At 46.1% G+C, this 57,314-nt stretch carries 57 protein-coding genes, 2 pseudogenes and 1 riboswitch (2 of these 60 running past the window's edge); of the genes and pseudogenes, 44 read left to right on the forward strand and 15 right to left on the reverse strand.

Annotated elements, in window-relative coordinates; translation table 11 throughout:
* The 6 genes in view from larA to larE are tightly spaced (at most 38 nt apart) and all read left to right on the forward strand, a layout consistent with a single transcriptional unit that may run on beyond the window.
* Positions 1-918: the 3' portion of a nickel-dependent lactate racemase gene (gene larA / locus MZO41_RS03115; RefSeq protein WP_003641711.1), read on the forward strand. 357 nt of this gene lie to the left of the window's left edge; 918 of the gene's 1,275 nt are visible here — the last part of the coding sequence; its start codon lies off the left edge, out of view; the stop codon is at positions 916-918.
* 1 nt (position 919) lies between these two features.
* Positions 920-1,660 (forward strand): nickel pincer cofactor biosynthesis protein LarB, encoded by a 741-nt coding sequence (gene larB, locus MZO41_RS03120; protein WP_003641712.1) that lies wholly within the window; start codon positions 920-922, stop codon positions 1,658-1,660.
* Positions 1,661-1,690: 30 nt separating this feature from the next.
* A complete protein-coding gene (gene larC / locus MZO41_RS03125) occupies positions 1,691-2,482 on the forward strand; it encodes a nickel pincer cofactor biosynthesis protein LarC (protein WP_003641713.1) in 792 nt (263 codons plus the stop codon).
* 38 nt (positions 2,483-2,520) lie between these two features.
* Complete coding sequence (gene larC2 / locus MZO41_RS03130) at positions 2,521-2,952, forward strand: nickel pincer cofactor biosynthesis protein LarC2 (protein WP_003641714.1); 432 nt, start codon at positions 2,521-2,523, stop codon at positions 2,950-2,952.
* 4 nt (positions 2,953-2,956) lie between these two features.
* Positions 2,957-3,673 carry a D/L-lactic acid transporter LarD gene (gene larD / locus MZO41_RS03135; protein WP_003643656.1) on the forward strand — a complete coding sequence of 239 codons (717 nt, stop codon included), beginning with the start codon at positions 2,957-2,959 and terminating at the stop codon, positions 3,671-3,673.
* Positions 3,674-3,697: 24 nt separating this feature from the next.
* Entirely contained in the window at positions 3,698-4,528 is an 831-nt protein-coding gene (larE, locus tag MZO41_RS03140; RefSeq protein WP_128650853.1) for an ATP-dependent sacrificial sulfur transferase LarE, read from the forward strand.
* A 199-nt stretch (positions 4,529-4,727) separates the two neighbouring features.
* On the opposite strand, the gene MZO41_RS03145 is transcribed toward larE, so the two are convergent.
* Positions 4,728-5,705, reverse strand: a complete 978-nt coding sequence (locus MZO41_RS03145) for a zinc-binding dehydrogenase (protein ID WP_013355101.1) — start codon at positions 5,703-5,705, stop codon at positions 4,728-4,730.
* Positions 5,706-5,876: 171 nt separating this feature from the next.
* Positions 5,877-5,982: riboswitch (TPP riboswitch) on the forward strand.
* Between the two features lie 78 nt (positions 5,983-6,060).
* Here MZO41_RS03145 and thiM point away from each other — a divergent pair.
* From thiM to MZO41_RS03175, 6 genes and pseudogenes are all read left to right on the forward strand, one after another.
* Positions 6,061-6,852 (forward strand): hydroxyethylthiazole kinase, encoded by a 792-nt coding sequence (gene thiM, locus MZO41_RS03150; protein WP_011100886.1) that lies wholly within the window; start codon positions 6,061-6,063, stop codon positions 6,850-6,852.
* 25 nt (positions 6,853-6,877) lie between these two features.
* Positions 6,878-7,702: a bifunctional hydroxymethylpyrimidine kinase/phosphomethylpyrimidine kinase gene (gene thiD, locus MZO41_RS03155; RefSeq protein WP_022638074.1), complete on the forward strand. Its 825-nt coding sequence runs from the start codon at positions 6,878-6,880 to the stop codon at positions 7,700-7,702.
* Positions 7,692-8,345 (forward strand): thiamine phosphate synthase, encoded by a 654-nt coding sequence (gene thiE / locus MZO41_RS03160; RefSeq protein WP_013355103.1) that lies wholly within the window; start codon positions 7,692-7,694, stop codon positions 8,343-8,345. Before thiD ends, thiE begins: the two co-directional genes overlap by 11 nt.
* Positions 8,345-9,543: pseudogene (cytX, locus tag MZO41_RS03165) on the forward strand (putative hydroxymethylpyrimidine transporter CytX). The gene thiE and the pseudogene cytX overlap by 1 nt, the downstream one beginning before the upstream one ends.
* 81 nt (positions 9,544-9,624) lie before the next feature.
* On the forward strand, positions 9,625-10,365 hold the full coding sequence (locus MZO41_RS03170) for a gamma-glutamyl-gamma-aminobutyrate hydrolase family protein (RefSeq protein ID WP_011100889.1): 741 nt from the start codon (positions 9,625-9,627) through the stop codon (positions 10,363-10,365).
* 242 nt (positions 10,366-10,607) lie between these two features.
* Positions 10,608-12,200 (forward strand): HIRAN domain-containing protein, encoded by a 1,593-nt coding sequence (locus tag MZO41_RS03175; RefSeq protein WP_013355104.1) that lies wholly within the window; start codon positions 10,608-10,610, stop codon positions 12,198-12,200.
* A 115-nt stretch (positions 12,201-12,315) separates the two neighbouring features.
* Here the strand turns inward: MZO41_RS03175 and MZO41_RS03180 are convergent, their stop codons facing one another.
* Positions 12,316-12,786: an NUDIX hydrolase gene (locus MZO41_RS03180; RefSeq protein ID WP_003646315.1), complete on the reverse strand. Its 471-nt coding sequence runs from the start codon at positions 12,784-12,786 to the stop codon at positions 12,316-12,318.
* A 232-nt stretch (positions 12,787-13,018) separates the two neighbouring features.
* Between MZO41_RS03180 and MZO41_RS03185 the strand changes: the two genes are divergently transcribed.
* From MZO41_RS03185 to MZO41_RS03195, 3 genes are all read left to right on the forward strand, one after another.
* The gene (locus tag MZO41_RS03185; RefSeq protein ID WP_003641725.1) at positions 13,019-14,383 is read left to right on the forward strand and encodes an amino acid permease; all 1,365 of its coding nucleotides are present in this window, start codon (positions 13,019-13,021) and stop codon (positions 14,381-14,383) included.
* Between the two features lie 99 nt (positions 14,384-14,482).
* A complete protein-coding gene (locus MZO41_RS03190) occupies positions 14,483-15,190 on the forward strand; it encodes a hypothetical protein (RefSeq protein ID WP_022638075.1) in 708 nt (235 codons plus the stop codon).
* A gap of 24 nt (positions 15,191-15,214) precedes the next feature.
* Complete coding sequence (locus MZO41_RS03195; protein WP_011100893.1) at positions 15,215-15,997, forward strand: alpha/beta fold hydrolase; 783 nt, start codon at positions 15,215-15,217, stop codon at positions 15,995-15,997.
* A 195-nt stretch (positions 15,998-16,192) separates the two neighbouring features.
* On the opposite strand, the gene MZO41_RS03200 is transcribed toward MZO41_RS03195, so the two are convergent.
* A complete protein-coding gene (locus MZO41_RS03200; RefSeq protein WP_003646318.1) occupies positions 16,193-18,931 on the reverse strand; it encodes a cation-transporting P-type ATPase in 2,739 nt (912 codons plus the stop codon).
* A gap of 284 nt (positions 18,932-19,215) precedes the next feature.
* Here MZO41_RS03200 and MZO41_RS03205 point away from each other — a divergent pair, with 284 nt between their 5' ends.
* Positions 19,216-19,974 (forward strand): nucleoside phosphorylase, encoded by a 759-nt coding sequence (locus MZO41_RS03205; protein ID WP_013355107.1) that lies wholly within the window; start codon positions 19,216-19,218, stop codon positions 19,972-19,974.
* Positions 19,975-20,016: 42 nt separating this feature from the next.
* Here the strand turns inward: MZO41_RS03205 and MZO41_RS03210 are convergent, their stop codons facing one another.
* Both MZO41_RS03210 and MZO41_RS03215 read right to left on the reverse strand, forming a co-directional pair.
* Complete coding sequence (locus MZO41_RS03210; protein WP_003641730.1) at positions 20,017-20,211, reverse strand: PspC domain-containing protein; 195 nt, start codon at positions 20,209-20,211, stop codon at positions 20,017-20,019.
* Between the two features lie 65 nt (positions 20,212-20,276).
* Positions 20,277-20,879 (reverse strand): NADPH-dependent FMN reductase, encoded by a 603-nt coding sequence (locus MZO41_RS03215; protein WP_013355108.1) that lies wholly within the window; start codon positions 20,877-20,879, stop codon positions 20,277-20,279.
* A 113-nt stretch (positions 20,880-20,992) separates the two neighbouring features.
* Here MZO41_RS03215 and MZO41_RS03220 point away from each other — a divergent pair, with 113 nt between their 5' ends.
* Complete coding sequence (locus MZO41_RS03220) at positions 20,993-21,466, forward strand: winged helix DNA-binding protein (protein WP_003646321.1); 474 nt, start codon at positions 20,993-20,995, stop codon at positions 21,464-21,466.
* Positions 21,467-21,611: 145 nt separating this feature from the next.
* Entirely contained in the window at positions 21,612-22,034 is a 423-nt protein-coding gene (locus MZO41_RS03225) for an Hsp20/alpha crystallin family protein (protein WP_013355109.1), read from the forward strand.
* Positions 22,035-22,121: 87 nt separating this feature from the next.
* Here MZO41_RS03225 and MZO41_RS17065 read toward each other — a convergent pair.
* Together MZO41_RS17065 and MZO41_RS03240 are read right to left on the reverse strand one after the other, a co-directional pair.
* Positions 22,122-22,577 (reverse strand): annotated as a pseudogene (locus tag MZO41_RS17065) (DUF3021 domain-containing protein).
* Complete coding sequence (locus MZO41_RS03240; protein WP_013355110.1) at positions 22,574-23,017, reverse strand: LytTR family DNA-binding domain-containing protein; 444 nt, start codon at positions 23,015-23,017, stop codon at positions 22,574-22,576. Before MZO41_RS03240 ends, MZO41_RS17065 begins: the two are co-directional and overlap by 4 nt.
* Before the next feature lie 231 nt (positions 23,018-23,248).
* On the opposite strand from MZO41_RS03240, the gene MZO41_RS03245 reads away from it, so the two are divergent.
* From MZO41_RS03245 to MZO41_RS03275, 7 genes are all read left to right on the forward strand, one after another.
* Positions 23,249-24,481, forward strand: a complete 1,233-nt coding sequence (locus MZO41_RS03245) for an MFS transporter (RefSeq protein ID WP_003643663.1) — start codon at positions 23,249-23,251, stop codon at positions 24,479-24,481.
* A gap of 90 nt (positions 24,482-24,571) precedes the next feature.
* Positions 24,572-24,871, forward strand: coding sequence for an ArsR/SmtB family transcription factor (locus MZO41_RS03250; RefSeq protein WP_015379645.1), 300 nt, complete (start codon positions 24,572-24,574; stop codon positions 24,869-24,871).
* 64 nt (positions 24,872-24,935) lie between these two features.
* Complete coding sequence (locus tag MZO41_RS03255; RefSeq protein ID WP_003641738.1) at positions 24,936-26,129, forward strand: CynX/NimT family MFS transporter; 1,194 nt, start codon at positions 24,936-24,938, stop codon at positions 26,127-26,129.
* A 243-nt stretch (positions 26,130-26,372) separates the two neighbouring features.
* Positions 26,373-27,221 (forward strand): aldo/keto reductase, encoded by an 849-nt coding sequence (locus MZO41_RS03260; RefSeq protein ID WP_003646328.1) that lies wholly within the window; start codon positions 26,373-26,375, stop codon positions 27,219-27,221.
* 76 nt (positions 27,222-27,297) lie between these two features.
* Positions 27,298-28,170 (forward strand): aldo/keto reductase, encoded by an 873-nt coding sequence (locus MZO41_RS03265; protein WP_003646329.1) that lies wholly within the window; start codon positions 27,298-27,300, stop codon positions 28,168-28,170.
* Between the two features lie 120 nt (positions 28,171-28,290).
* Positions 28,291-28,746 carry a nucleoside 2-deoxyribosyltransferase gene (locus tag MZO41_RS03270; RefSeq protein WP_016511540.1) on the forward strand — a complete coding sequence of 152 codons (456 nt, stop codon included), beginning with the start codon at positions 28,291-28,293 and terminating at the stop codon, positions 28,744-28,746.
* A gap of 319 nt (positions 28,747-29,065) precedes the next feature.
* Positions 29,066-30,760 carry an oleate hydratase gene (locus tag MZO41_RS03275; protein ID WP_003641742.1) on the forward strand — a complete coding sequence of 565 codons (1,695 nt, stop codon included), beginning with the start codon at positions 29,066-29,068 and terminating at the stop codon, positions 30,758-30,760.
* A 171-nt stretch (positions 30,761-30,931) separates the two neighbouring features.
* Here the strand turns inward: MZO41_RS03275 and MZO41_RS03280 are convergent, their stop codons facing one another.
* The gene (locus tag MZO41_RS03280) at positions 30,932-31,744 is read right to left on the reverse strand and encodes a hypothetical protein (protein WP_003641743.1); all 813 of its coding nucleotides are present in this window, start codon (positions 31,742-31,744) and stop codon (positions 30,932-30,934) included.
* Positions 31,745-32,009: 265 nt separating this feature from the next.
* Between MZO41_RS03280 and MZO41_RS03285 the strand changes: the two genes are divergently transcribed.
* Positions 32,010-33,527 (forward strand): hypothetical protein, encoded by a 1,518-nt coding sequence (locus tag MZO41_RS03285; protein ID WP_003641744.1) that lies wholly within the window; start codon positions 32,010-32,012, stop codon positions 33,525-33,527.
* A gap of 68 nt (positions 33,528-33,595) precedes the next feature.
* On the opposite strand, the gene MZO41_RS03290 is transcribed toward MZO41_RS03285, so the two are convergent.
* The 5 genes from MZO41_RS03290 to MZO41_RS16760 all read right to left on the reverse strand — a co-directional run bounded on the left by MZO41_RS03290 (position 33,596) and on the right by MZO41_RS16760 (position 38,360).
* Positions 33,596-34,705 (reverse strand): NADH-dependent flavin oxidoreductase, encoded by a 1,110-nt coding sequence (locus MZO41_RS03290; RefSeq protein WP_252129642.1) that lies wholly within the window; start codon positions 34,703-34,705, stop codon positions 33,596-33,598.
* A gap of 250 nt (positions 34,706-34,955) precedes the next feature.
* Entirely contained in the window at positions 34,956-35,795 is an 840-nt protein-coding gene (locus MZO41_RS03295; protein WP_003641746.1) for an energy-coupling factor transporter transmembrane component T family protein, read from the reverse strand.
* Between the two features lies 1 nt (position 35,796).
* Positions 35,797-37,497, reverse strand: a complete 1,701-nt coding sequence (locus MZO41_RS03300; RefSeq protein WP_003641747.1) for an ABC transporter ATP-binding protein — start codon at positions 37,495-37,497, stop codon at positions 35,797-35,799.
* Positions 37,498-37,501: 4 nt separating this feature from the next.
* Positions 37,502-38,062, reverse strand: a complete 561-nt coding sequence (locus MZO41_RS03305) for an ECF-type riboflavin transporter substrate-binding protein (RefSeq protein WP_003641748.1) — start codon at positions 38,060-38,062, stop codon at positions 37,502-37,504.
* Positions 38,063-38,231: 169 nt separating this feature from the next.
* Positions 38,232-38,360: a hypothetical protein gene (locus tag MZO41_RS16760; protein WP_022638079.1), complete on the reverse strand. Its 129-nt coding sequence runs from the start codon at positions 38,358-38,360 to the stop codon at positions 38,232-38,234.
* A gap of 273 nt (positions 38,361-38,633) precedes the next feature.
* On the opposite strand from MZO41_RS16760, the gene MZO41_RS03310 reads away from it, so the two are divergent.
* The 10 genes from MZO41_RS03310 to MZO41_RS03355 all read left to right on the forward strand — a co-directional run bounded on the left by MZO41_RS03310 (position 38,634) and on the right by MZO41_RS03355 (position 48,489).
* Positions 38,634-39,386, forward strand: coding sequence for a GntR family transcriptional regulator (locus tag MZO41_RS03310; protein WP_003641749.1), 753 nt, complete (start codon positions 38,634-38,636; stop codon positions 39,384-39,386).
* 144 nt (positions 39,387-39,530) lie between these two features.
* Positions 39,531-39,860 (forward strand): helix-turn-helix transcriptional regulator, encoded by a 330-nt coding sequence (locus MZO41_RS03315; protein WP_003641750.1) that lies wholly within the window; start codon positions 39,531-39,533, stop codon positions 39,858-39,860.
* Between the two features lie 28 nt (positions 39,861-39,888).
* Complete coding sequence (locus MZO41_RS03320; RefSeq protein WP_003641751.1) at positions 39,889-40,674, forward strand: hypothetical protein; 786 nt, start codon at positions 39,889-39,891, stop codon at positions 40,672-40,674.
* Positions 40,675-40,683: 9 nt separating this feature from the next.
* On the forward strand, positions 40,684-41,511 hold the full coding sequence (locus MZO41_RS03325) for a hypothetical protein (protein ID WP_003641752.1): 828 nt from the start codon (positions 40,684-40,686) through the stop codon (positions 41,509-41,511).
* A 331-nt stretch (positions 41,512-41,842) separates the two neighbouring features.
* Positions 41,843-42,334 carry a hypothetical protein gene (locus MZO41_RS03330; RefSeq protein ID WP_003641754.1) on the forward strand — a complete coding sequence of 164 codons (492 nt, stop codon included), beginning with the start codon at positions 41,843-41,845 and terminating at the stop codon, positions 42,332-42,334.
* A 168-nt stretch (positions 42,335-42,502) separates the two neighbouring features.
* Complete coding sequence (locus MZO41_RS03335; RefSeq protein ID WP_003641755.1) at positions 42,503-43,297, forward strand: SDR family NAD(P)-dependent oxidoreductase; 795 nt, start codon at positions 42,503-42,505, stop codon at positions 43,295-43,297.
* Positions 43,298-43,559: 262 nt separating this feature from the next.
* On the forward strand, positions 43,560-44,477 hold the full coding sequence (locus MZO41_RS03340; RefSeq protein ID WP_011100907.1) for an ABC transporter ATP-binding protein: 918 nt from the start codon (positions 43,560-43,562) through the stop codon (positions 44,475-44,477).
* A 5-nt stretch (positions 44,478-44,482) separates the two neighbouring features.
* Positions 44,483-46,099, forward strand: coding sequence for an ABC transporter permease (locus MZO41_RS03345; protein WP_011100908.1), 1,617 nt, complete (start codon positions 44,483-44,485; stop codon positions 46,097-46,099).
* A gap of 18 nt (positions 46,100-46,117) precedes the next feature.
* A complete protein-coding gene (locus MZO41_RS03350) occupies positions 46,118-46,780 on the forward strand; it encodes a TetR/AcrR family transcriptional regulator (RefSeq protein ID WP_003641758.1) in 663 nt (220 codons plus the stop codon).
* Between the two features lie 167 nt (positions 46,781-46,947).
* Positions 46,948-48,489 carry an FAD-binding protein gene (locus tag MZO41_RS03355; RefSeq protein ID WP_003641759.1) on the forward strand — a complete coding sequence of 514 codons (1,542 nt, stop codon included), beginning with the start codon at positions 46,948-46,950 and terminating at the stop codon, positions 48,487-48,489.
* A 172-nt stretch (positions 48,490-48,661) separates the two neighbouring features.
* Here MZO41_RS03355 and MZO41_RS03360 read toward each other — a convergent pair whose 3' ends face one another.
* On the reverse strand, positions 48,662-49,174 hold the full coding sequence (locus MZO41_RS03360; RefSeq protein ID WP_003641760.1) for a folate family ECF transporter S component: 513 nt from the start codon (positions 49,172-49,174) through the stop codon (positions 48,662-48,664).
* Positions 49,175-49,403: 229 nt separating this feature from the next.
* Here MZO41_RS03360 and dhaS point away from each other — a divergent pair, with 229 nt between their 5' ends.
* Positions 49,404-49,922, forward strand: coding sequence for a dihydroxyacetone kinase transcriptional activator DhaS (gene dhaS, locus MZO41_RS03365; RefSeq protein ID WP_003641761.1), 519 nt, complete (start codon positions 49,404-49,406; stop codon positions 49,920-49,922).
* Here the strand turns inward: dhaS and dhaQ are convergent.
* Entirely contained in the window at positions 49,919-50,908 is a 990-nt protein-coding gene (gene dhaQ / locus MZO41_RS03370; protein ID WP_003641762.1) for a DhaKLM operon coactivator DhaQ, read from the reverse strand. The genes dhaS and dhaQ overlap by 4 nt on opposite strands.
* A gap of 161 nt (positions 50,909-51,069) precedes the next feature.
* Between dhaQ and dhaK the strand changes: the two genes are divergently transcribed.
* The 7 genes from dhaK to MZO41_RS03405 all read left to right on the forward strand — a co-directional run.
* Positions 51,070-52,068, forward strand: a complete 999-nt coding sequence (gene dhaK, locus MZO41_RS03375; protein WP_003641763.1) for a dihydroxyacetone kinase subunit DhaK — start codon at positions 51,070-51,072, stop codon at positions 52,066-52,068.
* Between the two features lie 13 nt (positions 52,069-52,081).
* Positions 52,082-52,663: a dihydroxyacetone kinase subunit DhaL gene (dhaL, locus tag MZO41_RS03380; RefSeq protein WP_003641764.1), complete on the forward strand. Its 582-nt coding sequence runs from the start codon at positions 52,082-52,084 to the stop codon at positions 52,661-52,663.
* On the forward strand, positions 52,660-53,028 hold the full coding sequence (dhaM, locus tag MZO41_RS03385) for a dihydroxyacetone kinase phosphoryl donor subunit DhaM (RefSeq protein WP_003641765.1): 369 nt from the start codon (positions 52,660-52,662) through the stop codon (positions 53,026-53,028). The genes dhaL and dhaM overlap by 4 nt, the downstream gene beginning before the upstream one ends.
* A gap of 14 nt (positions 53,029-53,042) precedes the next feature.
* A complete protein-coding gene (locus MZO41_RS03390) occupies positions 53,043-53,750 on the forward strand; it encodes an MIP/aquaporin family protein (protein ID WP_003641766.1) in 708 nt (235 codons plus the stop codon).
* Between the two features lie 150 nt (positions 53,751-53,900).
* A complete protein-coding gene (locus MZO41_RS03395) occupies positions 53,901-54,920 on the forward strand; it encodes a LacI family DNA-binding transcriptional regulator (protein WP_003643677.1) in 1,020 nt (339 codons plus the stop codon).
* A 23-nt stretch (positions 54,921-54,943) separates the two neighbouring features.
* Positions 54,944-55,906: a LacI family DNA-binding transcriptional regulator gene (locus MZO41_RS03400; protein WP_003641768.1), complete on the forward strand. Its 963-nt coding sequence runs from the start codon at positions 54,944-54,946 to the stop codon at positions 55,904-55,906.
* A gap of 16 nt (positions 55,907-55,922) precedes the next feature.
* Positions 55,923-57,314, forward strand: partial view of an alpha-glucosidase gene (locus tag MZO41_RS03405; RefSeq protein ID WP_003641769.1) — the 5' portion only. It continues 282 nt past the right edge of the window; only the first 1,392 of its 1,674 coding nucleotides appear in the window; the start codon lies at positions 55,923-55,925; the stop codon falls past the right edge of the window.

Here is a 57,314-nt window from a genome sequence, read left to right on the forward strand (position 1 = left end):
TATGGTGAAGACATCGTCAATAACGAAGAAATCGTGATGCATGTCTCAACCGATGACAGTAGTATGGTCAAGATTGGCCAATTACCATCTGGCGGCGATTGCATTATTAATAAGGTCGCTGCTGAAGCAGATTTGCTAATCTCCGAAGGCTTTATCGAATCACATTTCTTTGCTGGTTTTTCAGGTGGTCGGAAGTCCGTTTTACCTGGGATTGCTTCATACAAGACGATTATGGCGAACCATTCCGGCGAATTTATTAACTCACCGAAGGCCCGGACCGGTAATTTAATGCATAATCCGATTCATAAGGATATGGTGTACGCTGCTCGGACCGCTAAACTTGCCTTTATTATCAATGTTGTTTTAGACGAAGATAAAAAAATCATTGGGTCATTTGCCGGTGACATGGAAGCCGCCCATAAAGTGGGCTGTGACTTTGTCAAAGAACTTTCTAGTGTACCAGCCATTGATTGTGACATTGCGATTTCGACGAATGGTGGTTATCCGCTTGATCAAAATATTTATCAGGCCGTTAAAGGAATGACCGCTGCTGAAGCAACAAACAAAGAAGGCGGCACGATTATTATGGTTGCCGGTGCTCGTGATGGTCACGGTGGTGAAGGGTTTTATCACAACTTAGCTGACGTTGATGATCCTAAGGAATTCCTGGACCAAGCAATCAACACGCCACGGCTTAAAACTATTCCTGACCAATGGACGGCCCAAATCTTTGCTCGAATCTTAGTTCATCATCACGTGATTTTTGTGTCAGACCTCGTTGATCCTGATTTGATTACGAATATGCATATGGAACTAGCCAAGACGTTAGATGAAGCCATGGAAAAGGCCTACGCACGCGAGGGTCAAGCCGCTAAAGTGACGGTTATTCCTGATGGTTTAGGCGTTATTGTGAAGTAGTATGGCAACCACAGCAGAAATATTACAACAAGTGGCGGCAGGGCAATTAAGTCCGACGGCGGCTGCCCAACAGTTAGAAGCGGGCAAAACAGCGGCATTAGGTTTTGCCAATGTCGATTTAGATCGTCAACGCCGCAATGGCTTTCCGGAGGTCATCTACGGTGCTGGTAAGACGGCAACCCAAATTGTGGGTATCGTGCAAGCCTTGTCCCAACAGACGTTGCCGATTTTAACGACCCGGTTATCCGCAGAAAAATTCGCGGCACTCCAACCAGCGTTACCAACGGCTGTCTATCATGCCACTGCGCAGTGTATGACGGTCGGGGAACAACCCGCACCGAAAACACCAGGGTACATTGCTGTGGTGACGGCGGGGACCTCCGATCAACCGGTTGCTGAAGAAGCAGCAGTAACCGCGGAAACTTTTGGCAATCGTGTTGAACGAGTCTATGACGTGGGTGTTGCGGGAATCCACCGACTGTTTGCCAAGTTGGATGTGATTCGTGGTGCCCGGGTGGTCATTGTGATTGCGGGCATGGAAGGTGCGCTGGCCAGTGTCGTTGGTGGACTAGTTGATAAGCCCGTGATTGCAGTGCCGACCAGCGTTGGTTATGGTACTAGTTTTCAAGGTATGACCGCGCTATTGACCATGCTCAATAGCTGTGCGTCGGGGATTACCGTTGTCAACATTGATAACGGCTTTGGTGCCGCCTACTCAGCTAGTATGATCAATCAAATGTAAGATTCAGTTAACTGAACAAGGAGAAGATAAATGCAAACACTTTATTTAGACGCTTTTTCGGGGATTAGCGGTGATATGTTTCTGGGCGCGTTACTCGATTTAGGACTTGATTTTGAGCAATTAAAAACCGAATTGGCTAAGTTACACGTGCACGGTTATGAATTAACGCAGCAACGGGAAGCCCAGAGTAGCATCTATGGCACGAGCTTTGATGTTCAGGTTGCGGGTGGTAAGGACCATGGTTTTGTGGAACATCACCATCATCAGCATGAAGCTGGGCATCATCATGATCATGAAGCGCGTCATTTAGCTGATATTGAGGCGTTAATTGACGGCAGTGACTTATCAGATACCGTGAAACACCACGCGAAAGCGATCTTTATGGAAATTGCGCAAGCGGAAGCAGCGGTTCATCACATGCCACTAGCTGAAGTTCATTTCCATGAAGTGGGCGCGTTGGATTCGATTGTTGATATTGTGGGCTGCTGTATTGGGTTGGAATTGATGCAGATTGATACCATCATGGCTTCACCGTTAAGTGATGGTAGTGGTTTTATTAACGTTGCCCATGGTCAGATGCCAGTTCCCGTACCAGCCGTGATGCAGATGCGAGTTGGTAGTGCCATTCCGATTCAACAACGGTTGGATGTGCATACTGAATTGATTACCCCCACTGGGATGGGCTTGGTCAAGACGCTCGTACGTGAATTCGGACCGTTACCGGAAAATGCCGTGCCAACTAGAGTTGGTTATGGGTTTGGTAAACGGGACACGGGTGGTTTCAATGCACTGCGAGCCGTATTATTCGAAAAAAAAAACTAAGTCAGCAAATCGTTAACCGGACGGCTGATGCTGTCTTAATGATTGAAGCTAATCTGGATGATCAGACGGGTGAAGGACTGGGGTACGTGATGAACCAGTTATTAACGGCGGGCGCATACGATGTGTTTTTCACGCCCATTCAGATGAAGAAAGATCGGCCGGCGACAAAGTTAACGGTTTTGGGAAACGTTAACGATAAGGACTTACTGACTAAGTTGATTTTACAAGAAACGACGACGATTGGTGTACGTTACCAGACGTGGCAACGTACTATTATGCAACGGCACTTCCTGACGGTCGCAACGCCGTACGGTGACGTTCAAGTTAAAGTGGCGACATATCAAGATATTGAGAAGAAGATGCCGGAATATGCGGATTGTGCCCAGCTGGCGCAGCAATTTCATATTCCGTTTAGAACGGTCTACCAGGCAGCCTTAGTGGCGGTAGATCAATTAGATGAGGAGGCGTAATTTTTTGGTACATCAGTTGATTGCTGAATTTATGGGCACAGCCCTAATGATTATTTTTGGGGTGGGTGTTCATTGTAGTTCCGTATTAAAGGGAACCAAGTATCGGGGTTCCGGTCATATTTTTGCCATTACAACTTGGGGTTTTGGGATTAGCGTTGCCTTATTCATTTTTGGCAATGTTTGCATTAACCCGGCAATGGTTTTGGCGCAGTGTCTATTAGGAAATATCGCATGGTCTTTATTTATTCCGTATTCCGTTGCGGAAGTGCTTGGTGGGGTCGTGGGCTCAGTGATCGTTTGGATCATGTATGCTGATCATTTTAAAGCCTCAACAGATGAGATTTCACCCATTACAATTCGGAACTTATTCTGTACGGCACCAGCCGTTCGTAACTTACCGCGGAATTTCTTTGTGGAATTATTTGATACATTTATTTTTATTTCGGGTATTTTAGCGATTTCTGAGATTAAAACGCCGGGAATCGTGCCAATTGGCGTTGGCCTACTTGTATGGGCCATTGGGATGGGACTTGGTGGTCCAACTGGGTTCGCAATGAACTTAGCTCGAGATATGGGGCCCCGGATTGCCCACGCCATCTTACCAATTGCCAATAAAGCCGATAGTGATTGGCAATACGGTATCATTGTGCCAGGAATTGCGCCCTTTGTCGGGGCAGCAATTGCCGCTTGGTTTATGCATGGCTTTTTTGGAATTAATTAAATTAAATAGAAGAAGGGTTTTATTATGGCAACATTAGCAACAAAAAAAGCAACGTTAGTAGCAGCATTAAAGGATTTACAACGGGTCACCGTGGCCTTTTCTGGTGGGATCGACAGTACCTTAGTTTTGAAGATGGCCCTCGATGTTTTAGGCCGTGACAATGTGACCGCTGTGGTTGCGAACTCTGAATTATTTACGGATGAAGAATTCGATAAAGCGATGAGTTTAGCCGAAGAACTAGGTGCTAACGTTCAAGGAACTACGCTAGACTACTTGAGCGATGACCACATCAAGAACAACACGCCTGATAGCTGGTACTATGCGAAGAAGATGTTCTACAGCCGGTTGAATGACATTGCGGCTAATAACGGTAGTGCCGCTGTCTTAGACGGTATGATCAAGAATGATGAAAATGATTATCGTCCTGGTTTGAAGGCCCGTAGTGAAGTGGGGGCCCGGAGCTTGTTACAAGAAGCTGATTTCTTCAAGACTGACGTTCGGGCCTTGGCACAAGAACTCGGTTTGACGAACTGGAATAAAGTGGCGTCATGCTCTGTATCTTCACGGTTCCCATACGGGACGACGTTGACACATGACAATATTGCTCAAGTAATGGCCGCCGAAAAATATTTGCGTAGTTTAGGTTTTCCAACGGTCCGGGTTCGTTTCCACAATGATATTGCGCGGATCGAATTACCAGAAGCACGAATTGGTGATTTCTTAGTCTTTAACGACCGCGTTAACCGTCAATTACAATCACTTGGATTCCGCTACGTTACCCTTGATTTAGGTGGCTTCCGTAGTGGTCGGATGAATGATACGTTGACCAAGGCACAATTGGCCACTTTCGCCTAGGCCTAATCAAATTAATGATAGTGGTGTCGGGATTAATCGGAGATGGGCGGCTGAACGGCGGTGATCATGGTTCATTCGCCCACCCGATGATAATCGTAACCCCAGCCGATACGCACATGTTGCGATTATCGCCTGACACCCCAAAAAGCGCAGTTCAAGGCCGCCCTTGAGCTGCGTTTTTCGTATCTTCATTTTTAGATCAACAGGCGTCAAAAGTCACGACGAGTTTACCAACGACTTGACCAGCTTGGAGTTGTTGTAAACCACTTACAAGTTGGTCACGGTGCAAGACCTGAGTAATTAGTGGGTCGACCTTGCCAGTTTGGACCAAAGCTAATAAGGCGGCGGTCATTTGCCCAAGATCGGCAACTTGCGCTGGGTTACCGCTACGGTGGGCACCACCGAGGTCCAATTTACTGATAGTTACAACTTGATTACTTGGAAAGTGGTCCGGAGTTGCTAATACACAGACAAGCTGGCCATTGTAAGCTAAGCGCGGTAAGTCCGCATCAGCATGACCAATGGTATTAATGATCAGATCAACACCGTGCTGCTGCGTTAGGTCTTGAATGCATGTGGTCACATCTTCATGATGGTAATCGATTTGGGCATCGGGATGCAGCGGTGCCACGAAGGCTTGCTTGGCCTGTGAAACGGTCGTGAAGACGGTCTTGCCAGCAGCCTTAGCGAGTTGAATAGCCATACTGCCTACACCGCCCGCACCTGCATGGATCAGCACAGTTTGCGCGGCATTTAAATTGGCTTTGCGCAGGAGGGCCTGATAAGCCGTCAATCCAGCGCAGAGACTAGCGGCGGCTGCTTCAAAGCTCACAGTCGTTGGAATCTTAGCTAGCACGGCTGCTGGTAAACTCACGTATTCGGCAAATGTCCCATTATTGGCGAGATTAGCGTGCCCACAAACTCGTTCGCCAGGCCGAAAATTAGTGACCTCAGCGCCAACCGCCTCCACGATTCCAGCTGTGTCTAGTCCTAGTGTGTGTGGATATTGCCAGGCGGCGTTACCCGCCGCAACTAATTTAAAATCTACCGGATTGAGCCCGACTGCTTGGGTCTTGATCAACACCTCAGTTGGCCCGAGGTTGGGCATGGGCCGTTCTTGCCATTGAAGCTGTTCCATAGTTTGAGCGGATGGATCTGGCACAACAAGTGCTTGCATCTTCAATCACTCTTTTCTTAAAGGCATATTTGCTTTTTATTATAACCGGTCGCGGCGGTGAATTTAAACTTTAATGCCTAATTAATTAAGTAGCAATGAGGGTGATTCGGCTAACGGAAAGATTGACGTTAGCGGTTACAATCGTTAGACTAAGGTTAGTAATTGAATATTTTTAAACACTAGGGGTGTCCAAAAATGGGCTGAGATGGTGCTGTAAGTGCCGATCCCTCTGAACCTGTAAGCTCAAACTTGCGTAGGAAAGTGTCACAGCTAATGTTAGCGGCCACTGGATCAATGCATGTTGATTGGTGGCCGTTTTTAATTGGCGTGACGGTCAATGAGGAGGAGAATTGCTATGGAATTACAATTATTGAATACTTTACGGAATCACAATCCGATTGTTTTTAACATTGCCAATTTTGTTACGGTTCAAGACGTTGCCAATGGGCTAAACGCGTTAGGGGCCTCGCCAATTATGTCAGCTGAAGTCCAAGAAGCGGAGACGATGGTCCAAATTGCCGGGGCTGTTTGCATTAATTTAGGAACCCTGACCACCACCCAGATTGATCAAATGCGGGTGGTTGGTAAGCTTGCTAATCAGTATCATAAGCCAGTCGTTCTTGATCCGGTGGCCGTCGGGGCGGTCCCTTATCGAAAAGAAGTCGCGCTAGCATTACTATCTGATTTTCAAGTCGATGTTATTCGGGGCAATGCTGGTGAAATTGCGGCATTGGCAGGCATGGATTGGCAAGCGAAGGGAATTGATGCGGGGAGCGGTCAGGGCGACCTGGTTGAAATTGCTCAAGCTTGTGCACAGCAATTCCAATGCTGTGTCATATTGTCGGGACCTACTGATGTTATTACGGATGGTCAGCGCGTAGTTAAAGTCGCTAATGGTACCCCGCTCTTCCAACGTCACGTGGGCTCGGGCGATTTACTTTCTAGTATCGTCGCGGCTTTTACAGCCGTTAGTCCAACCGACGTTTACCAGGCGGCGCAAGTGGCTTGCTTAGTCTTAGCGGGAGCGGGGGAACTTGTCGCCAGTCAGCTGACGGCCGATCGTCCCGCCACATTTGCCATTGATTTGATTGACCGGCTGAGCTTAGTGACAGTGTCAGAAATTCAAACAATTGCTAAAGTTGATTAAATATAATGAAGGGTCGCGAGATTTAATGAATGAATTTCCACAAGTGGCAACGATTGCTGGTACGGATAGTGGTGGCGGTGCCGGTGTCATGGCCGATTTAAAAACGATGCAGGCACGTCACGTTTTTGGTACCGCGGTAGTCGTTGCCGTGACAGCTCAAAATACATTGGGGGTCCAAGATTTTATGGGAATGCCGACGAAGCTCATTGACGAACAATTTGCTTCGTTAGCAGCTGACTTAGACATTCGCGCTTGTAAAACGGGGATGCTTGCGGATGCTGAACACGTCCATGCCGTCGTTGAGAACTTGAAACGAGTTGATTTTGGGCCGCTGACAGTTGATCCAGTCATGATTGCGAAAGGCGGGGCGGCGTTATTAGCCGCGGATGCGATTAAAACGGTTCGCGACGAACTGCTCCCTTTAGCGACTGTTGTGACACCGAATTTACCGGAAGCGGAACAATTGACCGGACAGTCTATCACTAGCAATCAAGCGATGGTTAAAGCTGGGCATTCGCTACAGGGGTTAGGTGCTGACAATGTCATTATTAAAGGTGGCCATGGTGATAATCCCGATTTAGCTAATGACTTCGTATTGTTGGCTGACGGGACCGCCTTTTGGCTTTCGGCTCCACGGATTGATACGGTGCGGACCCACGGCACGGGAGATACTCTATCGGCATGTATTACCGCCGAATTAGCAAAAGGACGGTCAATGGCTGCGGCCATTAAAACGGCTAAGGCGTACGTTGCTGGGACGATTCAGGATGGTATCCAGGTCGGGTATGGTCATGGCCCGTTGAATCATTGGGCAACCCCAAGTGAGCAGGTGATCGTTCATGACGCTTAAATTTGAACCCACACAATTACGTGCTTATTTTGTGTGCGGGACACAAGACGTGCCGGGACAGGATCTGAATGTGGTCGTCCAAACGGCCTTGGATGCAGGCATCACGGCATTTCAATACCGAGATAAAGGCAATAGCCAGTTGACTACGGCTGAGCGTTTTGCATTGGGGCAGCAGCTGCGGGAACGCTGTGCGCAAGCGCATGTTCCCTTTATCGTCGATGATGATGTCGAGCTGGCACTCGCACTGCAAGCAGATGGGATTCACGTTGGTCAAAAGGACGACCGGGTGACACAAGTTATTCAACGGGTCGCTAATCAAATGTTTGTCGGTTTGTCTTGTTCAACCTTAGCTGAAGTGCGGATTGCTAACCAATTGGAAGGCATTGCCTATCTTGGTAGTGGTCCCATCTTTCCAACGACATCTAAGGCCGATGCGGATCCAGTAGTCGGTCTGACGGGCTTGCGACAATTAGTCGTGACTGCAACTTGTCCCGTTGTCGCCATTGGCGGAATTACTGTCGCGCAATTGCCAGCTATTGCGGCTACTGGTGCGGCTGGCGCTGCGGTGATCTCAATGTTAACGCGTAGTCCCGATATGGCTGCCACGGTCAAGGCGATGCTAACGGCTACGGAGGGTCACTGATGAAACATGACGGGATTTTTCGGAGCCAATTTTTACTGTGGCTCGGTGCGGCTATCTCAATTGCCGAAATCTTAACAGGTACGCTGATGGCACCACTGGGGCTGACACGCGGATTGGCTGCGATTGTATTGGGGCACTTGATCGGCTGTGGCCTGTTCTTGGTTCCAGCCGGCTATTTGGGGGCTAAATTACACCAGTCCGCGTTAGCGTCAGCCCAACTGGCTTTTGGTCGCGGCGGGGTGTTACTAGCGTCAGGACTCAACGCCTTGCAACTCGTTGGCTGGACGGCGGTGATGATCGTCAATGCTCAGTTAGCCATGAACAGTATTAGTGGAAAGCTATTTGGCTTTCGAAGTCCGCTATTAATGGCAACCATCGTGGCGATTTTGATTATTGCGTGGTTGCTCATGGGTAGTCAGTTACTGTTCAAAATCAACAATGCCGTTGTGGGCTTGTTGGTGCTCGGGACGGTGTTAATGCTCGTAATGGTATTTATGGCACCGACAACTAGTCAGTCGGTATCACCGACTAGTATGACGTTTGGGCAAGCAGTGGAATTGAACGTTACGATGGCACTCTCATGGTTGCCACTAATTGGTGATTATACCCAGCGTGTTGATCGTCCTTTACCAGTCGCACTAGTCAGCGCGGGTGGCTATATGTTAGGCAGTTTAGTGATGTTTGTGACGGGGCTATTAGTTGTGTTACGGACAGGGCAAACTGATATCACGGCATTGCTGACGCGGTCCGGTTTAGGATTGGTTGCATTGCTGATTATCGTTTTCTCAACGGTGACGACGACATTTTTAGATACTTATTCGGCCGCCACGAGTTTGGCTAATCTGACCGGTAGCCGCCATGTTAATCGATTAGCCGTTGGTGTGACGGTAGTTGGGCTATTGATTGCGCTGACGGTTGCCATGACGTATTATCAGAACTTCCTGTATTTGATTGGTTCGGTCTTCACACCGCTATATGCTATTATCTTCGTCACGTACTTTGTGCGGCACGCTACGTTACCATACTGGTTGAACTTTTGCTGGTGGGTTGTGGGGATTGTCGCCTATTATCAGTTACAGGCCATTGATTTCATTGGTGGCACGACGTATTAGTATTGGTTGGGCTGAGCATCGCCGTCTGGTTGACGGGAATTATCGTCAAACCAACTGCACTCGGATATCGCGAGCTTAGTCATTGACAATTAGATGTAAAAAGTAAATGATAATCCCATTGGTAATGCGCATGTTACCGTGGGATTTTTTTGAGAGAGGGCGACAGAATGGTTAAACCGATAATTGGAATCGCACCAGGCGTTGTGACAGTGAACAGCCAGATGTTCCCGGGGCGGGTCCGTGATTATGTGAATCGTGATTATTTGAAATCAGTAACGGATAATGGCGGTGTGCCATTGGTATTACCGGTAACGACAGACGCAACGACGATTGAACGGTACGTTGGAATGATCGATGGTCTACTACTTTGTGGTGGTGCAGATGTGGCCCCATTGACGTATGGGGAGGAACCCCAGCCTAAATTGGGTGGGGTAGATCCGGAACGGGATCAGTATGAAATTGCGCTGATTCGTGCCACCCACGCCGTTGGTAAACCGGTGCTCGGTATCTGTCGGGGCTTACAAATCTTAAACGTGTGCTATGGTGGCAATCTTTATCAGGATATGAGTGAACTGCCAGCTGGTCAGGGTACCTTAAAGCACATGCAAGGACAATTGGCCGCTTACGGCATGCATCACGTGAAGGTCGTACCTGGTACGACCTTAGCTGAATATTTAGGCACCACTAGTGACGCAATCGCGATCAATTCATTTCATCATCAGGCCGTGAAACAGGTGGCAACGGGCTTTCAGGTGGTGGCCCAAAGTGCGGATCAGGTTGTTGAAGCAATTGAGGCGACAGCTGGTGGTCTACAGTTGGGTGTCCAGTGGCATCCGGAAATGATGCAACAGGTAAACTCCATGCAGGCGCGGTTATTTGCGGCGTTTGTGCGGGCTTGTGTGGCGTAGATAGCATTGACTAGCAAATTAATAAAATAGGCGTGGTTATTCTGAATTGTAGGATAACCACGTTTTTAATGTGCAGCCGCAAAACTAATGAATGTTTCACGTGAAACATCTGAAATGGTGTTGGCAACTAGATAACTAATCCAAGATATTGTAAGCTGACGTGTAAAACAATTCGTAAAGCTGTTAATACTGGCAACGCTTTCGTATAATGGAATAAAGTTATTGTTAAGGGGGTGACCGCTATGGAACGAATTGAAGCTGGCATGAGCGTAATGACGTTGAAGAAGCAGACCTATCGGGTTATCGCTGTGATTAATCAGGGGCAAGAACTGTTAGTTCGCGCCCACGAACCAGAAACAGCTGACATTGAAATAATTCCAGTGACTACAGTTGTTCAAGTAACTGAACAAAATTCAACAGGCGATGCAGCCGTCGCATTGGATACAGTCACGGTCGTTGGCGAACGGTATGTCGATGATATTGTGGCAACGTTAACGACGCTCAGAGTGGGTATGGCGGTGTTGCTCCAGCGAGAAAGTGGCAATCAATACGATGATAATGCCATCTCAGTGTGGACGTTGCAACATGCTAAGTTAGGCTACATTGCCCGGTATCAGAACCAGCCGTACGCGACACTGATGGATCAGGGGCAACGATTGTATGGCATCGTGACGGTATTGGATCAGCAAAAACAGCATCTTGAATTGATGCTATGGCGGACTACTGCAGTCCCAAGTCCGATTGAGGCGTTGCAAATCCGCCAACGATTGGCTAAGCCGAGGACAAATTTAGGGGCGGTGCCAACGCATTCGTTACAGACACCGTTAGGAACAATTGTCATGATGTGCAATGGTCACCCGATTAAGTATCATCAGGTTCCGTTATCGCCATGGTTGACGCCCGCTGATGAATTACACGTCACCAAACGTTATCTATTAACGCCTGATTGGTCACAAGTGCCGCCGGACAGCCTCATTACTTGTCAAGTGACGGCGAAGGCCGACGTGGTTCAGCGGTGGCAAAATGAACACATTTCAGCAGCGGTCTTAACGAACGCTAGTAGCTTTTATGTGGTTGGTATCAGTGCTCAAACCAAGACGGGGCTGAATGATAACTTGGTCGATGATGCTGCGCAACCCGCGGTTATTTACCGAGTTGGCCAGGTTAGTGCACATATGCAGGCCGGCTTCATGGTCAGCTGGGCGCCGTTTGGTGATCCGCGCGTACAACCAGCACTGAAATTAGCATTGCACTTCTCCTCACAACCGCTAGTTCCTTACCATCCAGTAACACCTAGTCGCACCAACGCGACGTTTACGCAGCAAGAGTTGGCAGCCTTGTTAGTCTCCGCATTACCAAATTATCAGGGTGGTCAACGCCTAGAACCAAGTGTGACAACGATAACGGTAGAAAAATTGCGGCAGACGTTAGGTGATCAGACGTATCATGCGCTGGCGAATTATCAGCGTCATGTTCAGCTAGTTGCGGGTAGTACGGAAGGTGTCAACGAGACCTTGTTACAGGCGTTGATTCATGCAGTCACGTATCATGAGTTGACGACCATGCACTACTACCAGCCGACTGTAGGGATGGTCGACCAGGTTATTTATCCGATTCAATTATTTAGCACCACGACTAAGGATGAGGATGATGCGCAATTAGTGGGTTGCTTAGCGCTTTACAATTACGAAACGTTTGAAATCCAACAGGTGCCGCTGACGGCAATTGCTCGTATCGCAATTATTGCCGATCCGGAGCATCCCCAGACAACACCGGAGACGGAAAGTCCGGATTGGTTACGCATATTTTTACATGGGTGGAATGACGATTTTTGAACGAACAGTCAAAAATTAATTTGCTTACGACTTATAAGTATTCGTGATACAAGCCAGATTGAATTCGATAAAAAATCCCGCTGAGGCTTTAAACTCAGTGGGATTTTTGGTTAGGTTATTTGGTTGCCGAATGGGTCTGTAAATATTCCTGGGCGGCGTGAATCATATCTGCATTTTGTTGATTTAACAATGGCGGCAAGTTGTCGAAGTCAAAGTAGTCGAGTTTGAGTGTTTCATCAGTGGCTTGGGTCAGAACGTGGCCGCCAATGGGTTTTACAAGAAAGAGTGCACTGATTGTTTGAGCTACATCGCCGTTAGGATAGGCCGTCTCGCCTTTATCAAAGATGCCGATGCGATCAACAACTTCGACATCAATGCCACTATCTTCCTTATATTCCCGCAAGCAGGCCGTGGCATACGTCTCACCGTATTCTAGATAGCCACCGGGTAAACTCCAGTTATGCGTATCGGTACGAAGGTTCAGCAAGACTTGTTGCTGATCGTTGACTAAAATACCAGCGGCCGTATTCAAAATGATTGGTTTGTGACCAACCAAAGCCCGAATTTCTTTAATGTAATTTGCCATGACGAAACCTCGTTTCTAGTTTAATTACCCTTATTATACCGATAATTCTGACTGAAAGCTGTTTGTTGATAAATTTATACGAAGCATGCTCGAACCGCGTTAGAGCAAGTACATACTGACTATGTGTTACTAAATCCGTTTGCGTCGGTGCACTTTTTTAGCTAAGATAAAAGCTATATACTGTCAGCCGTGATAGTGTGAGTTCTTTGATTTTATGAAAAGAGAGTAATTTATGCAGAGAAAATTAAGTACGGGCCAGATGCAAATGATTGCACTGGGCGGCACGATCGGAGTGGGCCTATTTATGGGATCCAGCTCAACGATCAAGTGGACCGGGCCGTCAGTGCTAATTGCGTACATCGTATCAGGGGCCTTTCTATACCTGATTATGCGGGCACTAGGTGAGATGCTGTATGTCGATCCGAATACCGGTTCGTTTGCCAAGTTTGCTTCTGAATATATTCACCCCGTTTTTGGATACTTGACGGCTTGGAGCAACATTTTTCAGTTCGTCGTTGTTGGGATGAGTGAAATGATTGCACTAGGCGGCTACTGCCGGTATTGGTGGCCGAACTTGCCAGATTGGATTCCGGGCCTAATTGCCATTGTATTCTTATGTGCGGCCAACCTTATCTCGGTTAAAATGTTTGGGACACTGGAAACCTGGTTCTCACTTATTAAAGTGGTGACGATTATTCTGATGATTATTGCCGGTTTAGGTCTGATTATTTTTGGTATTGGTAACGGCGGTCATCCAATTGGAATCAGTAACCTGTGGACCCATGGTGGTTTCTTCACTGGTGGGGTGAAGGGCTTTGTCTTCGCACTAGCAATTGTGTTGGCGTCGTATCAAGGGATTGAATTGATTGGAGTCACAGCTGGTGAAGCTGAAAATCCACAAAGCACGATCGTTAAAGCGATTCGTTCAACGGTTGCCCGGATTTTAATCTTTTACGTGGGTGCCATCTTCGTAATTGTCAGCATTTACCCCTGGGATAAGTTAAGCCAGATTGGTTCACCGTTTGTACAGACATTTGCCAAAATTGGGATTACCGCTGCGGCTTCGATTATCAACTTCGTGGTTATTACGGCTTCCTTATCGGGAACAAATTCTGGAATTTATAGTGCGAGTCGAATGACTTACACGTTGGCGGAAAGTCACCAGTTACCAAGGAAGATGACTTTATTAAATCGTCATGGAGTACCATTTTATTCCGTTATTGCGATTGCGACTGGGATTCTAATTGGAGTCGTCTTGAATGTTGTGTTACCAATGTTTTTCAAGGATGCTAGCGAGATTTTCGTGATGGTTTACAGTTCGAGTGTCTTGCCCGGTATGGTACCGTGGTTTGTTATTCTAGTGAGTCAAATTGCGTTCCGTAAGCAAAACGCAGCCAAGATGGCGAACCATCCTTTTAAAATGCCATTATCACCCTATTCAAATTATTTAACGTTGGCCTTCCTCGCGTTAACACTGGTCTTCATGTTTATTAATCCGGAAACGCGCTACTCAATTTTAGTCGGTGTTGTATTTCTGGTCATCATGACATTGATTTATTTCCGTAAATACGCCGGTAACAAGGAAGAAACGTTGTAATCAAGAGTACTTGCCAGTAAATGGTAAGTGCTTTTATTTTGGGCTTTTATTGCGTTAAAATTAGATATCAATATAATTATCAGGAAAAGTGGTGGCACGATGGTCAAGCAAGGACATTATGCAAAAGTCAGTAAACAGAAACGGTTACGACAATTAAAGCAACGACGTCAGGCCCAGGAGAAGCGGGCGGTTATGCCAGAAATGGTTAGCGAATTTTTGCAAGTGCGTTACCATCTGACACAAGCGGCAAAACAGCGGCCGGTGATGCGACAGATGATGCAACGTTTTATGGCACAGTGGTTAGCCGCAGGGCAAGCAGAATTGAGCGCCAATGGTCAGACAACGTGGTCAGTAGTGGCATTGACGAAGCAAACGTTACAGACCTTTAATCGGCAGTTACCGTGGCAGGGGTATGCCTTAGTTGACCAGGAAATGGCGCGCTGGACGGCTTTTCTGAACAAGGAAGTGCCAGCTGTGCCGTTAAGTGAGCGGATTACGTTAACTGAGGCACTGTCCCCAGCGACGTGGCAGGCCTGCCTATCAGAGCAATTAGCAATCAATGCCCTATTAGCATTAACTGGTGATTCACGACAATTGGGCCAAATAACGACTGAGCAAGTACGACAGCTACAAACCAGTATTCAAACAGCGACGGGGATTGATTGGGAAAAGGTTGCTCAGTTGCTTGATTCGACAGTAATTGCCCAGAATACACTTTCCGAAGCTGGGCTGGATGACAAAACGCACCAATGGCTAGAAAAATTAAAGAAGCTAACGCCACAAGATTTTAACGACCATGTTGAATGAATAGTCAAAAAGGAGGATGGTGAAATGCGTTTTATCACGTCAGATCACGTTCAGTTAGATTATACGGATGAAGGCCAGGGGCAGCCAATCGTTATTTTGACGGGATTTGGTGGCGCTAAGGATATTTGGCGCGCTCAAATCCCGGTACTGATTCAGGCGGGCTACCGGGTCATTAATTTAGATGGGCGGTGCCAAGGTTTATCCGAGCACACGGCGAAAGGCTTACGTATGAGTCGTCGCGCGGTGGATGCGCATGAATTGATTGAAAAATTACAACTCGAACAACCAATTTTACTCGGTAATTCGATGGGGGCCGCGACTTGGTTTGCGTACGTGTCATTGTATGGTGATACAGGAATTAAGGCCCTGATCGACGTGGATCAAACGCCGCGGATGATCAATACACCGCACTGGCAATATGGGTTCAAACAGGTTCAATGGCAGGATATTCCGGACTATTTTAGAATGCCGCTGGGACACTCAACGTTTAAGCACATCGATGATGCGACGTATGCGCGCGTCAAGGCAGTAGAAGCGCAGGCACCGTTCGATGCGAAATTAATGTTTCCATTGTTGGTTAACCACGCGGTTCAGGATTGGCGGGATGTGATCCGCCAATTGACCGTACCGTTCTTGATCATTGCGGGCGCCAAGTCACCGTTCTTCAATCCCGACTTTGCGGCAGTGACTGCTCAAATGGCACTACGAGGACAGAGTGTGGTCATTCCGGAAGCTGGTCATATCGTGATGGCGGAACAGTCGGCAGCATTTAATAAGGCGTTGTTGGAATTTTTGGCGACGTGCTAAACGAAAAACACTTTTAACACCTGTATTAAAGGTGATATTACAGTCTTGAATAGTAGTCATATCAAGCAGGTTTAGAATAACATAATGTATTGTGTTGTCTTGAATAACGGCCACATCAAAAACAGTTTCACAATACTAAAAAAGGCTCACCAACTAAAACAGGTTGGTGAGCCTTTTCGATTTATTGACTAATTACTAATCAATCACGCCATCTTTTCCCATCCATCGGAACCGAATAAACTTCCCGACCTCGGTCACAATCAAGACGACGATCCCACAGATAATCGGGATGCCCCAACCATACCAGAAGTTGATGCTAGTCGTATGGAAGACGGATTGCATGAATGGTAGGTAAATGATTCCCAGTTGTAAGAGAATCAGAATACCAATGATGTAGAACGCCATCTTATTTTGGAAGAAGTACTTGGAAATGACGGGGTGGTCATTCCGCAAGTTGAAGAGGTAGAAAATCTTACCAAAGATGATGATGTTCAGTGACATGGTACTACCGACGACATTTGGTAATCCAAGTGCGGTCAAGTAGTTGTAGGCGAAGATCCCCAATCCAGAAATTAGGAAGGAGACATAGCCGATTTCAAAGTAATCTAATTTTGACAACAACCCAGACTTAACATTCCGGGGACCCCGGGCCATGATGCCGGCCTCGGGTGGCTCAAAGATGAACGCAAACTGGATGGTCAGCGCGGACACCATATTGATCCACAGTAATTGCGTCGGGTACAGCGGAAGTTCGTGGCCCATTAAAATACTAATGATGACAACGAGGCCTTCCGCGAAACTAGTTGGGAGTAAGAAGCGAATCGTCTTACGAATGTTATCGAAGACGTGGCGCCCTTCACGAACGGCGGCGACGATATCAGCAAAGTCATCATCGGCCAGGACCATATCGGCGGATTCCTTAGCAACTTCGGTCCCCTTGATTCCCATAGCAACCCCAATATCGGCTTGCTTGAGGGCCGGGGCGTCGTTGACCCCATCGCCAGTCATCGAAACGACGTGATTATTGGCCTGTTGGGCACGAACAATCCGTAATTTGTTATTCGGTGTTGCCCGTGCGAAGACGTTATAATCATCGATGTGTGCTTGTAACTGCTGATCGTCCATCGCGTCGATTTCAGGACCAGTAATCGCTTTGACATTGGCGGCCAAGTTCAACTTGTTGGCAATTGCCATCGCCGTATCAGGGTGGTCCCCCGTAATCATTTTAACTTGCACGCCCGCTTGCCGTAATTCGGCGATCGCGGTAGCCGCTTCTTCACGAGGCGGGTCAATGATTCCGACTAAGCCAGCTAAATGCAGCCCACCAATGGCTTGTGCATCAATGGTAGTCACGTCATCATCGACTTCTTGGTAAGCCAGCGCCACCACGCGCAAACCATCAGCGGTTAAGTCGTCCATGGCGTCATCCCAGTATGCCGTTTGGTTAGCTTGGTCAGTTAAACGCAGGACAGTCGCGGGTGAGCCCTTGACCATTAGTAAGCGTTGACCATCTAAGTCGGCCAGGCGAGCAGAAAAACGGAAGGCGGAATCGAATGGTAGCGAGTCAACTTCTTCAACCTCAGGATCATGACCAGTCATTTTACGATACAGCGTCGTCAAGGCACCATCGGTTGGTTCACCGGTCAGTTCCCAGCGATTGTTTTCGAAGTGTAGCTCGGCGTCGGTCGTTTGGCCGGCAATCTTAACGAGCCATTCCATCGCGTTATCTTGGTGCCAGTCGACTTTGTTGCCATTGAGCTTGAGATGGCCATCGAAGTTAACGCCACCATTATCATCATAACCGACCCCCGTCACATCAAACGTATGCTCAGGCGTCACGACCTTAGTGACCGTCATTTCATTTTTCGTCAACGTCCCAGTCTTATCGGTGTTAACGATATCTACGGCACCTAAAGTTTCCACGGCGGGTAGTGACTTGACAATGACGTTTTTCTTCGTCATCTGCCGGGTTCCCATGGCTAAGACCACCGAGGTACTAGCGGGCAGTCCTTCTGGCATAGAACCAACGACCATCGTAATAACCGCAATTAGTAAAGTTGGCAAACTATAGGTATCCATGACCATTCCTAATAGGAATAATAGGACGGCTGCCACCACGATGGCGATGGATAAGCCAACCCCCAGTGAGTTCAGATTACGCATCAGTGGGGTAGTGGTTTGTTTGACGTCGCTAACAGACTGCTGGATATGACCGATTTCGGTATCTTCGGCGGTAGCCGTTACGATTCCGACGGCCGAACCGCTAGTCACCGCGGTTGACGCGTAAACCATATTCTTACGGTCAGCCAAAGCTGGCGTGGTCTCAGTAATCGGTTCTTCTTGTTTCTCCACGGGATTAGTCTCCCCTGTCAGCACGGATTCTTGGACGTTAAAGTTATCCGCTGAAATCAAGCGCATATCGGCAGGAACCGCGTCACCGGCTTCTAAGTTGACTAAGTCACCAACGACTAATTCGCGGGCGTCAATTTCCAGTTTTTTTCCATCACGGATGACGAAATTCTTGGAAATCAGCATTTCACGAATCCGTTCTAGCGCGTTGCCAGCTTGGCGTTCTTGGACATAACCAATGATGGCATTGGCAATAATAACCAGTCCAATAACGATAGAATCGGAATAGTGGTGCATGAAGAACGTTAAGACCGCTGCTGCGGCTAAAATGTAGATAATACTGTTATTAAACTGCTTGATGAATTGGACGAACCGAGACGTACGCTTGGTCTCCAGTTCGTTGCGACCGTTATGTTGTAAACGTTCGGCAGCTTCAGCAGTGCTCAATCCATTCTCAGGATCGGTGGCGTACTTTGCGGCTAAGGCTGATTCATCAAGCTGCCATAAGTTATCCGCATCGGGAGGGTTCTGGGTGTCGTTTTGCTCTTCATTAGAGGTTAACGACTGATTGTCATCTTTTATCATTCAATTCGCTCCTTAAAAATAAAGTTATTACCGGTGAGGTTCTGTAAAATCACGACGTTTATTGCGTGTTAAATAGGCCAATTTCGCCACATCCTTTCTTAATTAGCGTTATTATAAATAATATTATATACGAACAATCTAGGTGAAAGCCATTAAAACATTTGACAAATTCATGACAAATTATTGCGTTAGTTGCAATAATATATCAGATTTTGGCTAGTTTGTCGCTGAAAATGACTGGTTTTCCTCGAATTGTTGGGTAAATTAAATAGGGAGAACTTAAGATGACAGATAAGTTAACGTTATTGCAATATGATCCAAATCCAACGGCTATGGTAGGGCCAGACGTGGATGGCCGCTTTACTGTTCCAGCTAAGCTACTCTACATATTTTCTGGTGATGATTATTTTCAACAATTCGTCACTCGGTATCATGGTCACCGTTTAGGCCAATTTAATACCATTACTAAAGTTAGCTGGGTTTATCAAATCGGTTATCGTGGTCAAAAATTGGCAGTAGCGCAAGCGCCCCTTGGTTCCCCAGCTGCGACAATGTATTTAGAGATGTTGATTGATTTTGGTGCTCGTACCGTCATAGCCGTTGGTAGTTGCGGCGCATTAACAGCACTACCAGAGGAACAATTATTAATCCCAACGGTGGCTTTGCGTGATGAAGGGACGTCCTTTCATTATTTAGCAGCAGCTGATTGGGTGCCACTCGATCCAAAGGTTATACAGGTACTCGGGACAACATTGACGAAGGCTTGCCTGCCATGGCAGATGGTCAAAACGTGGACAACGGATGCTTTCTTCCGTGAGACTGTGTCTAAAGTCAAAGCTGCTCGTCAGCAGGGTTGTCAAGTCGTAGAAATGGAATGTTCGGCCTTAGCTGCCTGTTCGGCGTTTCGGCAAGTTTCCTTTGGACAATTACTATATACGGCAGACACCTTAGCACAACTAGAGCACTATGATCCGCGACATTTGGGTGCGGGCGGTGTTCTTGTTGCCATTGAACTAGCTACGGAAAGTTTGGCCGCATATTAGCGAATAAAAAACGAGCAGTCGATGACTGTTCGTTAATAGTGGCTAATCCTTGATGGGGTCCTTCATTAATAACCAGAGAATCAGGTAAGCGATGATACCAGGGAACATGGGTGTAATTGCTAAAACAACAAATAATAGCCGGGTAACGTTAGTATTCCAGTTAAAATGTTCGGCAATTCCACCAATGACACCGGCAATCACCCGGTCCGTTGCGGAACGATGAATATCGATCTTCATAAGTTAATTCCCCCTTAATAATGCTAACTATAATGTAGCAGGTTTGATTCAATAACGCTACTAATTTAATCGGTTGGAAACGGCGTAGTGGTAAGAACCGTGGTATAGTAGGTGATTTCAGTCAAAGCTTGGTGAAGTGTATGATCGTAGCGTTTGCTCAGGGGCGCGTTATCGATAAAGTGACCGTTACTTTGAAGGGTTTGTGGTACGTTACCAATGGGCGTTGGTTTAGGGAGGACGACTATTCCTAATCGTTGGAGAACTGGAACTAGTGCGGCCGCCCCAAATTGACCGCCGCGCATATTGTCAGAATATGAAATAATCTTAGCCGGTTTACGGGCGCCTTCGAATGCCAAAAAATCGAAGGCGTTTTTCAATCCAGCTGGCATCGCGTGATTGTATTCGGGTGTCAGGATAATGTAACCGTCCGCACTAGCCATATCGGTGAGCCATTGCTGCTGGTTAGCAGGTAGCTCGCGGTGCGGGTTCGCCATCGGTGGCTCGGGTTCATCGAAAAAGGGAAGTTGATAGTTGGCCAAATCTAAAAATTGGTAGTGAATCGGAGAATGAGTCGGTAATTGGTCAATGATTAATTTTAAATGATTAAATAAAGCGCGGCCGTTAGCCTGTGACCGGGTACTCCCTAAGATGATTGCAATTTTAAACATAGTGGGACCTCCAGATATTTTTATTGATTCTAATGAATACAAAATGATAGTATAGACTTAATAATATTGGTATGCAAGTATTTATTCACTTGAATTAAAAAGGAGATATTTAAATGACAACACCATTAGTTAGTCAGTTGATGACGGAACTAAATCAATTTTTGACGCAGGATAGCGTTGATGATCAAGAAAAACGCTGGGCCATGCAACAAACGACTGATCCGCAATTACAAGCGGCATTAAAACAACTATCGACGACGGATATTAAAATTATTGCGTATCTGGGACGGCGTGGTGCCAGTCGAGCTAAGTCGCTACCGGCACCAACGGAACTTTCACAGGCGACGATTTCTCGCGGTTTGACTAAATTATCCCGATTGAAATTGGCCACGAAATATCGGGATTTGACCAATAACAAAGAAATTCTCGTGCGATTGACGACGCTGGGCGAAGCAGTCGCTGATTTACACACGCAACTGGACGCGGCCATTGCTGCTAAAGCACAAGCCATTGCTGATGACTATTCTGACGCGGAACTGAGACGCTTTGTTAGCCTAATGCGACGGATTCGTGAAATTAAAATTTAGCACTCCGGTTAAATGAGTGCTAAATTGTTGCATTCCCACAAAATGGTGTTAGTATATATATCGAAGGTCAGGAAAGGTCAAACAAGGATTTGAATTACTGACCAGTATTAATAGCCAAGTGAAATTTTGAAAGGGGATTGTTAGTATGGCTAATACTTTAATGAATCGGAACGATTTCGGCATGTTGGATCCGTTTGAACGGATGGCACGCTCCTTCTGGGCACCATTAGAAAACATGGATCAAGTATTGAAGACCGACATTAACGAAACTGATGATCAGTATCAAGTGAAGGTTGATGTCCCTGGTATTGATAAGCAAGATGTGAAGTTGGATTATCGTGACAATGTGTTGTCTATCAAGGTTCAAAAAGATAGCTTTGTGGATCATGAAGATCAAGACCAAAACATTGTGATGAATGAGCGTCATACTGGCACCTTGCAACGGCAGTATATGTTACCAAACGTTGCGGCGGATAAAATTACGGCATCCCAAGCTGACGGTGTCTTAACGATTACGTTACCTAAGACCCAGCCGAGCGAGAATGACGGTCAAATCGAAATTCAATAATTAAATCATTAAATCATCAGTAACAAGTGAGCGGCCCACCGATAATCAAATCGGTGGGCCGTTTTTGACATCAACAATCGGTATGAATTATGACCGCTGGTTGGTAAGCTGTTGGTTTAGCTGGATGACTTTGATGCGGGCGAGTGCCATTTCAATTAACCATAGACCGATATAGGCTCCGGTGTAAACCAAGGTATAGAAGCCAAACCAGCGAACGTTTAATGGAAACCAGCCACAGAGAATCGCAAGTGGGGTCATCCCTAGGTAAGAACACAGACAATGAGCAATGGTTTGTTTCGTAATCGACCACGTTTCAATTTCGAATAGCCAGCTACTGAATGCCTAAACTTCACCAATCAGAATCCACAATAATGTCGAAAGCTGGGTGGCGGCTAAGGGCGAGGACCAGTGGCTGACAAAAGTGGGATTAGAAGGAAATAAATAGGTGGTATTAAAGAAGGTTGAGAACCCCAAGGCCATTAAGTAGCCGATAACGATGCCTCCGATGGCGCCAATCAAAAGGGTGTGCCAAAGTCTTTTCATAATTGTGCCGCCTTTCTAATTTGTTGGGTATAGCGTCGTGATGCGTATGTTGTTGTGCCGGTTGTTAGGTTGACTTGAAAGCTACCCCATTTGGTTAAGGTAAAATTTTTAACACAGGCGATTCGCACAATTTCACTACTAGAAATACGTAGAAATTGGTGGGGTGGCAGTTGGTCCATTAAAGTGTGTAAGTGGCTGTGAACGAGGTAAGCACCGGTGGTTGTTTCACAATAAAGTCGTTTATTGGCAGTGTAAAAACGTGACACCGATTGAAGTGGCAGCTTAATGAGCGAGCAATCTTGAAAAACATTGATGAATTGCTGATTAGTCAATGCTTCAATATTCCGTTGTAGTTCTTTGATTGCCGGAGTTAACTGCGGGCCGTGAATAGTCACGAAGACCTGATGAATCGTTTCAGAGATGGTTAACTGGACGTGCATCGCTGATTCTCCCCTTAAATAGCGATTTTGATAAGCTTATTGTAGTGAAAAATGCGGCTTGACACTAGTGCTTATTGCTACTTGGTCAACTAAACGGGCTAACTGGTCAGGAAATATGACAAAAAATTTCCCGGGAAATAATTGTCACTGGTGGTCGCTAAATATGATAAGCTAATTAACGGTATAATACTTACTGAAAATTAGTGTCAGTTAGATATGGAGATGACGAGCGTGGATGACGCAGAACGTGAACGCGGACCATGGCATCGTAATTTGATTGTTTTATGGTTTTGTACGTTCGTTGCGGGAATGGCATTTAGCGAAATTATGCCATTTCTTTCATTATTTGTTAGTCAGTTGGGTGATTTCACGAAGGCCCAGATTACATTTTATAGCGGGTTAGCTTTTGCAGCTGATTACGCGATTTCAGCAATTTCGGCACCACTGTGGGGCATCATTGCTGATAAAAAAGGTCGTAAGATCATGCTATTGCGCGCGTCCCTAGGGATGGCAGTTGCGATGGGGTTAATGGGTTTTGTAACGAATGTCTGGCAACTAGTTGCCTTGCGCGCGCTACAAGGTGTGTTTGCGGGCTTTATTTCTAATGCCCAAGCCTTAGTCGCGTCCCAAACGCCACGTAAATATAGTGGACGGGCGTTGAGCACTTTGATCACTGGTGCCGTTAGTGGTCAATTGTTTGGCCCAGTGATTGGGGGCTTGCTAGCCCAATTGTTTTCGATTCGAAACACGTTTTTTATTACGGCCGGATTATTAATGGTGGCGTTTTTGTTGAGTCTGTTCTTTGTACAGGAACACTTCAAACCAGTCGCACATCATCGTGAACCAGGTGACAGTCGCAATCCTTTAGCAGCGTTTCAAAATCCGCGCTTGATTATTGTGATGTTATGTTCGACGGCCATCGTCCAATTTGGAAACGCCTCGATTGCACCAATCATTAGTTTATACGTTCGTGAATTGATGCATTACCGTGGCCCGATTACGGTTGTGGCCGGAATTATCGCAGCTTTACCGGGTATTTCAAACATCTTTTCAGCACCGCGCCTTGGACGTTATGGTGATCAGCACGGTTCTGGTAAGGTATTGTTATTTGGCTATATTTTTGCGGTGATTATGTATTTCCCACAAGGCATTGTTACGAGCGTCGTGGCCCTCGGTATTTTGCGGTTTGCCATTGGGATTTCCGATGGCGCACTATATCCAGAGATTCAAACGGTTTTGACTAAGAATACGCCAGTACATCTTACCTCAACGATTTTTAGCTATAATCAATCTTTTCAAGCTATTGGCAATATGTTCGGCGCCTTGCTCGGTGGTTTGGTGGCTGGTTGGTTCAATTACAACGCGGTATTCATTATGACGGCGTTACTTTTGTTAATTAACCTAGGTTTAATTTTGTGGTTAGTTCCTGATATTTGGAAGAACGGCAAACGGGCAGTTTCCTAGGTGTTTGGTAGTTAGTCTATTAAATTGGCTAGCTGCCTTTTTTGTTACTTGTCCTTGAACATGATGTTAATTCAGTGTATTGTTAGTTTCATGAATATCGAAATAAGCAAACAAGATCAGGCTGATCAGCAACGAGTGGCGATTTTCAAAGCACTGGCCGATGCTAACCGATTACGGATTATCCGGGTGCTCTATCAAGCACAACGGGAAATGACTTGCAGCGAAGTGGGGGCGCAATTAAATATCAGCAAGTCAACCGTCTCTTATCACTTTAAGACCTTGCGGTTAGTGGGTCTCACCAATACGCGACGAAAGGCACAGACGAAGTATCTATCCTTACAATTAGCGACCTTTGACCGGTTTTTACCGGGGTTCTTAGCAACGCTTTAGTTTTTTTGCTTTTTAGTTCGACAATTATCGAACTAAAATCTTGGAAAGAAGATGTCAACTACTTATGACCACAACACATCAACATAGCCGCTATTTAACACTTGGAATGATGTTAGCGGCAACGAATATGCGTTTACCAATTACAATGATGCCGGGATTAATCAGTTCTTTGAAACGGACACTGGGTTTGCCGAGCTCGATGGCGGGATTACTGACCACGATCCCATTATTGACGTTTGCCATTATGTCCCCATTGATTGCACATTGGGGGCGGCGATTTGGCAACGAACTGACAATTTATGTCATGTTGATCTTTCTAGCCGTTGGGAGTTATCTGCGGGTCATCCCAACGATTGCTGCCCTTTTCATTGGGACGTTACTAGTCGGGATTGGCGCGGACGGTGGCAATGTCTTGATTCCAGCGATTATTAAAGATAATTTTCCGACGAAGATTCCAGTCGCAACTAGTCAATACACGCTCTCAATGCTATTAGTCGGTTCACTGGGAACGGGACTTTCGGGAGTGTTGGCGGCACACTGGTCGTTACCACTAACGATGGCGGTGCTATCGGTGATTGGACTAATTAATTTGGTTGTCTGGTTGCCAAACTTGAAATACAATCATCGCGCACCAACAGTTGCGATGACCGCGAGTGATGGGCAGTCAACGGCAACTCACGGGAGTGTTTGGCGGCGGCCGTTAGCGTGGGTCGTTACGGCCTTTTTCGGCTTGCAAGCACTAGTCTACTATTCATTACTGACTTGGTTACCAACGGTATTTGTTGCCCATGGCTTCTCCTTGATTGTGGCTGGCAATTTAGTTACGGTCATGCAATTGAGCGGCCTACCGATGTCATATTTAGTGCCAGCGACTTCTGGTCATCGGCGCGGCGTTTGGGCAATGATTATGGTGGTAGGTGTCGGTTTTATTGCGGGAATTGGTGGTATCTTACTTTCCGGAACGAATTTTTGGGTGGCAGCACTGTCCTGCGTCTTACTAGGATTAGGCTCTGGAGCAGCCTTCAGTTTGGCAGTCGTCTTCTTTACGCAAAAAACGACCAATGGGTTTGAAACGGCTGACTTATCTGGTATGGCCCAATCCGCGGGCTATTTGTTAGCTGCAGTGGGGCCCGTACTATTCGGCTGGTTAGGCGGTCAATTAGGCTGGGGACCAGTACTCTGGTTAGCTATCATTCTTTCCGCGTTACTAGCATTATCCGGCAGCATCATTTTCCAGCATGCAACGATTTATGAGTAATTAATATCACAATAATGCAGAACGAGATTGGCCCAAGTCAATTTCGTTCTTTTTTTGAAACTTTATCTTTGCCTTAGAGTTACTCTAAGGGATTACACTAATCTCTATTCAATTAAGGAGGCCACAGTAATATGGCGGTTATTCAAATTCTAACGGTCGTCGGCGTGGCGATCATCGGGGCAAGCCTTGTAGGTGATCCCACTCAGCAACGACAGTCAAAACCAGTAAAGGAGCAAAAATAAGATGACAGTGTTAACAACGATGTATCAACTAGCAAATGGTGTCAACATTCCCAAAGTCGCATTCGGAACTTGGCAGATACCTGGTGGTGAGGCAACGTATCAAGCCGTTCGTGCGGCCTTAGCAGCGGGATACCGGCATATTGATACTGCACTGGCCTATCAAAATGAAGCTAGCGTTGGCCAGGCAATTCGTGATTCTGGCATTCCACGTGAGCAAATCTTTGTGACGACTAAATTACCGGCCGAAACGAAGTCATATCAAGGTGCACTAAATGATTTCGATCGCTCACTGAAAAATTTGGGTTTAGACTACGTGGATCTCTATTTGGTACACGCACCTTGGCCATGGGGGCAAGTCGGTCGAGTTTACGATGAAGCTAACCTCGATGTTTGGCAGGCAATGGAAGCTATTTATCAAAGTGGCCGGGCGAAAGCGATTGGTGTCTCTAACTTTGCTGTTCGGGATTTGAAGAATATTCTTAACCAGGCGACGATACCACCAATGGTCAATCAAATTCAATATTACTTGGGCTTCACGGAACCTAAGATCACCAAGTTTTCTGAGGAACATGCCATGCTTGTAGAAGCATACTCGCCGTTAGCGACGGGCGGGGTCCTCGATAATCCGCAAGTACAGGCCTATGCCGATAAATACGGCGTCAGTGTGGCGCAGTTAGCGTTACGCTTCGTTTTGCAAAATGGGGTCTTGCCATTGCCCAAGGCTGTTAATCCGGCCCATATTGAGGCGAATACGCAATTGGACTTCGCAATTAGTGTGGCCGATATGCAAGCCTTAAACGACTTGCCAGATGCGGCTGGTTCATACATGCACAACCCAACCCAAGGTTAACGAACAAAATGTTTGACCGCACTTGGGTCGATAGGAGTAAACTGAACATAATTAATAAACGATAAGGAGCGATTTGATGACAACGATTAATGCAGCTAACGCGGGTACTTACGCGTTTGATGATCAATTCAAAGTTAACCGGATGGGTTATGGCGTCATGCAGTTAACGGGTCCTGGGACATGGGGACCATACGCTGATCCTGAAAATGGGGTCAAGGTAGTTAAGAAAGCACTGGAATATGGCGTTAATTTCTTTGATACGGCTGATTCATACGGTCCATGGTTTGCTGACCGGTACTTAGCGGCGGGCTTGAAGGATGCCGCTAATCGTGATCAGATCTTCATTTCTGATAAGGTCGGTCAAACGCGGCAAGGACCGAATGTGTGGACGCCACTTGGTGAGCCACGGTATCTGCGTCAGCAAGTAGAAGTTTCAATGATGACACTGGGGATTGACCATGAAGACCTAGTATTCTTACATCGAATTGACCCTCATTACTCGATTGCGGATCAAGTCGGTGAACTCAAAAAGCTTCAGGATGAAGGTAAAATCAAGCATATCGGTCTGAGTCAAGTAACTGTTGATCAAATCAAGGAAGCGCAGCAAGTCGCTAAGATTGATGCCATTGAAAATCTCTATAATGTCGCCAATCACGGTGATGATGACGTTGTTGACTACGCGGCCTCACAAAAGATGGCTTTTCTGCCATGGTTCCCATTAGCAACGGGTGAACTGGCTCAGGCTGGGAGTGTCCTCAGCACGATGGCCCAAAAGTATCAGGTGAGCCCAGCGCAAATTGCCTTGGCCTGGCTATTGAAGCGGTCTGATAATATCATACCGATTCCAGGAACAAGTTCTATTGAGCATTTACGGGACAATGTGGCAGCTGCCAACGTTGATTTAACAACGGCCGATTTTAATGGATTAAGTCAATTAAGTGTTAAATGAGTATTTAGGTCGGGAATTCCCGACCTTTTTGTTTGCCTAAAACGAGCTAAACGACGCTTGAAATTCATGGGGTTGACGGTTAAAATGAATAAACATTGAATGAGAAAGAGGATTGAGCAAATGAGTACGCGTTTGATGAGTGATGAGCCAACAATTTATTTAGCAGGACCTTGGTTTACTGAGGGCCAACCAGAACGGCTAGCTAAGATCGAAAAATTAATGGACGAGTTAGAATTGACTTATTACAGTCCACGGCTAGACGGCATCGATTTGACGCCGGATGCGACCGAAGCTGATCGAAACGCGGTATTTACGGACAATGTGGACCATTTAAAACGGGCCAAGTTAGTTGTCGCCGTGGTTGATGGCTTTGACACGGGAACTATTTGGGAAACTGGAACAGCATATGGTTTAGATATCCCCGTTGCTTACTATGGTGAAACGTTAGCTGATGGCACGTTTAATGTGATGCTGGCTAAGTCCGGCAAAGCGGTTATTGAGAACATGACTGATTTGAAGGCTTTTCTACAAGATCCCACTGCCGATGATTTTCAATATACAGGAACTATTCGTTAATTTGAACGGTTAGTCAAAATAAAAAGCGAGCCGTCTGCATTTGTCAAGGCTCGCTTTTTGCATACATAAATGGCAGAACTTGTGGTGGGAATGAGCCGCTTGAAAAAATGTAATATTTGTTAAAGGCAATGTGTTTAATTGGAGAAAAGTCATCAAATGGTGTTACGCTATGGGCAGAAATTGGTTGACTAGCGCAAATATTAAGAAAGCGGCAAGAAAACAAAAAAGTTCAGTTCAAACTAGACAATCACTATCCAAGTTGTATAATGTACTTGTAAGCGTTATCAGAACCTAATTACCTATTTTGGGGGCGTTATTTATGGTTAAAAGTAAAGCAATTATGATTGGTGCCGGGCTATCAAATATGGCTGCGGCGGTCTACTTGATTCAAGATGGTCATTGGGATGGTAAGGACATCACATTCTATGGTGTTGATATGCACGGTGCGAATGATGGTGGTGCCACGACTGATTTTACCAATGAGTATTGGAATAAGAATCATCCGATGGCTAACACGACTGGGTATGTTGCCCGGGGTGGTCGGATGCTGAATTACCGGACGTACGTTGACTTAATGGATTTATTGGACCGGATTCCATCGGTAACTGAACCGGGGATGACGGCGGCCGAAGATACGCGTGATTTTGATGCGAAACATCGGACGTATGATATTGCCCGCTTGATGCAGGGTGGTAAAGGCATTATTAATGCTGGTAAGTTAGGATTCAATAATAAGGATCGGACTTTGCTGACTAAGTTGATCATGATGCCAGATAGTGAAGAAACGAAGCTCGACAACGTTTCGATTGCTGAGTACTTCAAGGATGATCCGCATATGTTCCAAACGAATTTCTGGTATATGTGGGAAACAACCTTTGCCTTTAGAACGCAAAGCTCTGCTCAAGAACTGCGGCGTTACATGCATCAAATGATTTATGAATTTACACAAATTGAACACTTAGTTGGTGTCAACCGGACGCGTTACAATCAATTCGAAAGCATGATTTTGCCATTAATTAAGTACTTGCAAGGGCAAGGTGTGACTTTCATTGATAATAAGATTGTTAAGGATTGGCAATTTAAAGACACGCCAATGCAAGACGAAATTACGGTGACTGGCTTAGTCATTGAGGATGCGCAGACTGGCGAAACGGAAGAAGTTGAAGTTGATGAGGACACAGCGGTGATCTTCACTAACGGTTCAATTACCGATTCTGCAACGATGGGTGATTACAACACGCCTGCTCCTGAAAATATGGATTATGGTGTTAGTGCTAGTTTGTGGAAGAAGGCTACTGAGCGGTTCTATAACTTAGGGACGCCAGATAAGTTCTTCAACGATCGGAATGCTAGCGAATGGGTCAGCTTCACGTTGACGACTAAGAATCATTTATTCTTAAATGAAATCGTTCGGATCACCACCCAGGAACCCGGGAATGCGTTGAACTCCTTCTTATCAACTACGCCAATTACGCCGTTGAACCAAAAGGATGTTAATATGTCGATCGTGGTGCACCACCAACCACACTTTACGACACAGCAACCAAACGAAACAGTTCTGTGGGGCTACTTCTTGTATCCACGGCGTCAAGGTGAGTTTGTTAACAAGCCGTATATCAAGATGACGGGTAAGGAAATGGCTCAAGAATTAATTGGTCAACTTTCCAAAGTAGATCCGGGTCCAGGCAATATTAAGGACAAGGAAAAGGAAATTTTGGACAGTATCGTGAACAATATTCCGGTATACATGCCATATGCTTCCGCACTCTTTAATAACCGGGCTAAGTCTGATCGGCCAGAAGTCTTACCAAAGCACTCAACGAACCTAGCCTTTACGGGTGAATTTGCGGAACAACCATACCAGATGATCTTCACGGAACAGAGTGCGGTCCGCTCTGGTGAGATTGCCGCTTATCACTTTGCTGGGGTCCCAATGGATAACTTGGTCAAGACACCACGGTACGATAAGGATCCAAAGACCTTGCTCAAGGCAACTAAGAAGATGTTTGATTAATTAAATGCTGGCCTGTCAGTGGTTAATGCTGATGATGGCATGATGTAAAAACGCTCCCCATGAAAGATGACTTTCATAGGGAGCGTTTTAGTGTGCATCACGATCAGTAGTAACGGCTCGTTGAGACGCCGTCATTAACAGGATCAGGTTGCTAAGCAATTTAGTGGTTGATCAAATTTTAGCAGCTGCTTTAGGTGTTAATTTAGACGGTGTGTGTTTAGTAGTGGTTTTGACCGTGAGATGCTTTTTGGTTGCAAGTTTGGGTGCCTTTTTAGCGTTTTGCTTGGCGGTCTTTTTGATTAATTGTGGTGCCATCTTCTTAGTTTTCGTTGGTTGGGCTAACGTTTTTTTAGTGGCGAGAGTCGTTACCTTTTTAGTTGGTTTGATACTTGCCTTAGGGTGCTTGATCGTTAGCTTCGTTGATTTTGCCTTGGTGGTCGTCTGCTTTGTCAATTTGATTACCTTTTTAGAGGCTTTGATTTTAGGCGTTGCTTTCTTAGCACTGGTGGCTTTAGGTCCAGCCTGCTTGGTGGTCTTCTTAGTAATTGTCAACTTAGTCTTCGGGGTTTTCTTGGTCGCTTTTAATTTAGCGGTCGGGGCGTTCCCTTTAATCATCGTGGTGGCTTTAGCCCAGCCGAGGGCCTTACCGTGTTCACTAATGAGGTAATATGTGGCCGACGTATGTTTGCCGGTTGCTAAAGTAATCGTCTTAGTTACCGTGTAAGTCTTTTTAGTGCTGAGTTTTGCTTTGGCCGGGCTAACAAAGGCGATTGCCCGATCGGCGGCAAAGTGAATTGTATTCAAAGTCGTGGCGGCCTTCGCGTGCATTGTGATGGCGGGGAAGTGGGTCGCTTTAGTGAGTGCATGGGTAGTGGCTTTTGGGGTTACCGTGGCGGCATTAGCCGTGGTGGTCATGGCAAACGGGCTGGCAGCCAATGGTAATGCCAAAGCAAGTGTTGCAACGACTGATGTTAATTTTTTCATTTCAAAATCCCCCTTAAAGTGAATCTTTTTTGATTCGAAGATAGTTTAGCACCTTGACTGCTTTGCAACAATCGTAATATCAATAAAATTATCAAAAAGTGGGTGAATTTGAATGCAATCAATAAAGGCTTGATAACAAACGAACCGCGGTGGGAGTAACCGTTGGGTTAATGAGAGTGACCGAGATTTTAGAACTAACGTTCGCACTGAATGGGAAAGTTATGGTATGCTAGAACGGTATTTTTACTGAAAGGGGTGGGCGGCATTGCCGGCAGCAACAACTTTAATAACCCCCGCTGAAAATCGTTTCTTTCTGTTAAGTGAACGAGCTCGACGGCGGACCACGCTCCAACAAATTAGTGCGTTATTACGCGCACACGTAACGGTAAAGGCTGACAGTGATTTCTTGAAACCGACTGTCCGTAACTTGATTTTACAAGATCATGCACAGTGGTTGACCGACTGTAGTCATGAGTGGCAACTTTTGGCGAGTCTGCCGTACGTTGTTAACCCGAATGAAAGCCGACAAGCATGGCATCATTGCGAATTGTGTCATAAGCCGGTTCGTTATGAGTACCATGTTCAAAACAAGCATAATCATCGTGAGTTGATTGTCGGTTCTGAATGCGTCAAAAAGTTCATGAACGCCGAAACGCGTTACTTGATGGTGATTACAACAGAAGATAACTTTTATGCGGTGGCCCAGTATCAGACGCTGACTACCGCTGTACCAACAGTGCCAACGATCATGTTTGCTCAGCCGTGGCTACCACAATTACCGGCTGAGCAAGCGCCCCAAGCGCGCAAGTTGCGACAAACAACGACGCAAACCGTCACGACGTACCTAAAACGTCGTACCAAGCAGCTACCATTACAGGAACTAAAGCCCGCTGAACAAACCTATCAGCGGTTAGTCCATGATGAACAAACGGTGATTGAAGCGGCTGAGCGGGCGGCCCGTCAAGCAATTGTGACTAATCAACAACAACGCCAGGCACAAGCGCAGCAAAGTGCTGTGAAGGCCGAGCAAACCTTGCGCCAGAGTCACGCCTATCAATGTTATTTACAGCAGCTGGCGGCCATTATTGTGATGCGTCCGGAACGACCGATGGCGAAGCAACAGTTTGAAAAAATCACGCCACCAGCGACCGAACGCCCTTTGGTGAACTCTTATCAATTCGGGCAAATGGTGACTGAATATCGACAGACTGGGAAGATTCAAGTTCGGCGCCTAGCCATGCTTGATCATCAGTTCGTTGCCGCACTTAATCAGGTGACTCAACAGCTAGATGAACAACAAACGACGCGTTTTTATGACGATGTCTTCAATAGTTGTTGGGGCTGGCAGTATCATCAGCAGGCGACCCAACGTGCGGATTGGGAGCACTTATTGACGACCCGGTGGGGCCAATCATTGTCGCTGGCTTGGTTTGAACAATTAGCCATGCAAACGACAATGCCACAAACTCAACAGTGGCTTGCGGACAATGCGGATGCCGGTATGCAAGCAGCACTACAGCAACGTTTGGCTGCGCATGAAGACCGCCAACCGATTGCCCGTGACCGGATGACTAGATCGGAATTACGACAGTTTTGTTTGCGTGAACAGCCAGCTGCGCCGACATTAGAAGCATTTGAACAGGTCTTTGACCAACAGTATCAATTGCCCGTCGACCGGCAAGCAACGGCCCATGAAACGTTAGCCTATTACTATATTGCGCGTCAATATCAAGGTGACCATCAGCGTGCGTTACAACAACTGAATTGGTTATTGAAAGTCTAAATGTTTCACGTGAAACATAAAAACGCCCACTGATTTTTTCAGTGGACGTTTTTAATTCGGCTGACAGGTTAACTATTAATGACGCTGTGATAGCGCGAGGCTGCAAATTCATACAGCGGCCGGCTAAGTGGTGTGACCTCAACGGCTTCTTCAAATGGTGCCGTAACCATGGTGTTGTCAGCGTTTTTAGCGAGTTTGACGGCCCAAGTTGGATCATAAAGTAATTGTTGGCCTACTGCGACTAGTTCGGCAGTTTGTAACACAGTCTTGACATCGTCGCGGGTCCGGACGCCACCAACACCAACTAGTGGCAATTTACCTTGTAACGCTTCGTGCACGTAGGTCATGATGGATTTATCTTGATACTGCGGGTCTCGTGAAACACGGTCATAGTTGTTGAGTGAGACATGAACGTAATCTAATCGACTTTCCCGTAGTTGTGAGAGTAACCAAAGGGTATCTTCAAGCCGAATACCTGGTTCTTTGAATTCTTCTGGTGAGAAACGATAGCCAACGATGAAGGGCCGGTCCGCATATTGGTCAACAGCTGCAAAGACGGCCTTTAATAATTCATCAATAAAGCGGAACCGTTCTTGTGGCGTGCGACCACCGTATTCATCGGTGCGGCGATTACTATGTGGTGAGAAGAACTGTTGGATCAAATAGGTATTGGCACCGTGTAATTCAATCCCATCAAAGCCGGCTTGAATCGCGCGCCGAGTTGCTTCACCGAATGCCGCAATCGTTGCGTGGATCTCGTCAATCGACATTGCGCGTGGGGTCTCCGCATCGTCACGAAGGGCCGCAACGGCACTGGCAGAGACAATCTGTTCGCCATTTAAGACGGCTCGATGCGTCATTCGACCGGCGTGGAAGATTTGAACGATAGCTTTGGCACCTTGACTTTGAATGCCATGAGCAAGTGCACTTAGACCGGGCAGCATCGTGTCATGTGCGATACTAAGCTCGCCATGCCAACCCTTACCGAGATCTTCGACGTTGGCAGCACCCGTAATCACGGCACCTAAGCCAGTAGCTCGTTGTGTGTAGTAGTCGATTTCGTCATGGGTGATACTACCATTGTAAAAGCTTTGAGTCGTCGTCATGGGCGACATCATTAGGCGGTTGCGTAGTGTAACGCCAGATTTGAATTTGAGTGGTTCGTTAAAACTAGTCACAATAAAACATCCTTTCAAGCTAGTTTTGCTTACTTTTTGTAAGATCTAGTTTCAGTTTAGCGGTTGAAATTTGTTTTTTCAATTTTAAAGTCGCTGGTTTTAGTTAATCTTGGCATAACAGGATGGTGCGTGTGGAATAAGGGGATTGTTGCTGTTGTTAAGTCAGGTGAGGCTTGATAGGTAGATGCAAACAAAAAACTTCATCGATAAGCATGGTCGACGAAGTTTTTTGGAAAATTATGATGCAACGTTATGCCTTAAACGGATTCCAGAAACGGCCACCGTTGACCTTAAAGAGGGCGATGCCGAGGATGATCAGCAGAGCAACTAACGTTAACGCCAGATAGTCGTTACGTTTAAAGCGTTGGGCCATGTACCATGTGCGATGTTTTCCCTTACCGAAGCGCCGCAATTCCATCGCCTGACTAATGGTTTCGATTCGATCTAAGCTTGAAAAAATCAATGGAAGCAGAATTTGAATGCCGCCACGAATACGGGTCATAAAATGCGCTTTTTTCGACATTTCAAACCCCCGAGCCTGTTGTGCCAGACTGATAGTACGGTAATCAGCTTGAACGTCTGGAATGTAACGTAGTGCAATCGCTACGGAATAGCTGATACGATAAGAAATTCCAATCTTATTGAGACTCGCAGCAAATTCGCTGGGATTAGTCGTCATGAGAAAAATCAGGGCGAGTGGCACGGCAAACGTGTACTTTAATAACAAATTAAATTCATAAAAAAGTTGTTCGGCTGTCAAGTTAAAGTAGTGATCAGCAGATCCCAGTAGTAAGTGTTCGGTACCATAAATCGAGACGCCGTAATGAGGCGCAAAGACGTACACCATCACTAAGTTTAAAACGGAAAAACCAATAATAACGTTAAGCACGAACGCGATATCGCGGTAATGAATTTTTGAAAAGCGGAATAGAATCAGTGAAAAAATCATCACCCCGATTAAGTAACGCGTGTCGTAAGTCATCATCCCGATAACTGATAAGCCAACAAAGCAGAGTAGTTTAGTGCTACCGCTAAGTCGGTTTAAAAAAGTATGACGGTCGTTGTACCCGATCAATAATTCATGTTGCATCTTAGCGCGCCTCCCGTTCAGCCTGAACAAATTTTGCGACGAATTCTGTCGGGTTTAAATGGTGCGCTTCTGCCAGGGTGTATAAACTTGTCTTGGCTAAGGAAGCTTGCTGAATAATGGATGCGTTGGTCAACACATCGGCTGGGCGAGCATCCATCAAAATGTTGCCGTGGCCCAACACAATCGTGCGATCCGTGTATTCTAGCATTAGGTGCATATCATGCGTGATCAACATAATCGTCATGTGTTGTTCCTGATTGATCTTAGTTAAGAAGGTCATCATTTCAGTATAGTGTTGCAAGTCTTGGCCCGCAGTAGGCTCATCAAGAATTAGCATGGCCGGTTCTAATACGAGGATGGCCGCAATCGTGACCCGTTTCTTTTGACCGAAACTGAGCGCAGAAATAGGCCAGTGGCGAAACTCATAGAGACCACAGACCTTCAGAACGGCCTGGACACGGCGCTTTACTTCATCGTCAGCGACACCTCGGAGGACCAAACCGGCAGCAACTTCATCAAAAATCATCGTTTTAGAGATCATTTGATTGGGGTCCTGAAGGATATAACCAATTTGATCGGCACGTTCTTTGACTGATTGGTCAGCTAGGGAATGACCGTTAAATCGCACTTTGCCGGACTGTGGCATCAAAAACCCAGTAATCAGATTGCTCAATGTTGACTTACCAGTCCCGTTTTGACCCACTAGACTAATCATTTCACCCTGATGAAGCGTGACGGTGATATCGTTGATGATTGGTTTGGCGGGATCGTACCCGAATGTCAGGTGCTCAATTGCGAGTAACGGTTGGTCATGAACGGTGGGCGACTGTAGTTGTACGCCGGCGGTCCAGTTTTGCAACGTCGCGGTGAGGTCGGGTACTTGTAAGGCTTGGAGGTTATCCAAGTGTTGGCAAGTTGCTAGATCAACACCGGCTAGTTTGAGCGCTGAAAGGTATAATGGTTCGCGTAGCCCGAGTTGAGTCATGAGTGATTGCCGCAAAATCGTTTCCGGCCGGTCGTTAGCGACGATCGCGCCGTCTTGCATGACAATCAGCCGGTCGATTGGTTGCTGTAACACGTCCTCAATGCGGTGCTCAATAATGATGACGGTCAGGTCCTGCGTATGAGTCAGCTGATCAATGAGTGCCATCGAGGCTTTACCCGATGCCGGATCAAGACTCGCTAGCGGTTCATCAAATAATAGGATTTTACTATTGTCGATCAGAACACCAGCCATGGCGACCCGTTGCTTTTGCCCACCAGATAATTCCTGCGGGCGGTGAGTCAATAAGTCCTGGAGGTCTAAAGTTTGGGCCCACTGTTCAGTTGCTTGTCGCATGGCCGGTTGGGTCTGCTGATCATTTTCCAATGAGAAAGCCATATCTTCGACGACAGTCAAACCGACGAACTGACTATCAGGATCTTGCAGTACCGTACCGACGTCTTGGGATAATGCAAAAATGGAGCTCTCAGTAATGGTTTGACCAGCAATCCTTGCTTGGCCCGTCACTGTTCCTGGATAGGATTGCGGAATCAAGCCGTTCAAACACCGGCCTAATGTAGATTTACCGGAGCCAGAAGGTCCAGCAATCAACACTTTTTCACCGGGATAAATATCTAGATTAATATCACGTAAAGTTGGTTCCGTTTGGCTATTATATTGAAAAGAGAAATTTTTAAAGCTAATGATGGGTGCGCTCATGTTATTAACGTTCCTTTGTTAAGCTCCCACGTTGGGTCCGCGTCCGGGCGTACAAGACTAGTAGGATGGTCCCAATGATGGCAACTGAGATGGAATCGGCGATCCAAGTAATGACACCTTGAAGGTAAACTTTGTTGGCCGGTTCATGATAAATAATAATATCACCAGTTGGTGCTAAAAGCACCCAACCAATAAAGTTGACGATGATTTGGTAAATGTTAAACCAGACTAATTTTGCCGTTCCTAGTACGCCATTTTCAATCTTGAGCCGATTTTTAGCTAGTCCGAAGGCAACCCCAATCAGACCATCAACGATGACCCAGGTCCACCAAGGCGAACCATAAGTTACGAAGTCGTTTAAGGCGTGACCGATGAACACGGCTAAACCAGCTGCAACGGGACCAAAGATGGCACCTAGTAAGGCTAAAAACCCCATCGCGACGTTAACCTGGGTATTCGGCACACCCGTTGGAATGGCGACAAATTTCATGAGAACAAAAATAACGGCGGCGCCGATCCCGGTAGCCACGACAGTACGAATTGAATTGGATTGCTTGTTTTGCATGGTGTAACACTCCTTAAGTATTGAGAATGAATAAGTTCTAATAACCATTAATAAAAGCGGACAGGCGTTAATTTCAGATCAGTTATGGTCATAAAAAAACGCGCCTAAAAGCGAATGCTTTCTAGGACGCGTTTGCGTGTTACCACCAAGATTTTCCCACAGGGACTTATCATGATCGTAACGGATCGCTCCGACTGAGATGGGCCCCAGTAGCTTCTTCAAGACCATCTTCAACTAACCACGTCATCGTTTTGCACCAAAAATACGACTCTCTAAGCACGAGAATTAGCTTACTCATCTTGTCACAGCTTTTTCTAATCTGAATTTAACTATTAAAGCATACGCCAAAGTCTGTGGGGGTGCAAGTAAAACCGAACGGATGTAGCCGGTTACATCGAGATTGAACGGAAAATCGGGAACAGCTGATTAAATGGTGGTTAAATGCGCTGATTCATTCGGCTATACGGTCAGTGACGGATGCTGATGATTAGTTGGATTGGTCGTTAATTAAACAAAGCCAATAAAAGTATATACAAATGATTTCAATTAGCTACTAAAAGGGGTAAACTAGTTGACAAGACCAAATGATGAAGGGGATGTGAGTAGTTTGGCTTATAAGTATGAAACGATTGCGGATAGTCTGCGACAAGACATTAAATCCGGTAAATATACGCCGGGCGAATTGATGCCTGACCAGAATAAATTAGCTGAAACTTTTGATACGACACGAATTACGATTCACAAAGCCATTCAATTACTGATTATTGAAGGGATGGTTTACTCCAAGCGTGGCGCGGGGACCTTTGTTCGCAAGGACTTTGGCTTGACTGAACGGCGCCAAGAAACGCTGGTAGACAAGCCACTGGGAACAACGCAAACGAATGCCGGTAAAAAGGTGACGAGTAAAGTGTTGGAATTACAAGCTCGCTTGCCTACTAAGCGGGAAGCGGAACAGTTGTTAATCGATGAGATGGATCCGGTGTACGTTATTCGGCGGACCCGCTACGTTGATGGCAAGGTGTGGGCGTATGAGCATACGATTATGCCAACGAGTATCGTGACGTTGACGAAGCAAGTCCTCGAAGGCTCGGTCTACGGTTATTTAGAGCAACATAGTGGCAAGAAAATCGCGGGTTCACACCGTATTATCTCGGCAGCCCGAGTGACGGCTGATGACGTTGCCGCAATGGGCGCGACTCTGAATGATCCCGTGTTGGTAATTAATCAGATTAGTTACATGGATGATGGTCAACCCTTTGAAGTCTCCGAATCACATTTCCCATATGAGACAAGTACGGTCGTAGCGGATGTTCAAATTCATTAAAGCAATCGGTAACCGCGTTAATCAGTGGCTACCGATTTTTTGTGGGAATTATTCTGGGGAGTTGCATTCAAGAAAACGGTGGCCCATAATTAAATTGATTGAAAAAGAAAGCGCTTCAATAATCTGATTAAGGGGGATGAAAATATGCCAGCTAACTTTTATCAACGATTAATTGATAAGTATGAACCAATGACGGAAGCAGCGTTCTTAGTGTTAGTCAGTGTTCGCCAGCCGATTACCAGTGAAGCGATTCCGGCAAAGATCGCTGAAATGACCAATAATCAACTACAGCTAGGATTAGGAACCTTATTTACGAATTTGCATGCCATGACGAAGGATTATTTAATGACGGAACGAGTCGACGAAAATGACGTGCATACCTATGAAATCACGGGGAGTGGTGAATCGGTTTTGGCGGCTGAACGAAAACGACTGCAATTATTGAATCAGATTTGTGAGCAGGCGGGATTGTAACGGGTTAATTTAACGGGGAAGTGAGTATATGTGGCGTTATCAAATGGCGGTCAAAGGCTCAGAGCAGGAATTACGGTGGCTCAATCAGCAGGCACAACGCGGGCAATTACTGCGGCGTATCAGGGGGAACTGGTATCAATTTCAAAAAACGGCGACGCGGTATCAAGTCTTTAGTGAATATGTGAGCGGTAATGTTGCAACTGAAATCGACGACCAGCACACACCGTTCAAATTGTTAGCACGGCTACAATTGACGAAACCAGCCGTACAGGTGATTTATACGGGCACGGCTCAGACTGAGTTGCAGGGGGCGCGAGTGGATCGTCAGGACGCACCGTTGCAGTTGAAAATTGCACTGGCGCAACGGGGACACTTGTTAAATGTTATGAATATTAGGTTAGTGGTTGGTCTGATACTGGCCGTGATCGTGATTAGCCTGAATGTGAGTGATAACGTGGCCAGTTGGGGAATGCTAGCATGGTTGCTATTTACCTTCTATCCTGCATGGCAAGCAAGTCGGCTGCATAAACAGGCGAATACGCTGCGAGTCATTACGCAACAATATGATGATGCTTGGCGGCCAACGATGCACGTTTTCTTGAAAAACATGTCCACCGAGCTGGATACAGAAAAAGTGGCAGGTCTAGGGGCGTGGGCTTACGTCGGTCAAGATCATCACGGGATGTACTGGTACGACTTGAAGACGCTGGCAAGTGCCACGGAAATCAAGCAATCGCTACAGCCAATTGTGGGAGATAGCGTTTCTGTATCGATTGTAAGTTGGTTGGGATTGGCACCAATTGGATTTGTTTAAACTTTTAAAATGGAAGTGGTAGGTATGTGGCGGCATCGATTTTTGATCAAAGGTTCTGAACAGGAGTTGGCATGGCTGAATGCGCAAGCGCAGCGACGCTATTTATTGATGGCCATTCATGGAAATTGGTATCAGTTTAAAAAAGTGCCGACGATTTATCGGGTCTTTAGTGAGTATGTGCCACAAGCAGTCGCGGCTGACATGAGCAACAGTAACAGCGCGTTTCAAGTTCTTGCCCAAGTGCAAGTACAGCAACCAGATGTTCAGATTGTGTATACCGGCAGCGACCAACCAGCATTACAGCAAACGACAATGGCGCCAACTGATCCTAAGGTTCGTTTGCAAGTAGCTTTGCAGTTACGTGATCGGGCGATGAATACGATCAACCTCAGTCTTTATGCAGGGGTTGTGGTATGGGGATTGTTTTTGATACTGATCCTTCATCGGGGTGATACAGATTTAATAGGCGTCTGGATGCTAATGCTATTAGTAGGACTTCTCGCGGTATTAGGACTGTATCGGACGGCACATCGTTTGCAGAATCAAATCAGCCAGTTACGGCGTGACACTGAACAGTACGACGGGGCCTGGATGCCGACGATGCACGTTTTTGTGAGCGCATTGACTGCTGATCTTGACACCGAGGAACCGGCATTAAAGTCGTTAGGTCGGTGGACCTTAGTTGGTCATAGTAAAAAGGGCCAGTATTGGTATGATCTACAAACGCTAGCCAACGCGGCAGAAATCAAACAGACTTTACGACCGTTCATTGCGACTGACACTAACGTCAACGTTCTGAGCTGGTTAGGGCTCGCGCCACTGGGCTGGTTTGTGTGATTGGCAATAATTGTTTGTACAATTAACATATAAAACGTTAGACTATTCTGAGACTAACGTTTTTTTTGTGTTTACCGGTCTGATGATAATATAAATGATAAAAAGTGACATATAATCATAATAGTAGTATTCTAAATAAAAGACAAAGCTGGAATAGGTTGAGTGTTAGTTAATCAGCTGGAAATTAATGGATATTGTGCGAATTTTACTATAAAAGTTTTTTTATTCGTCACAAATATTTCATATAATCGGGTTAACTTAAATAGTACAAGCTCGATTGTGTTGAAGACAATTGAGCTGATTACACAGAAAGCTTAGTGAGGTGATTTTGATGCGACTTAAGGATTTAACTGGTGAGACTTTCAGCCGTTTGACCGTTATCGAACGGGCTGAAAGTGCGCCGAATGGTAATGCACGGTGGTTGTGTCAGTGTTCATGTGGACGACAAGTAGTTGTCGATAGTTATCGGTTACGGAAAGGGATTACGAAGAGCTGCGGCTGTTTACGGGCAGATGTTAGTCGAAAGAATATTTTTGAAAATCCGCAAACCCGTAAAAATATGGGACGTAGTGATAACTTACCGCTTTATCAGGGAACTTCGGTCGATCGATTGAAACCGAATAGCCGGAATCGGAGCGGGGTCATTGGTGTTTCCTTTGATCGGTGCTCACAGAAGTGGGTCGCACGGTTAATGTATCGGGGCCGCTTAGTTTTGAATCAGCAGTTTGCTGATATGGATGATGCCATCATGGCACGTAAGCAAGCAGAACAACGCTACGTTATGCCAGTGTTAGAAGAATATGCGAAATCAAGCGCGGATTAAGATGCGTACATAATTAGCATGCCAGGAGACTGGTGTGCTTTTTTTGCGATTATTACCCGGGAAATAAACGAGTTAGATTAATACCCGTGAGGACCGATTATTTGTGTTTATTGATCGAACTAGCTAAAATTAACAGGCAATTTAAATTAGAACGGAGGAACTTTGAGCATGGAAATGGGATTGGCAGGAAAACGGGTCTTGGTCACTGGTTCGACTAAGGGAATCGGACGGGCAATTGCGGTAGCATTTGCCAAGGAAGGCGCGGATGTGGTCATTAATGGTCGCCGCGCAGATACGGTGGCAGCGGTTGTGGATGAACTCGCAGCGGCATACCCAACAACTCATCCAGTGGCGGCACCGTATGATATTAGTGATCCGCAGCAAGCTGACAAAATGTTTCAACAAATTCCAACGGTTGACGTACTGGTCAACAATATGGGAATCTTTGGGCCAATGGCTTACGATGAGATTGACGATGCAACCTGGGAACGCTTCTTTAAAGTGAACGTGTTGTCTGGCAATCGGTTGGCAAAACATTATTTACCTGCAATGTTAGCCCAAGATTTTGGACGCATTATCTTTATTGCGAGTGAAGAAGCAGTTATGCCTTCGGGGGAAATGCCCCAATATTCGATGACTAAATCGATGAACCTTTCTTTAGCGAAGAGTCTGTCGAAGTTAACAGTTGGCAGCCACGTAACGGTTAACACGGTTATGCCCGGCTCGACATTAACAGAAGGTGTTCAGAAAATGTTAGATGATATGTATGCTGATTCAGATTTGCCAAAGGATCAGTGGGAGCATGACTTTATGATTAATCATCGACCACTATCACAAATTCAGCGTTTGATTCGGCCGGAAGAAATTGGTCGGTTAGCAGTGTTTGTCGCTAGTCCGTTTGCTAGCAGTTTTTCGGGTGAAGCATTGCGGGCGGATGGTGGGTTAGTCCCAACTATCTTCTAGTGGCTAATGAAGACGATATATCTTTCTGGTTCTGCCATAGAAATTCAGATGTCAAAAAACTGTTTTAGCGAGTAAAGTTTATCGCCAAAACAGTTTTTTTGTTGACTTGACTATCCTCAGAAGCCAGTTTCAAGCGGATTAGATGTTTAAAATAAAATTTTTAACTGATTGACTGGCTAGTCATTGACTTATTAGTCAACGGCGCCTATGATTGCAGCATCAACAATAAGATGCTCGAATTTGAAGGATGGGAGTGAGTCATATGGATAAAGAACCGTTATTAAGGATTAGTCACTTGCAAAAGCATTTCGGGAAGTTTCAGGCTCTCAAGGATATTAATTTTGAAATCAACGCGGGGGAAGTTTTTGGCTTTATCGGTCCGAATGGTGCTGGTAAATCAACCACCATTCGGGTACTACTTGGAATTTTAAAAGCTAGTGGTGGGCAGGCGACGATTTTTGGTCGCGATGTCTGGCGGGATAGTGTGGCGATTCATAAGCGAATTGCTTATGTGCCAGGCGATGTTTATTTATGGCCTAATCTAAGTGGTGGGGAAATTATTGACTTGTTTCTTAAACTAAACGGTGGTCAGCATACGGCTAAGACGGACGCGCTAATTAAACAATTCGAACTGGATCCGCGTAAAAAAGCGCGCACTTATTCTAAAGGTAATCGGCAAAAGGTGGCCTTGATTGCGGCACTCTCAACGGATGCTGATCTATATATTTTTGACGAACCAACGTCCGGACTGGATCCGCTAAATGAGCAGACGTTTCAAAATGAAGTATTGGCTTTAAAACGGCGAGAGAAGAGCGTCCTGTTATCTAGCCATATTCTGTCAGAAGTGGAAAAAATGTGTGATCGCATCGGTATTATCCGTGAGGGACAGATTGTTGAAACGGGGTCGTTAGCTGAGATGCGGCACTTGACCCGAACCACGGTCGATGTGCAAACACGACTGCCTTTGACTGACTTGACCACCCTAGCTGGTGTTCACGGGGTCACAGCGCGCCACGGAGATAACCACGTCAGTCTAGCCGTCGATGCTGACCAGTTGACGCCGGTAGTGCAGTACTTGGCGAGTCGGAAACTGATCAGCTTAACAACGACCCCACCAACGTTAGAAGATTTATTCATGCGCTATTACACGACCGAACAACAACCGGTGAAGGGGAAGTGATGCTGATGGCAACACAACTATTTGCTCGTACCGGATTACTGATACGGTTCAACTTACGACGAGATTGGAAAAAGTTGCTCATTTGGGTCGTCGTGTTGACGGGGCTATTCACGGCCATCGCCGCGAAGTTTGATGGTATTTATGGCACTCAGATGGCACTGAATGAAATTGTCAAAACGCTTAAAACGCCCGCGATGATTTCCTTATTTGGTGCGTTTTCGGCCAAATCGCCATATACGACGGCCAAGGTGTTTGCAACTGAAATGGTGGTTTTTATGGCCATCGTCATGATTGTGATGAATATCATGGTGGCCGTGGTTACGACGCGCGGGGATGAAGATGATGGCCTGCTAGAGCTAGTGCGTGCCCACGCGGTCGGTCGGTTAGCACCACTATTCGCCGGGGCAGCTGAGTTAACGGCGCTAAATGGTTTGATTGGTTTTCTTTTTGCCCTCGGGCTGACCGTCGCCAAGCTTCCGGGAGCGACGACGCCAGGTAATTGGTTAATTGGTCTGGGCTTAGGGGGCTTAGGCTGGGCTTTTGGAATGTTGACGCTGTTACTTGCACAGGTAATGACTAGTGCGAGTGGTACGACGATGCTGAGCTATTTGCTACTGGGCGTCATGTACGTTGCACGAATGGGCACGGATGTTAACCGTCCAGACCTGACTTGGTGGATCCCCTTTGGTTGGATTGAAAAATTAGATGCGTATCAAACCAATGATTGGTTACCAATCGGCCTGTATGTATTACTGGGTCTTGGTTGTTCAAGTTTGGCTGCAGCTCTTAATGCTTATCGGGACTTGGGCGCGGGCTTAGTCGAACCACGGCGCGGTCGGCGACAGGCTAGTGGTTTATTGCGGGGTCCCGTGACCCTATTATGGCGGCAGGCACATGGTCTGATTATTGCATGGCTACTAGGGAACTTTATCTTAGGTGCCGCGTATGCGTCCGTCTTTAATACGATTGGCGATCTGGCAAAGAGCAATCCAATGATCAAACAACTGCTAGGTGCGTCAGCTTTAGCAGCAGCGAATCGCTTGATCGTCAAAAATTTCATTGCTGTGTTGGCTATCGTCATGGTGATCGTTGCACTGGTTCCAGCAGTACAGTTAATGCTCAAACTGGTCAATGATGAACAAAAAGGCTATCTACATCAAGTTTATGCGACGGCCACATCACGTTGGCACGTGTGGGCAAGCTATACCGGCTGGGCAATCGTAACGGGACTGCTCGTTTTACTTGCCGGTCTAAGTGGTATGTATTTGATGGGCCTGACGAGTATGGTCAAGCCCATCAGTTGGGTGACCTATTGGCACGTGTTTGCGGCCTATGCACCGGCGATGTTAGTGATGGTAGCGGTGACGAGTGCCTTAGCGGGCTGGCGACCTAAATGGCGGTATGCTGCGTGGATCTGGGTATTTTACGCCTTCTTCTCATTGTATCTTGGTAATTTGATTGATTTGCCAAAATGGGCACGCCGTTTAACGCCCCTTGGCTTTGTTAACAAGGTACCAATCAAGCCCTTAGATGGAACGACAAGTAGCTGGTGCCTATTATTAACTGTGCTAATATTAGTAGTAGCAGCACTAAGTTATCGGCGGCGTGATCTAGCTCAGTAAACGAAAGGAGTGCGTGACATGGCAGTAAAACAACCTGTTCCTAAAGACCCGGCGAAGGTCGAGCGTATTATGCACGCGGCCATGCACACCTTTGCCGTCAGTGGCTATCGAGATGCTAAAACGGATGTGATTGCGTCCGCGGCAACGGTGTCTAAGGGCCTATTATTTCATTATTACGGTAGCAAACAGCGCTTGTATTTGGCCACTGTTCAGCTTGCTACTGACACGATTATTGCCACCATTAATCAACAAGTTTTTGATGTTCCAGATGACCTAGTCACGTTGATGGTGCGGAGTGCGCGTTACAAGGCGGCGTTTGGTAAAGACCACCCGGATGAAATGAAGGTCTTGATTGACGCCTATGGCGCGCTGGAGCGCTTGCCGGTAAAGATACAGGCACAAATGAAGATCCTGTATACTAAGTCGATGACTATTTCCCGGGAAATGATCAGTCAGGTGCTGGATAAAATGACGCTGCGTGCGGATGTTGATCGTGATGCAACGATTGCTTTGATTATGGGTGTTTACAATCAGATTTTTATGGAATTTCAGACCTATATGCGTGAGAATCATCAAGTTGAATCGATGGCCGATATCGAATGGGTGGTCAGTCGCGCAAAAACCTACATGGGGATTTTAGAACATGGGTTTATGGCGGCGGATTTAGATGACCAGCAGTAATAATACGTATCTTAGACAGCCGACGGATGTTTAATCCGGACGACTGTTTTTCGACCGGTGGATTCGGCAGCGTTTAATAGTGATAATGTTTATTCGCTTTTTTCGTTAGCAGGCTAAAAATGTGGTAAGTTAGACTTAATAGATGACGGATGAAGTGAGGGATCGGAATGGAATTACATTTAACGGCACGACAGACGGGATTGTGGCAACGGTTGATGGCACTGGCACGTGAGCAATTGATGGGACTCGCCATGCAGATGGAGTCGACTGGGAAAGTCGATCGACCGACACTGACAACGCTTGCCCAGCAATTGGCTTTGGACGATCCACTACCAGATGACCGCCTGAGCCAACGGGTTTTGAGTACATTAGCGCTGGCGCAAAGTTCAGCTGGGCTCGCTATGAGTTTTGCCAGTAGTTGGCAAGTTGAGGATGCAATATTAACGTTTGGAACCCCGCAACAACGCCAACGGTATTGTGCACAATCAGGTGTTTTTGGACTCGCGGCATTACCGGAACAAGTCATGGCTAGTAGTACCGTCAAAGCAACGCCGGTAACAGCTGGCTGGCAACTGTCCGGTGCGGTTAAAACGGTATTGAATGTTACACAGGCAACTGAGTATTTAGTTCTCGCACAGACACCACCGAATGCTACAGGGGCCTTTGTTATTAGTGCTGATCAGCCAGGCGTCACGGTCAGCCAACCAATAACCCCTTTAGGGTTACACGGATTGACCATCGCGGATGTTCAACTCACCGATGTCCCGGTTACGGCCGCTGATCAAATCGGTCAATTGGGACAAGGACAACGAGTGATGCAACGGGCGCAAAGCTTGGGGCAATTATTTGCCGGGGCGATTACAGCGGGAATATGGCAACATGCCACAGACCAGGCACGACAGTTAGCGCTGACAGAACAGCCGCCGTTAACTGCCTTGGCGCCAGCAATGGCGATTACGGCCGCCTTACAGACTAGTGTCTACAATGCGGCCCAACAGGCCGATGATGAGCGCCCATTTACAGACGCAGCGCAATTGGCGGCAATGTTTGCCAGCCAAAATGCCTTGGCGCCGTTTAAAATTTTGATGCCATTGATCGGTGATCTAGCCTATACGCAACACTCGCCGTTAAGTGCCTTGCAAAATGACGTGGCGACACTACCGTTGATTGTTGGCACGGATACGCAATTGGCGTTGACTTTTGCCACGACGAGCCTGAATGACGAAGTGGCCGATGTCCCGACAACGGGACCCCACACAGCTCCTGAGCACCTAGTCGTGGCCGACCTACATCGGGTCGTAAAACGCTTGAATTTGACTAGGGATGTGCCAGTCAATGTCGGCAGTATTGCTACGGCGAAACGCGTCGTGGCATTAGGTCGAGGCGCGATGGAACCGGCAGTATTGCTTCAAGCCCAACAATTGGCCAAGTGGATTGGTGCAGCATTGGCTGTTACCCAGCCGCTAACGGCTATGGAACAATTTAGCATTGAGCAACAAATTGGTGCCTCAGCAGTGACGGTTGCACCAGAAGTCTTGATCAACATTGGCGTCGCTGGTGATGATGATTACTTGGCTGGCATGGCTGGTGCGCAACACGTTCTTTCTGTGAATACGGATGAACAAGCGCCAATCTTCAAGCATTCACAACAAATTTTCGTGGGCGGTGCCGCTGAATTTTTGGCCGGAATGGTGGCAGCATTAAATTAATACGAAGTCGAGTTCGGCACTGTTGGTAGGTCTGACGGGGTCGTATGACAATCAATTGTTTGCACAAAAACTAAGGGTCACAGCAATGTACTGTGGCCCTTGGTTTTTTACTTAGCTTTAAATTAAGTACCACCAGTCATTACTTAATTAACGAAATAATTAATGACCACCGTCACTTAAAACGTGCGGTGAGCTGGTTCAGAATCGGAATCTTAAATAGGGCAATCAAGATAACTGAGTAGCAGACGTAGGTTATGACTTCTTGTATCATGCGCGTTGTTAGCAAAACTGACCATGGTGTTAAGTACATGAGATGAAGCCAGAGGCTGTTTAAAAACAAATTGAGAATAAAGACGACGATAAAGTTAGCGACGAGAACGCGCGTCAGTGAAGTTTGATGTTGAAAGGCGTATCCAAAGACTAACCCAGTCAGAAAAGCGGTTAGGATAAAACCAGGAAAAAAGGTGAACTTTGGGAAGAGCAGCATTCCGAGTAGGGAGGAAATCGCGCTACTGCCGGCTGTAACTAGTGGTGAAAATAAACGGGCCGTTAAACCAATAATAATAAACGCGAAGGATATCTTGGTTAGCAATAGTTGAATTGACAGTAAACTCCCTAAGATAAGTTGCATGGCAATTAAAGCACCGAGTAACGGGATACGCCGAACCGTGAGTGATGATGTCATAATAATTGAAGCCCCCTAAGTGTGTTGAATGTATTTTAGGGGAATTTGTTGAGAATTACTAGACCTGAAATTATTGGTTATAAGTAATATAAAAATATCGCTAGGAGAAACGCTATGACGTTATGTAGCGTTTCTCCTAGCGATCAATTAATCCGGAATATGGCTCCCGTTGGACATGGGTTGCAGTTATCGCTACAATGTTGATAAAAGGCAGTATGGAGGCGTTTGAATGGCATACATTACAAAAAAGAAAATTGCACAAGCCTTTCATGACGTCGTCCTAGTGAGGGGCTTTAGCCGAACTTCCGTGACGGCAATTATGAGCACCGCCGATTTTAGACGGCAAACATTTTATGATTATTTTCAAGATAAATATGAATTATTAACCTGGTTTATTGATGACACCCTGACTGAAACGGTTGAACATAATCTGAATTATTTGCCTTGGATCGACATTATTAAACTAGTTTGTTACGAGTTAGATGCGAATCGTCAATTTTATGCAGAATGTATTAACACGCAGCATGAAATTGACGTGACGGCACTTGTCGGTAACCACTTAGCCACGTTATTGACTGAACTAACGCACGCCAATACAACAGAAACGGCGGCCCTAATCTGGTTGCTGTGCTTGGGAATCGCACAATCGTTAACGCATAATATCGTTGCGAATCATCCTGAAGATTATGAGGTGCTTTCTCAGCACGCTATTGCGGCCATCGAAATGACACTCGAAATTTTGAACTAGTTAGGCCAAGCAGCAGTTTTGACGGGTCGGTTTAGAGCAGTTAACCAGTCAGGGTCGGCTAGGCTGAGTAAGGTTAATGACAACCCATGCATCCCGTTAGCAGTTAAAAAAGTTCCCACTTTGTTGAAGTCGATTGTTAGTGCGGCTAAGGTGAGTAATTCGTGAACATCATTATTGAACACCATGAGTTCCATGGGCGTTGTCCCACCGAGGGAGTTAACGAAAACGGCGTAATGGTCGTCAGCATGCCACTTAAAGTTGAGACGTAATTTACTAATTAATTCCTGTGCGAGTCGTTCTGACGATTGAAAAGGTTCACGCCGATAACCGGGTTCCCCGTGAATACCGATACCGTAATAAATTTCACCAGGATTCAAGTTAAACGATGCCGTTGACTGTCCTGGAATGCGGGCGCCGCTAGCAGCAACCCCAATCGTGTGAATGTTTGGCACTAGGGCGGCAGCGATGTGGGTCAATTCAGCGATAGAGGCCCCCTGAGCTGCAGCGGCACCAAGAATTTTATGCACTAAAATCGTGCCAGCAACTCCTCGTCGGCGCTGTTTTAAAGATTCATGATCCACGGAAATATCGTCTGCCACAATACATAGACCAGTTTGCCAATGTTCCTTTTGCAGTTGTTGTTGAGCAGCCGTAAACGCACTAACATCTGCTGGAAAATTTTTAACAATGAAAAAAACGCGACGCTGGCGTGTCACCTGTTTTGTGACTTTAACGATTTCTTGAGATGTAGGGGGTTGAAAAACCGTTCCCATGATTGCGGCAGTTAACATACCAGGCCCAACATAACCCCAGTGTGCCGGATCGTGACCGCTGCCCCCACCAGCAATTAACGGAATCTGATCATCTTGAAAGTTGCTGTCGTAACATCCGAATGTATTTGGTACCCATGTTAAATTTGGATAGGCCCATTGAATGCCCTGAGTTGCTTGACTCAGGGCATTTTGAGGTTCATTAATGATTTGCATGGGAACACCTTCTTATATTGTTAATTTGATTTTATTATAACGCATTCGAATGACCATGCTTGTCAGAAGCTGGCGGACAAAATAACGAAACTGTCCATTATTTTTGAAAGCGGATTCATTTACAATTAACGTGTTAATTCGAGAAAGGAAGGACAACAAAAATGAAAAAAATAATTAATGATCCCAAGAATGTCGTCGACGAAATGGTTGATGGGTTAGTACGTGCCTATCCTCAGTATTTAACTAAATTACCGGATACCGAAGCAATGGTTCGTAGTGATCAAGATTCAATGCAGGGAAAAGTTGGAATTGTTAGTGGTGGCGGGAGTGGTCATGAGCCCGCCCACGCCGGCTTTGTTGGCCCTGGCATGCTCAGCGCTGCCGTGGCAGGACAGGTTTTCACCTCACCGACGCCAGACCAAATTTATGCGGCAATTAAGGCTGTCGATCAAGGTAAGGGCGTTTTCTTAGTCGTGAAGAATTATTCTGGTGATGTCATGAATTTCGATATGGCGAAAGATATGGCTGAATTAGATGATATTCAAGTTAAATCGATTGTCGTTGATGATGACATTGCTGTTAAGGATAGTTTATATACTCAGGGTCGTCGCGGGGTTGCCGGCACTATCTTTATGCATAAGATACTTGGGGCGGCCGCGGATCAAGGCGTTGATTTGGATGATTTAGAAAGTTTAGCAACGCATGTTTTACCACGGATTAAAACGATTGCGGTCGCATTATCCGCAGCGACGGTTCCGGAAGTCGGCAAACCTGGCTTTGAATTGGCAGATGATGAAATCGAGTTTGGCGTCGGAATCCATAGCGAACCAGGTTATCGGCGCGAAAAAATCAAGCCATCCAAACAACTTGTTCAGGAATTGCTAGGTAAATTAGATGATGAATTACACCTACAGTCAGATCATCAGTATGCGTTCTTGGTTAATGGTATGGGAGCGACGCCATTGATGGATCAGTATGTCTTTTGCCATGACTTGTTGGATGAACTGGCAACACGGCACATTCAACCGGCCTTTATGAAGGTTGGTAATTATATGACTTCGATTGATATGGCCGGTATTTCACTGACGATATTCGATGTTGCTGAATCTCAATGGCTAGATTACTTACAGTACCCGGTCAAAACAATCGCGTGGTCATAAGGAGGAATTGAGAATGTTAACAGTTGAGAACACAACAGTATGGCTGAATAAGTTTGCTGATCAGATTGAACAACACCAAAGTTACCTAAGTGAATTAGATACGCCGATTGGCGATGGTGACCATGGGGGTAATATGGCTCGGGGCCTAGCAGCAGTTAAGGCAGCACTTGCCACGCAACCAGCAGACATAACTAAACTATTTCAAGCAACGGCGATGGCATTGATTAGCAAAGTCGGTGGTGCTTCTGGACCATTGTACGGAACAGCTTTCTTAGAAATGGCAAAGCAAAGTAAGATTGATAGCGATTTAGGTGGATTGTTGGCCGCTGCATTAGCTGGGATTGAAAAGCGGGGTGGCGCGACAACCGGCGATAAGACGCTGATTGATGTGTGGGCGCCGGTTGTTCAGGCGGTCCAAGCGGGCGAATTGACGCAGGATGTTATCGATGATGCAGTTGCTAGCACCGAACCGATGGTGGCTAAAAAAGGGCGAGCATCCTATCTAGGTGAACGTTCAGTGGGACACCTTGATCCAGGTGCTGTCTCGAGTGGTTATTTATTTACAACGTTACTGGATACGGAGGGAATCTTATGAGTTTAGGAATTGTAGTTGTTTCACACGTCCCAGAAATTGCCGCAGGTATTCAGCGTTTGTTAGGGCAAGTTGCCCAGGACGTTTCGATTACGATTGCTGGTGGTACGGATGACAATCAAGTCGGAACCAGCCTGACCAAAATTACACAAGCGTTTGATGCAAATCATGCGGATGAACTCTTGGCCTTTTATGATCTTGGTAGTGCCAAAATGAATCTGGAAATGGCCATTGAAATGAGTGATAAAACGGTCCATTTATATGATACGGCACTCATTGAGAGTGCCTACACGGCCGCATCGCTATTACAGGCGGCTGTGCCACTTGCGGATGTCGAAGCTCAATTAGCGCCATTAAAAATCAAGTAGGATGGTGACGAAACATGCACGGTTTTTTAGGTGAATTTTTAGGTACCATGGTGTTAATTGTATTTGGGGTTGGTAGTGGTGCCGCCATGAATTTAAAGGGTAATTATGCACGCCATCAGAATTGGACGTTTATTTGCTTGGCGTGGGGCCTAGCCGTTACGTTTGGGGTCTATGTTGCCGGACAATTTGGTTCGGATGGTCATCTAAATCCAGCGGTGACAGTTGGTTTTGCGTTATTCGGTTATTTGCCAATGGCTAACGTTTGGCCGTACTTATTAGGCCAGTTCTTAGGGGCCTTTATCGGCGCGGTAATCGTTATTATTCAGTACTACCCACACTTTCAAGCTGCCAAAACGGCGGCAGATGGCAATCAAGTTGGCATTTTTGCAACTGGTCCAGCCATCAGTAACCCGGTATTTAATTTTCTAAGCGAAACGATTGCGACCTTCTTCTTTATCTTCGTGTTGTTGAATCTCGGTAACTTTACCCAGGGATTAAAGCCATTGATGGTGGGGCTGCTCATTGTTGTCGTTGGTCAGACCTTGGGTGGAACCACAGGCTTTGCGATTAATCCGGCGCGTGATTGGGCACCACGATTAGCCTACACGATTCTCCCGGTTCCTAATAAAGGGTTGGCTAATTGGGGTTATGCCTGGGTTCCAATGTTTGGTCCATTGCTTGGTGGTATTTTGGCAGCTGGTCTGGAAACAATTATTAGTTAAATACTCACAACTGTGCCGATTTTGTTGGGCGCAGTTTTTTGTTATAAAGTATAATTAAATAAATAATGCAAGTTTATGCAATCGCTTGCAATAACGATGAAAACGTTTTATATTTAATGAGATGGATTCAAATAGATCGGGGGGATCATGATGGCAACGATCAAAGATGTTGCCCAGCGCGCAGGTGTTTCGCCTTCAACAGCGTCACGTGCAATGCATGGTAGCAAGATTATCAGTAAGCCAACACGTGACAAGGTCATTAAAGCGGCGCGGGAGTTAAATTACGCGCCGGATTTTAATGCGCAGAATTTAGCAACTAAGGCTAGTAATACAATCGGGGTGGTACTACCAGTAGATCATCACGAAATCTTTTCTAACCCATTTTTCTTAGAGATGATTCGGGGTATCAATGAAGTTTGTAGTAAGAATGGCGCAATGACAACGCTAGCAACGGGGATTTCAAGTGATGAACTGGTGCATAATATTGATGTCATGATTGCACAAGGCCATATCAAAACTTTTATTTTACTGTATTCTGAAAAAAATGACCCAGTTGTTGAGCGCTTGAAGCAATTTGATGTCCAATACGTTGTGATTGGTAAACCTTACCAAGACGTCAATAAAACATCGTATGTTGATAATGATAATATCCAAGCCGGAACGGATGCAGCCCAATATCTAATTGATCATGGACACCGGCGCATTGGGTTTTTGTATTCGGATTTATCACGGATGGTGCAAAGTGATCGGATGCTTGGCTATCAACGTGTAATGATGCAAAATCAGTTACCAAATATTATGTTGGAAGAACGGTTTGAGACTCATGCGGCGGGTGTTAAAACACTACATAAGTTTTTTGAACAGTATCCAGATGTTACCGGGTTTGTGGCCGTAGATGATATGTTGGCGTTGAAATTACAACAGGTTCTCCATAATGATCCGAACTGGAAAGTTAAACAATTCTCACTGATTGGTTTTAATAACTCCATTTTTTCTGATTTAGCGCACCCGATGCTGACATCGATTGCGGTCTTTCCACAGCGTTTAGGTGAAGAAGCGGCCAAGATTGCGATGGCTGACCATCCTGCTGATGAATTATCAACGGCAGTAATTGTGCCTCATCAAATTGTTAAACGCCATTCCGTCCACCAAATCAAGTCCTTACAGTAGTAAGTTAGGGGGGTATTTTGATTATGATAACGCTAAACGATGTCGCGAAAAAAGCTAATGTCTCAAAAATGACAGTTTCACGAGTCATTAATCATCCGGAACAGGTTCGTCCTGAGCTTCGAGAGATGATTTTAAATGTGATGACACAGCTAGACTATCATCCGAATGCGGCAGCGCGAGCGCTAGTAGGGCGGAGAACCCGGGTTGTAAAATTAACGATTTTTGAAGACATGGACACGACGGAACCCTATTACATGATGTTGCTCGCGGGGATTGCGAATGAATTGAATCAACATCAATACGCCTTGCAGATTGCGACGCGCAATAGCTATGAGGTTGGCGAATGTGATGGCTATATTTTGACTGGTATTCGGCAAGCCGATTACGCATGGGTCGAACGTCTTAATCAGCCAGTCGTCTTTGTTGGTAGCAATCGTCAGGGATACGACTACGTTGATACTAATAATTATCAGGCGGTCTGGGAAAGTACACGTTATGCCGCGGAACAGGGCTATACGCATCTTGTCTTTATTGGTATCGCTATTGCCGAACCGTTTGAGCTAGATCGTGAACGAGGTTTTCGAGAGTACGTCACGACACATCATATTAGCGCTCAGATTATTCGATTAGCCAATCATTCACACGTTGCAACTGCGTATGTGAAGAGCCATTGGTCTGGTTTTCCACGTAATACGGCGTTTATTTGTGCAAGTGATCGGTTGGCGATCGGCGTTGAAACGGCAATTATTAATCAAGGTGGTCGCGTTCCCATAGAATATGGCATTATCGGTTTTGATGGCGTGTTATTAAATCAGATTGCAGCCAAACGGTTGACAACGATGAAGCAACCGCTTGAAGCAATGGGACGAGCTGCTGCACGGCTATTATTGGCTAATATCAACCATACTGATCGTTCTCGCGGGCGGCATGATCAAGAAAAAATCATCATTAATTCACGGTTGTCGGTGGCTGAATCGACCCGTTAAAGAGGAGTCTGGATAGATGAGCAAGCATTGGTATGATCAACAAACGATTTATCAAATATATCCTAAGAGTTTTAACGATAGTAATCACGATGGCATTGGTGATATTCCGGGAATTACCGCGAAGATTCCCTATTTGAAGCAACTTGGGATTACCACGATATGGTTAAACCCAATTTATCAATCACCCCAGGTTGATAATGGCTACGATGTTTCGGATTACTACCAAGTTGATTCGAGCTTAGGGACCATGACGGACGTTGAGACGCTCATTAAAACGGTCCATGAGCACGGCATGTATCTTATCTTTGACTTTGTCTTGAATCATACTTCAGATCAGCATCCATGGTTCAAGCAAGCTCTCGCTGATCCACAGAGTAAGTATCGGGACTACTATTTATGGCAAGATCCCGCAGCCGATGGTGGGCGCCCAAACAACTGGGGCTCATTTTTCGGTGGCAGTGTTTGGGCGAAGGATCCGGCAGGCGGCTCACAGTATTATTTCCACTTGTTTGATAAACGGATGCCGGACCTCAATTGGAAGAATCCGGCAGTGCAACAGGCGATGCGTGATGTTGCTGAGTTTTGGGTTGAAAAGGGGATTGATGGTCTCCGGTTAGATGCGTTTATTCATCTGGCTAAAGCAGATTTTCGCCAAACTTATCCAAATCGGACTGGTGATTCGACACCCATCATTAGCGATATGTTTTATGCCCACTTACCGAAAGTGCATCAGTACTTACACGACTTTGTCGCCGTAATCAAAGCTAAGCACCCGGATACGTACGTCGTCGGTGAAGCGTCATCCGCTGACCCCCATTTGATGGTCGACTATACGACACCAGGTACGGATGAGTGTGATCAAGTGATTACGTTCAGAACTTTTGCGGACGACAATACCCAGGATGATCCGAGCTTCTCCGACACATTTCAGCCCCGACCGATGGATGTGACGGCCTATAAGCAAAATACGGTCGGTATTCAAGCGGCTTTAGCAGACACCAGTCTACCAACACTTTACTGGAATAATCATGATATGGCTCGGGTCGCCACGCGTTACGGTGATCCTGATTATCCGCAAGCAAGTGCCAAGGCGTTAGCGACGGCCCTGTATTTGCAGCGTGGCATTCCCATTATTTATTATGGGGAAGAATTAGGATTAACAAATATCCGTTATCATGATATTGCGGACTTTGAAGACCAGACGGTACCCACCTTTGTTGCGAGCGCTCAAGCCGCTGGTAAGTCTAAGGTGGAAATCATGCGGATGTTGAATCAAACTCATAAAATGGCGGGGCGCGGCCCCATGCAATGGGACAATACGGTTTATCATGGTTTCTCTGACCACTTACCATGGAAACATGGTGATACTGATGACATGAATGCGCAAGCAGAAATCGCTGACCCCGAC

Origin of the sequence: Lactiplantibacillus sp. C232 (genome assembly GCF_023806725.1) — a bacterium.
Classification (GTDB): Bacteria; Bacillota; Bacilli; order Lactobacillales; family Lactobacillaceae; genus Lactiplantibacillus; species Lactiplantibacillus plantarum.

What these genes read in the sequence shown, in the direction of transcription:
- larB (WP_003641712.1), top strand. Translation starts at nt 920, where the DNA reads ATGGCAACCACAGCAGAAATATTACAACAAGTGGCGGCAGGGCAATTA.
- larC (WP_003641713.1), top strand. Translation starts at nt 1,691, where the DNA reads ATGCAAACACTTTATTTAGACGCTTTTTCGGGGATTAGCGGTGATATG.
- larC2 (WP_003641714.1), top strand. Translation starts at nt 2,521, where the DNA reads ATGATTGAAGCTAATCTGGATGATCAGACGGGTGAAGGACTGGGGTAC.
- larE (WP_128650853.1), top strand. Translation starts at nt 3,698, where the DNA reads ATGGCAACATTAGCAACAAAAAAAGCAACGTTAGTAGCAGCATTAAAG.
- MZO41_RS03145 (WP_013355101.1), bottom strand. Translation starts at nt 5,705, where the DNA reads ATGCAAGCACTTGTTGTGCCAGATCCATCCGCTCAAACTATGGAACAG.
- thiM (WP_011100886.1), top strand. Translation starts at nt 6,061, where the DNA reads ATGGAATTACAATTATTGAATACTTTACGGAATCACAATCCGATTGTT.
- thiD (WP_022638074.1), top strand. Translation starts at nt 6,878, where the DNA reads ATGAATGAATTTCCACAAGTGGCAACGATTGCTGGTACGGATAGTGGT.
- thiE (WP_013355103.1), top strand. Translation starts at nt 7,692, where the DNA reads ATGACGCTTAAATTTGAACCCACACAATTACGTGCTTATTTTGTGTGC.
- MZO41_RS03170 (WP_011100889.1), top strand. Translation starts at nt 9,625, where the DNA reads ATGGTTAAACCGATAATTGGAATCGCACCAGGCGTTGTGACAGTGAAC.
- MZO41_RS03175 (WP_013355104.1), top strand. Translation starts at nt 10,608, where the DNA reads ATGGAACGAATTGAAGCTGGCATGAGCGTAATGACGTTGAAGAAGCAG.
- MZO41_RS03180 (WP_003646315.1), bottom strand. Translation starts at nt 12,786, where the DNA reads ATGGCAAATTACATTAAAGAAATTCGGGCTTTGGTTGGTCACAAACCA.
- MZO41_RS03185 (WP_003641725.1), top strand. Translation starts at nt 13,019, where the DNA reads ATGCAGAGAAAATTAAGTACGGGCCAGATGCAAATGATTGCACTGGGC.
- MZO41_RS03190 (WP_022638075.1), top strand. Translation starts at nt 14,483, where the DNA reads ATGGTCAAGCAAGGACATTATGCAAAAGTCAGTAAACAGAAACGGTTA.
- MZO41_RS03195 (WP_011100893.1), top strand. Translation starts at nt 15,215, where the DNA reads ATGCGTTTTATCACGTCAGATCACGTTCAGTTAGATTATACGGATGAA.
- MZO41_RS03200 (WP_003646318.1), bottom strand. Translation starts at nt 18,931, where the DNA reads ATGATAAAAGATGACAATCAGTCGTTAACCTCTAATGAAGAGCAAAAC.
- MZO41_RS03205 (WP_013355107.1), top strand. Translation starts at nt 19,216, where the DNA reads ATGACAGATAAGTTAACGTTATTGCAATATGATCCAAATCCAACGGCT.
- MZO41_RS03210 (WP_003641730.1), bottom strand. Translation starts at nt 20,211, where the DNA reads ATGAAGATCGATATTCATCGTTCCGCAACGGACCGGGTGATTGCCGGT.
- MZO41_RS03215 (WP_013355108.1), bottom strand. Translation starts at nt 20,879, where the DNA reads ATGTTTAAAATTGCAATCATCTTAGGGAGTACCCGGTCACAGGCTAAC.
- MZO41_RS03220 (WP_003646321.1), top strand. Translation starts at nt 20,993, where the DNA reads ATGACAACACCATTAGTTAGTCAGTTGATGACGGAACTAAATCAATTT.
- MZO41_RS03225 (WP_013355109.1), top strand. Translation starts at nt 21,612, where the DNA reads ATGGCTAATACTTTAATGAATCGGAACGATTTCGGCATGTTGGATCCG.
- MZO41_RS03240 (WP_013355110.1), bottom strand. Translation starts at nt 23,017, where the DNA reads ATGCACGTCCAGTTAACCATCTCTGAAACGATTCATCAGGTCTTCGTG.
- MZO41_RS03250 (WP_015379645.1), top strand. Translation starts at nt 24,572, where the DNA reads ATGAATATCGAAATAAGCAAACAAGATCAGGCTGATCAGCAACGAGTG.
- MZO41_RS03255 (WP_003641738.1), top strand. Translation starts at nt 24,936, where the DNA reads ATGACCACAACACATCAACATAGCCGCTATTTAACACTTGGAATGATG.
- MZO41_RS03260 (WP_003646328.1), top strand. Translation starts at nt 26,373, where the DNA reads ATGACAGTGTTAACAACGATGTATCAACTAGCAAATGGTGTCAACATT.
- MZO41_RS03265 (WP_003646329.1), top strand. Translation starts at nt 27,298, where the DNA reads ATGACAACGATTAATGCAGCTAACGCGGGTACTTACGCGTTTGATGAT.
- MZO41_RS03270 (WP_016511540.1), top strand. Translation starts at nt 28,291, where the DNA reads ATGAGTACGCGTTTGATGAGTGATGAGCCAACAATTTATTTAGCAGGA.
- MZO41_RS03275 (WP_003641742.1), top strand. Translation starts at nt 29,066, where the DNA reads ATGGTTAAAAGTAAAGCAATTATGATTGGTGCCGGGCTATCAAATATG.
- MZO41_RS03280 (WP_003641743.1), bottom strand. Translation starts at nt 31,744, where the DNA reads ATGAAAAAATTAACATCAGTCGTTGCAACACTTGCTTTGGCATTACCA.
- MZO41_RS03295 (WP_003641746.1), bottom strand. Translation starts at nt 35,795, where the DNA reads ATGCAACATGAATTATTGATCGGGTACAACGACCGTCATACTTTTTTA.
- MZO41_RS03300 (WP_003641747.1), bottom strand. Translation starts at nt 37,497, where the DNA reads ATGAGCGCACCCATCATTAGCTTTAAAAATTTCTCTTTTCAATATAAT.
- MZO41_RS03305 (WP_003641748.1), bottom strand. Translation starts at nt 38,062, where the DNA reads ATGCAAAACAAGCAATCCAATTCAATTCGTACTGTCGTGGCTACCGGG.
- MZO41_RS16760 (WP_022638079.1), bottom strand. Translation starts at nt 38,360, where the DNA reads ATGAGTAAGCTAATTCTCGTGCTTAGAGAGTCGTATTTTTGGTGCAAA.
- MZO41_RS03315 (WP_003641750.1), top strand. Translation starts at nt 39,531, where the DNA reads ATGCCAGCTAACTTTTATCAACGATTAATTGATAAGTATGAACCAATG.
- MZO41_RS03320 (WP_003641751.1), top strand. Translation starts at nt 39,889, where the DNA reads ATGTGGCGTTATCAAATGGCGGTCAAAGGCTCAGAGCAGGAATTACGG.
- MZO41_RS03325 (WP_003641752.1), top strand. Translation starts at nt 40,684, where the DNA reads ATGGAAGTGGTAGGTATGTGGCGGCATCGATTTTTGATCAAAGGTTCT.
- MZO41_RS03330 (WP_003641754.1), top strand. Translation starts at nt 41,843, where the DNA reads ATGCGACTTAAGGATTTAACTGGTGAGACTTTCAGCCGTTTGACCGTT.
- MZO41_RS03335 (WP_003641755.1), top strand. Translation starts at nt 42,503, where the DNA reads ATGGAAATGGGATTGGCAGGAAAACGGGTCTTGGTCACTGGTTCGACT.
- MZO41_RS03340 (WP_011100907.1), top strand. Translation starts at nt 43,560, where the DNA reads ATGGATAAAGAACCGTTATTAAGGATTAGTCACTTGCAAAAGCATTTC.
- MZO41_RS03345 (WP_011100908.1), top strand. Translation starts at nt 44,483, where the DNA reads ATGGCAACACAACTATTTGCTCGTACCGGATTACTGATACGGTTCAAC.
- MZO41_RS03350 (WP_003641758.1), top strand. Translation starts at nt 46,118, where the DNA reads ATGGCAGTAAAACAACCTGTTCCTAAAGACCCGGCGAAGGTCGAGCGT.
- MZO41_RS03355 (WP_003641759.1), top strand. Translation starts at nt 46,948, where the DNA reads ATGGAATTACATTTAACGGCACGACAGACGGGATTGTGGCAACGGTTG.
- MZO41_RS03360 (WP_003641760.1), bottom strand. Translation starts at nt 49,174, where the DNA reads ATGACATCATCACTCACGGTTCGGCGTATCCCGTTACTCGGTGCTTTA.
- dhaS (WP_003641761.1), top strand. Translation starts at nt 49,404, where the DNA reads ATGGCATACATTACAAAAAAGAAAATTGCACAAGCCTTTCATGACGTC.
- dhaQ (WP_003641762.1), bottom strand. Translation starts at nt 50,908, where the DNA reads ATGCAAATCATTAATGAACCTCAAAATGCCCTGAGTCAAGCAACTCAG.
- dhaK (WP_003641763.1), top strand. Translation starts at nt 51,070, where the DNA reads ATGAAAAAAATAATTAATGATCCCAAGAATGTCGTCGACGAAATGGTT.
- dhaL (WP_003641764.1), top strand. Translation starts at nt 52,082, where the DNA reads ATGTTAACAGTTGAGAACACAACAGTATGGCTGAATAAGTTTGCTGAT.
- dhaM (WP_003641765.1), top strand. Translation starts at nt 52,660, where the DNA reads ATGAGTTTAGGAATTGTAGTTGTTTCACACGTCCCAGAAATTGCCGCA.
- MZO41_RS03390 (WP_003641766.1), top strand. Translation starts at nt 53,043, where the DNA reads ATGCACGGTTTTTTAGGTGAATTTTTAGGTACCATGGTGTTAATTGTA.
- MZO41_RS03395 (WP_003643677.1), top strand. Translation starts at nt 53,901, where the DNA reads ATGGCAACGATCAAAGATGTTGCCCAGCGCGCAGGTGTTTCGCCTTCA.
- MZO41_RS03400 (WP_003641768.1), top strand. Translation starts at nt 54,944, where the DNA reads ATGATAACGCTAAACGATGTCGCGAAAAAAGCTAATGTCTCAAAAATG.